Annotated in this window: 40 protein-coding genes and 6 tRNA genes; 40 read left to right on the plus strand and 6 right to left on the minus strand. The window is 35.3% G+C overall.

Going from position 1 to position 44607, the window contains the following annotated elements; translation table 11 throughout:
• The first annotated feature begins 20 nt into the window (after positions 1–20).
• From CHB72_RS21880 to CHB72_RS21915, 8 genes are all read left to right on the plus strand, one after another.
• Positions 21–95 (plus strand) — tRNA-Asn (locus tag CHB72_RS21880).
• 3 nt (positions 96–98) lie between these two features.
• Positions 99–173 (plus strand) — tRNA-Glu (locus CHB72_RS21885).
• Between the two features lie 6 nt (positions 174–179).
• A tRNA-Val gene (locus CHB72_RS21890) sits at positions 180–255 on the plus strand.
• A 16-nt stretch (positions 256–271) separates the two neighbouring features.
• A tRNA-Asp gene (locus CHB72_RS21895) sits at positions 272–348 on the plus strand.
• A gap of 7 nt (positions 349–355) precedes the next feature.
• Positions 356–431: transfer RNA gene (locus tag CHB72_RS21900), tRNA-Thr, on the plus strand.
• Between the two features lie 16 nt (positions 432–447).
• Positions 448–530: transfer RNA gene (locus tag CHB72_RS21905), tRNA-Leu, on the plus strand.
• A 165-nt stretch (positions 531–695) separates the two neighbouring features.
• Complete coding sequence (locus CHB72_RS21910; protein ID WP_089285041.1) at positions 696–2111, plus strand: aspartate aminotransferase family protein; 1416 nt, start codon at positions 696–698, stop codon at positions 2109–2111.
• A 5-nt stretch (positions 2112–2116) separates the two neighbouring features.
• Positions 2117–3199, plus strand: a complete 1083-nt coding sequence (locus tag CHB72_RS21915) for a shikimate dehydrogenase (protein WP_089285007.1) — start codon at positions 2117–2119, stop codon at positions 3197–3199.
• 64 nt (positions 3200–3263) lie between these two features.
• Here the strand turns inward: CHB72_RS21915 and CHB72_RS21920 are convergent, their stop codons facing one another.
• Positions 3264–4499: an argininosuccinate synthase gene (locus CHB72_RS21920; protein WP_089285008.1), complete on the minus strand. Its 1236-nt coding sequence runs from the start codon at positions 4497–4499 to the stop codon at positions 3264–3266.
• Positions 4500–4773: 274 nt separating this feature from the next.
• Complete coding sequence (locus tag CHB72_RS21925) at positions 4774–5469, minus strand: BON domain-containing protein (protein WP_089285009.1); 696 nt, start codon at positions 5467–5469, stop codon at positions 4774–4776.
• 359 nt (positions 5470–5828) lie between these two features.
• Here CHB72_RS21925 and cdaA point away from each other — a divergent pair, with 359 nt between their 5' ends.
• The 24 genes from cdaA (at position 5829) to CHB72_RS22035 (ending at position 31153) form a co-directional block, all read left to right on the plus strand.
• Positions 5829–6653 carry a diadenylate cyclase CdaA gene (cdaA, locus tag CHB72_RS21930; protein WP_089285010.1) on the plus strand — a complete coding sequence of 275 codons (825 nt, stop codon included), beginning with the start codon at positions 5829–5831 and terminating at the stop codon, positions 6651–6653.
• Positions 6650–7876, plus strand: coding sequence for a CdaR family protein (locus CHB72_RS21935; RefSeq protein ID WP_089285011.1), 1227 nt, complete (start codon positions 6650–6652; stop codon positions 7874–7876). The genes cdaA and CHB72_RS21935 overlap by 4 nt, the downstream gene beginning before the upstream one ends.
• A 91-nt stretch (positions 7877–7967) precedes the next feature.
• On the plus strand, positions 7968–9698 hold the full coding sequence (locus CHB72_RS21940) for a sigma-54 interaction domain-containing protein (protein ID WP_089285012.1): 1731 nt from the start codon (positions 7968–7970) through the stop codon (positions 9696–9698).
• Positions 9699–9914: 216 nt separating this feature from the next.
• Positions 9915–10088: a Butyrate kinase gene (locus tag CHB72_RS26075; protein ID WP_141131544.1), complete on the plus strand. Its 174-nt coding sequence runs from the start codon at positions 9915–9917 to the stop codon at positions 10086–10088.
• Between the two features lie 57 nt (positions 10089–10145).
• Positions 10146–10322, plus strand: coding sequence for a hypothetical protein (locus CHB72_RS26830; protein WP_176431537.1), 177 nt, complete (start codon positions 10146–10148; stop codon positions 10320–10322).
• Positions 10315–11223 carry a phosphate butyryltransferase gene (locus CHB72_RS21945; RefSeq protein WP_089285013.1) on the plus strand — a complete coding sequence of 303 codons (909 nt, stop codon included), beginning with the start codon at positions 10315–10317 and terminating at the stop codon, positions 11221–11223. Before CHB72_RS26830 ends, CHB72_RS21945 begins: the two co-directional genes overlap by 8 nt.
• Positions 11224–11242: 19 nt before the next feature.
• Complete coding sequence (gene buk, locus CHB72_RS21950) at positions 11243–12319, plus strand: butyrate kinase (protein ID WP_089285042.1); 1077 nt, start codon at positions 11243–11245, stop codon at positions 12317–12319.
• A gap of 63 nt (positions 12320–12382) precedes the next feature.
• Positions 12383–13054 carry a nucleotide-binding protein gene (locus CHB72_RS21955; RefSeq protein ID WP_089285014.1) on the plus strand — a complete coding sequence of 224 codons (672 nt, stop codon included), beginning with the start codon at positions 12383–12385 and terminating at the stop codon, positions 13052–13054.
• 29 nt (positions 13055–13083) lie between these two features.
• Complete coding sequence (locus tag CHB72_RS21960) at positions 13084–13308, plus strand: 4Fe-4S dicluster domain-containing protein (protein ID WP_089285015.1); 225 nt, start codon at positions 13084–13086, stop codon at positions 13306–13308.
• Positions 13309–13335: 27 nt separating this feature from the next.
• Positions 13336–14400 carry a 3-methyl-2-oxobutanoate dehydrogenase subunit VorB gene (locus CHB72_RS21965; protein WP_089285016.1) on the plus strand — a complete coding sequence of 355 codons (1065 nt, stop codon included), beginning with the start codon at positions 13336–13338 and terminating at the stop codon, positions 14398–14400.
• Positions 14400–15146 (plus strand): thiamine pyrophosphate-dependent enzyme, encoded by a 747-nt coding sequence (locus CHB72_RS21970; RefSeq protein ID WP_089285017.1) that lies wholly within the window; start codon positions 14400–14402, stop codon positions 15144–15146. Before CHB72_RS21965 ends, CHB72_RS21970 begins: the two co-directional genes overlap by 1 nt.
• Before the next feature lies 1 nt (position 15147).
• Positions 15148–15693: a 2-oxoacid:acceptor oxidoreductase family protein gene (locus tag CHB72_RS21975; protein ID WP_089285018.1), complete on the plus strand. Its 546-nt coding sequence runs from the start codon at positions 15148–15150 to the stop codon at positions 15691–15693.
• A 487-nt stretch (positions 15694–16180) separates the two neighbouring features.
• A complete protein-coding gene (locus CHB72_RS21980; RefSeq protein ID WP_089285019.1) occupies positions 16181–16681 on the plus strand; it encodes a hypothetical protein in 501 nt (166 codons plus the stop codon).
• 36 nt (positions 16682–16717) lie between these two features.
• On the plus strand, positions 16718–18334 hold the full coding sequence (locus tag CHB72_RS21985) for a carbon starvation CstA family protein (RefSeq protein WP_089285020.1): 1617 nt from the start codon (positions 16718–16720) through the stop codon (positions 18332–18334).
• 135 nt (positions 18335–18469) lie between these two features.
• A complete protein-coding gene (gene glmM / locus CHB72_RS21990; protein WP_089285021.1) occupies positions 18470–19816 on the plus strand; it encodes a phosphoglucosamine mutase in 1347 nt (448 codons plus the stop codon).
• A 468-nt stretch (positions 19817–20284) separates the two neighbouring features.
• Entirely contained in the window at positions 20285–22114 is a 1830-nt protein-coding gene (gene glmS, locus CHB72_RS21995) for a glutamine--fructose-6-phosphate transaminase (isomerizing) (RefSeq protein WP_089285022.1), read from the plus strand.
• Between the two features lie 302 nt (positions 22115–22416).
• Positions 22417–23127 (plus strand): transposase, encoded by a 711-nt coding sequence (locus CHB72_RS22000; protein WP_242975234.1) that lies wholly within the window; start codon positions 22417–22419, stop codon positions 23125–23127.
• 381 nt (positions 23128–23508) lie between these two features.
• Positions 23509–24534, plus strand: a complete 1026-nt coding sequence (locus CHB72_RS22005) for a TRAP transporter substrate-binding protein (RefSeq protein WP_089285024.1) — start codon at positions 23509–23511, stop codon at positions 24532–24534.
• A 72-nt stretch (positions 24535–24606) separates the two neighbouring features.
• The gene (locus tag CHB72_RS22010) at positions 24607–25107 is read left to right on the plus strand and encodes a TRAP transporter small permease (RefSeq protein ID WP_089285025.1); all 501 of its coding nucleotides are present in this window, start codon (positions 24607–24609) and stop codon (positions 25105–25107) included.
• On the plus strand, positions 25100–26377 hold the full coding sequence (locus CHB72_RS22015; RefSeq protein ID WP_089285026.1) for a TRAP transporter large permease: 1278 nt from the start codon (positions 25100–25102) through the stop codon (positions 26375–26377). The genes CHB72_RS22010 and CHB72_RS22015 overlap by 8 nt, the downstream gene beginning before the upstream one ends.
• Before the next feature lie 26 nt (positions 26378–26403).
• Complete coding sequence (locus CHB72_RS22020; RefSeq protein WP_089285027.1) at positions 26404–27420, plus strand: zinc-binding alcohol dehydrogenase family protein; 1017 nt, start codon at positions 26404–26406, stop codon at positions 27418–27420.
• A 167-nt stretch (positions 27421–27587) separates the two neighbouring features.
• Positions 27588–28265, plus strand: a complete 678-nt coding sequence (locus CHB72_RS22025; RefSeq protein WP_089285028.1) for a GntR family transcriptional regulator — start codon at positions 27588–27590, stop codon at positions 28263–28265.
• A 180-nt stretch (positions 28266–28445) separates the two neighbouring features.
• Positions 28446–29513: a mannonate dehydratase gene (gene uxuA / locus CHB72_RS22030; protein ID WP_089285029.1), complete on the plus strand. Its 1068-nt coding sequence runs from the start codon at positions 28446–28448 to the stop codon at positions 29511–29513.
• Positions 29514–29530: 17 nt separating this feature from the next.
• Positions 29531–31153, plus strand: a complete 1623-nt coding sequence (locus tag CHB72_RS22035; RefSeq protein ID WP_330397107.1) for a mannitol dehydrogenase family protein — start codon at positions 29531–29533, stop codon at positions 31151–31153.
• Between the two features lie 534 nt (positions 31154–31687).
• On the opposite strand, the gene CHB72_RS22040 is transcribed toward CHB72_RS22035, so the two are convergent.
• The gene (locus CHB72_RS22040; RefSeq protein WP_089285030.1) at positions 31688–32062 is read right to left on the minus strand and encodes a helix-turn-helix domain-containing protein; all 375 of its coding nucleotides are present in this window, start codon (positions 32060–32062) and stop codon (positions 31688–31690) included.
• Positions 32063–32226: 164 nt separating this feature from the next.
• Between CHB72_RS22040 and CHB72_RS22045 the strand changes: the two genes are divergently transcribed.
• The 4 genes from CHB72_RS22045 to serC all read left to right on the plus strand — a co-directional run bounded on the left by CHB72_RS22045 (position 32227) and on the right by serC (position 36025).
• Complete coding sequence (locus CHB72_RS22045; RefSeq protein ID WP_176431538.1) at positions 32227–32415, plus strand: helix-turn-helix transcriptional regulator; 189 nt, start codon at positions 32227–32229, stop codon at positions 32413–32415.
• A 198-nt stretch (positions 32416–32613) separates the two neighbouring features.
• A complete protein-coding gene (locus CHB72_RS22050; RefSeq protein WP_089285032.1) occupies positions 32614–33534 on the plus strand; it encodes a diguanylate cyclase in 921 nt (306 codons plus the stop codon).
• Between the two features lie 182 nt (positions 33535–33716).
• On the plus strand, positions 33717–34898 hold the full coding sequence (locus tag CHB72_RS22055) for a pyridoxal phosphate-dependent aminotransferase (protein ID WP_089285033.1): 1182 nt from the start codon (positions 33717–33719) through the stop codon (positions 34896–34898).
• A gap of 41 nt (positions 34899–34939) precedes the next feature.
• Positions 34940–36025 carry a 3-phosphoserine/phosphohydroxythreonine transaminase gene (gene serC / locus CHB72_RS22060; RefSeq protein ID WP_089285034.1) on the plus strand — a complete coding sequence of 362 codons (1086 nt, stop codon included), beginning with the start codon at positions 34940–34942 and terminating at the stop codon, positions 36023–36025.
• A 298-nt stretch (positions 36026–36323) separates the two neighbouring features.
• On the opposite strand, the gene CHB72_RS22065 is transcribed toward serC, so the two are convergent.
• From CHB72_RS22065 to CHB72_RS22075, 3 genes are all read right to left on the minus strand, one after another.
• Positions 36324–39362, minus strand: a complete 3039-nt coding sequence (locus CHB72_RS22065) for an efflux RND transporter permease subunit (protein ID WP_089285035.1) — start codon at positions 39360–39362, stop codon at positions 36324–36326.
• An 11-nt stretch (positions 39363–39373) separates the two neighbouring features.
• A complete protein-coding gene (locus CHB72_RS22070; protein ID WP_089285036.1) occupies positions 39374–40606 on the minus strand; it encodes an efflux RND transporter periplasmic adaptor subunit in 1233 nt (410 codons plus the stop codon).
• 78 nt (positions 40607–40684) lie between these two features.
• Positions 40685–41287 (minus strand): TetR/AcrR family transcriptional regulator, encoded by a 603-nt coding sequence (locus tag CHB72_RS22075; protein WP_089285037.1) that lies wholly within the window; start codon positions 41285–41287, stop codon positions 40685–40687.
• A 359-nt stretch (positions 41288–41646) separates the two neighbouring features.
• On the opposite strand from CHB72_RS22075, the gene CHB72_RS22080 reads away from it, so the two are divergent.
• From CHB72_RS22080 to nifH, 4 genes are all read left to right on the plus strand, one after another.
• A complete protein-coding gene (locus CHB72_RS22080) occupies positions 41647–42177 on the plus strand; it encodes a PadR family transcriptional regulator (RefSeq protein WP_089285038.1) in 531 nt (176 codons plus the stop codon).
• A gap of 50 nt (positions 42178–42227) precedes the next feature.
• A complete protein-coding gene (locus CHB72_RS22085; RefSeq protein WP_176431539.1) occupies positions 42228–42545 on the plus strand; it encodes a carboxymuconolactone decarboxylase family protein in 318 nt (105 codons plus the stop codon).
• A gap of 151 nt (positions 42546–42696) precedes the next feature.
• Positions 42697–43116, plus strand: coding sequence for a YjdF family protein (locus CHB72_RS22090; RefSeq protein ID WP_176431540.1), 420 nt, complete (start codon positions 42697–42699; stop codon positions 43114–43116).
• 408 nt (positions 43117–43524) lie between these two features.
• On the plus strand, positions 43525–44343 hold the full coding sequence (gene nifH, locus CHB72_RS22095) for a nitrogenase iron protein (RefSeq protein WP_089285040.1): 819 nt from the start codon (positions 43525–43527) through the stop codon (positions 44341–44343).
• Positions 44344–44607: the final 264 nt, after the last annotated feature.

Here is a 44607-nt window from a genome sequence, read left to right on the forward strand (position 1 = left end):
GTCGTTGCGACATGGTTTGATCCAGAGTAGCTCAATGGTGGAGCACCCGGCTGTTAACCGGTAGGTTGGAGGTTCGAGTCCTCTCTCTGGAGCCATTTGGCCCCTTGGTCAAGCGGTCAAGACACCGCCCTTTCACGGCGGTAACAGGGGTTCGATTCCCCTAGGGGTCACCAATATTAGGGAGCATAGCTCAGCTGGGAGAGCACCTGCCTTACAAGCAGGGGGTCACAGGTTCGAACCCTGTTGTTCCCACCATTTAAAAAAAGATTGCGGCCTGGTAGTTCAGTTGGTTAGAATGCCAGCCTGTCACGCTGGAGGTCGAGGGTTCGAGCCCCTTCCAGGTCGCCATATATATGCTGGTGTAGCTCAATTGGCAGAGCAGCTGATTTGTAATCAGCAGGTTGCGGGTTCGAGTCCCATCACCAGCTCCATATGCAATATACACACGCGGGTGTGGCGGAATTGGCAGACGCACTAGACTTAGGATCTAGCGGGCGACCGTGGGGGTTCAAGTCCCTCCACCCGCACCAATTTACAAAAAAAGACAACGATTGTTTATCGTTGTCTTTTTTTGTCTTTTTTTGTCTTTTTTTGCATTTTAATTGGAAGTATAAGTAGATACCTATATGGAAAATATTATAAGGAGTAGAATTTTATGTAAATGAATGAAGATAGATATAGAAGAGGTGAAGATAATGGAAGATTATATTGGTAGTAAAGACAAAAAGCTTCTTATTCTTGAAGATGCATTACTTTTGGAAAAAGAGGAAATAGATCAGTATTACAAAGAATATGTTAATCCACAGCTGGCTAACCTTTTAGGCCTATTAGGTTTAAGCAAGCAATTTGTAAGAGCAAGGGATACAAAGGTATGGGATCATAAAAATGTAGAATATATTGATTTTCTAGGCGCTTATGGTGCTCTAAACATAGGGCATAACAATGAATTTGTTAGGGAAAAAATTGAAAAAGTATTGGAGATGCCTAACCTCTTACAAACGGCTATCAATCCTATCACAACAGTGTTAGCAAAAAATTTGGCTTCTATTACTCCAGGAAATTTAAAGCATACTTTTTTCTGTAATAGTGGAGCGGAAGCTGTAGAAGGAGCATTAAAGTTAGCTAAAATAGCCACAGGAAAATCAAGAATAATCTATTGTGAAGGATCCTTCCATGGGAAGTCGATGGGGGCTCTCTCCGTTACAGGAAGAAATAAATATAAACAATACTTTGGACCTCTGGTTCCTTTGGCGGAAGAAATTCCTTATGGTGATATCTATGGATTACGGGATGTTCTAAGACAATTTGATGATGTTGCAGCTTTTATTGTGGAGCCGGTTCAAGGAGAAGGTGGAATTATTGTTTCTCCGAAGGGATATTTAAAAGCTGCTGAAGATTTATGTAAACAGCATGATGTAATGCTCATTGTTGATGAGGTTCAAACTGGATTTGGAAGAACTGGTTATTGGTTTGCTAGTGAAGAAGATCATGTTTCTCCAGATATATTATGTATGGCGAAGGCGCTTGGGGGAGGACTTATGCCTATTGGAGCATACATTGCGACTACAGAAGCATGGAATAAAGGGTATGGTAGTATGGAAAAATGCTTATTACATACATCAACCTTTGGGGGAAATACTTGGGCTACTGCCGCTGGTGTTGCTACAGTGGAATATATACATGAGAATCGTTTAGTAGAAGAAGCTGGAGAGAAGGGAGCATACTTTATAGAGAAACTACGACACTTACAGAAAGTATATCCACTATTGAAGGATGTAAGAGGTAAAGGATTAATGCTTGGACTAGAATTTCAATCTATAAAGGACAATAGATTTTTGAATAAGTTCGTTAGAGGTAAAACTGCGGATACTTTAGAAGAATATGTGGGAGGCTTGATAGCTACAGAGTTATTAAATGAGCATAAAATTATTACTGCTTATACACTAAACAATCCAAACGTTATACGCATAGAACCCCCTTTAACAATTTCTTATGAAGAAATTGATTATTTTGTCGGTGCATTGGATGAAATTTTAAGTAAATACAAAGGAGTAACAGATTTAGCAATTAATAATTTTGGAAATCTATTTCGATCAATTTTAAGGAGATAAAAATAATGGAAAAGTTTGCGTTTCTAATACATCCCATTGGGATAGATGATATTTACAGAAAGTACAAAGGATTAAAATTACTACCAGAGACGTTTGTAGAAAGATTGGCTAGTAGGATCTCTCCTTCGGAGGTTTCCCACATTACTAATTTATGTAGTCCATACAATCAAGCCGAGGGTTGGTTTATAGGATTACCTTTGACGACAAGAATGATGACAGTATTACCAGAAAAAAAGGTAATTGATAAAATTATAGAAGCTGGTAAAGTTGCTGAAAAAAAAGGAGCAAAAATTTTAGGACTAGGTGCCCATACATCAGTAGTAGGGGATGCAGGAGTTACCATAGCTGAGAATTTAAATATTGCTGTAACTACAGGGAACAGCTATACGGTGGCAGCAGCCTATGAGGCCACTAAAGATGCGTTGAGGCTGTTGGGAAGAAAAATCGAGGACAGTGAGGTTACTATCGTAGGAGCAAATGGTTCTATAGGTAGAGTATGTGCTGAACTTGCCTGCAGAGACAGCAAAAAGCTTACATTAGTAGGAACAAACCTAGACAAATTGGAAGGTGTAAAAGATAATTTAAAGAAAAAGTATGAAGAAGTTGATATTGAATGTACTATCGATTTAAGGAAGGGCATGAGGAATGCAGATGCAGTTATTACTGTGACCAGTAGTATTGAAGAGATCATATATCCAGAAGATATTAAGTCTGGAGCGGTTGTTTGTGATGTAGCAAGACCTAGAGATGTTTCTAAAAGGGTTAAAGATATGAGGAACGATGTTCTAGTAATTGAAGGTGGTGTGATACAAGTGCCAGAGGAGGTAGAATTTAATTTTAACTTTGGATTTCCTCCGAAACAAGCTTACGCTTGCATGGCGGAAACCATGATTCTAGCCTTAGAAAAAAGATATGATAACTTTAGTCTAGGTAGAGACATACATATTGAAAAGGTTGATGAAATCAATAAATTAGCAAAAAAGCATGGGTTTAAACTAGCTGGTTTTAGAAGCTTTGAAAGGGTAGTTAATGAAGAATATATTGACGAGGTTTTAATGAACATGAGACTAGCACAGGAAGTTAAATAACATGTATAAGGAAGGGACTCAAAATCTTAGATTTAAGTCCCTCCTTTAATGAGAATGAGTAATGCTATATAACCTGTTTGTTTGTTTTATCTTTATTTTCCTTATCAAATTTCATAAGTGAACGTATCGTCATAGGTAAGGCAAATAGATTAATAAAGCCTTCAGCATCTTTTTGATTATATACATCATCTTCACCAAAGGTAACGAACTCTTCATTGTATAGAGAATAAGGGGATGTGGAAGCCACAGCTGTACAAGTACCTTTGTAAAGTTTCATTTTTACAACACCAGTTACATATTGTTGTGTGCTGTCAACGAATTGATCTAAAGCTTCTTTTAATGGTGTGAACCAAAGGCCATCATAAACTAACTGTGCATATTTCTCAGAAATCCCCTTCTTGAAACTCGTAGTTGCTCTATCTAAAGCTAATTTTTCCAAGGATTTATGAGCCTCGAATAATAGGGTTCCACCAGGAGTTTCATAAACACCACGGGACTTCATACCTACAAGTCTATTTTCAACAATGTCGATAATACCTACACCGTGAGCCCCACCAAGCTGATTTAATTTAGTGATTAAATCGACTGGGGTATACTTTACGCCATCGAGAGCTACAGGAATGCCAGCTTCAAATCCAATCTCTACATAGGCAGGTGTATCAGGAGCATCTTCTGGTGCTACAGACATTTTATAAATAGAAGTTTCATGCTCATTCCATGGGTTCTCTAGATTACCACCCTCATGGCTTATATGCCATATATTGCTATCACGACTATAGATGTCTTTTTTAGTAACAGGAATAGGAATGTTATTTTTTAACGCATAATCAATACAATCTTCTCTAGATTTCAAGTCCCAAATACGCCAAGGAGCGATAAGCTTAATATAAGGATTCAATGCTTTAATGGAAGCTTCAAAACGAACTTGATCATTACCTTTACCAGTAGCTCCATGGGCAATAGCTATAGCGCCTTCCTTTTCAGCAATTTCCACAAGCTTTTTTGCAATTAACGGTCTAGCAAAAGAAGTACCTAATAAGTAATCATCTTCATATACAGCGCCTGCTTTAAGGGTAGGATAAATGTAATCAGTGATGAATTCTTCTTTTACATCTACCACATAGGCTTTGATAGCACCAGTAGATAAAGCCTTCTCTTTAACTGCAGCAAAATCTTCTTCTTGCCCAACGTCTACACATACAGCAATAACTTCATACTGATAAGTATTTTCTAACCACTTTAATATAACGGATGTATCAAGTCCTCCAGAATATGCTAAAACAACCTTTTCTTTTTTCATATAGAATCCCTCCAAATAAATCTGTTCTTATAAATATAATTATAAGCAATCATGAATAAATATGCAAGTACTTTTTAAATATTTATGCAAAAAAAATTTATATTTATGTATAGATGTATAATAACTGCTTTTTCAGCTAAATATCTAATAATTATGACAATATAAATAGAAAAAATAAATGCATAATATAAATAATGTTGAATAAATATGACGAAAAAAATTAAAGCAGAAAACTTTCTCTGCTTTAATCCTATAAAATATATCTATAAAAATATTATCTATTTTTAGCAACATGGATATTGTTTCTCACCTTGATTACACCTTCTACACCCATTGCAATTTCTTTTGCCATTTCAATATCTTTATAGGTATCTAGAGCACCCCATAAGGTAACTTCCCCATTAGAAACCCTTCGAGTAATATCTCTATAGTCTAAAGGAGATTTACTAAGTTCCTCCAAAATTTTGTTGCTGATGGCATCATCTGTATATTTGCCATGGCTTTCAATGTTAATATTATTGACTACATCCTTTACTCCTCGAACCTCTGCAGTTAACCGCATGGCAACGTGACAATTTTTTAAGGTATCTACATGACCCATAAGACTGACAACACCTTTTTCTACCTTTGCACCTATACCAACTGTACTATCGTTTGAATGATGCAATTTATTTAAAACTTCTTTTTCTATATGCTTGTCGTTAATATTGCTATCCATTGCAATTGTAATTTTATTTTCGATTTTTCTTACTCCTTGTATTTTGGAAGCAACTTCTTCTGCAAACTTCTTTTCCGCTAATACATCTACCATACCAGACATATGAACGTAGCCATCTTTACAGAAGACGTTGATATCCATTGCACTTTCTTCCATTTTTTCTTCCAATTGGTCTTTTATATAATCTACGATTAACTGATCCTTTGTGGGGATTTTATCATCAATAATTACATTTTTACGTTTGTTAGACATTGTATTCTTCCTTTCCTACTCTTTTAAGATTAGTTTATCTCAATTTATTGAAAATATGTTTAAAAGTTAATAAATTATCTCTACTTTTATCTAGAAGTTCACTTTTTTGACTATAATACGAAGGATATATAAATTATGATAAAGTTTAATAAGTAGGTCATAAAAATCATTTTAAAAGTTGTATAAAACCCTTATAATAAAAGATAAATACAAAATAAAGTTTTAGTTGAATGATATATGGAAATTTTTTTAGAAATATAATTTCTTGTGGATTAGAAGAAGGGTTTTTACTTTCTCATATGGAAATATAAATACTACAAATATTATAAGAAATTGAAGAATACTAAGAGGTGTTTTAGATGCAGGATTTAATGGAAATTATTCGAAATGTTGGAATGCGTGATATTGCCGATATGGCTATTGTAGCCTTCGTATTTTATAAACTTTATATGCTAATCAGAGAAACGAGGGCTGAACAATTAATCAAGGGTATTGTAGTCCTGCTTCTAGCAACGCAATTAAGCGAATGGTTACAATTACATGCTATCAATTGGATATTAAGAAATACCATGACGGTAGGTTTAATTGCTTTATTAATCGTGTTTCAGCCTGAGATGAGGCGAGCTTTAGAATATATTGGGAGAACAAAGTTTCTTACTAAATCCATCGTTGATATTGAGCATGAGGAAATTAATATGATGGTGGAGGAAATTGTAGAAGCAGCAGGTTCTTTATCTAGGCAAAAAATTGGAGCCCTTATGGTGTTAGAGAAGGATACAGGTTTGAATGAAGTGGTAGAAACAGGAACTCCTATTAATGGTAAAATATCAAGAGGACTATTGATTAATATATTTATGCCAAATACGCCATTGCATGATGGTGCTGTTGTTATTAGGAAAAGCCAAATTCTAGCAGCAGGTTGTTTTTTGCCTTTGACAGAAAGCAATAATCTAAGTAAGGATTTAGGAACAAGACATAGGGCAGGAATCGGAATTACAGAACGTTCTGATGCTATCGTAGCGATTGTGTCTGAAGAGACAGGTGCTATTTCTATAGCGGAGAATGGAAAGCTTATAAGATTTTTAGATGCAAATGGTTTAAGAACAGTACTAACCAATAGCTTTCAATCTCCTGAAAACAAACAGTGGCAATTTTTAAAGTTGAAATGGAGGCATAAAAAATGAGCAACTTTAATCAGAAAAACCTAATGCCTAAAATATTTGCTATTTTCTTTGCCTTAACTATTTGGGTATATGTTATGAGTGAAATTAATCCTAGGATAACTAAGGATGAACAAAATATTCCTGTAGAATTTTTAAATGCAGAAGAAATGCTTCAGTCAGGGCTGGCTATTAAAGGAGAAACAGACCATACTATTAGAGTACGAATAGTTGGTAGAAGAGATGAAGTGCAAAGGATAACTAGAGGACAAATAAGAGCAACTGCGGATATTTTAGGCTTTAGACCAGGAATTAATAATATTCCAGTAGAGGTTACTGTACCAGGGGAAGTGGAAGTTGACTGGAACCCTCGTTTTATCAGGGTGGAGTTAGAGGAGATCATAAGCAAACAAAAGCCTGTCAATGTTGTTATTGAAGGCGCCCCTCGTAGGGGATATACTTTAGGAGAGCTACAACATGAACCAACAGTAGTATGGGTTGAAGGTGCGGAAAGCTTAGTAAATTCTGTTGAGGTAGTGGAGGCAACGATTAAACTATCAGAGGAGTTTCAAAACATCAATACTTCCTATTCTTTAAGACCACTAAATAGTAGGAAAGAAGAAGTACCAAATGTTAGGTTGCAAACAACCCATGTGAATGTAAATTTACCTATAGATCAGCTTAAAACAGTAGATATTAACCCTATTGTAGAAGTAACTGCCGCCGAAGGGTATGAAATAAATAATATTTCTGTTGAACCAAGTACTGTGACAATACGAGGACAACAGGAAATTGTAGATACTGTTGAAAATATTGATACAGAAGCGATTGCCATTAACAATATTTCTGAGAACATATCAAGAAGAGTTAGTTTAAATCTTCCAGAGGGCATTGCTGTAGTAGATAGTACAGAAGTGAATTTAGCCATTACTGTAGACTCTTTAGTTGAAGAAATCTTTGATATAGCAAGGGATAACATAAACTTTAAGAATCTAGCACCTGGATTAAGGATAGACACCAATGATATACCAAATGAGTTACAGGTAAGGATACTGGCAAACGAAACAGTACTAGAGGCTGTAAATAGCGATAATATTAATATCATTATTGATATGGAGGGGCTAGAAGAAAACCAATACACTGTGGAACCTGTTGTGGAAGTCCCTTTCTTAATAGAAAGAAGGGCTAAGGAAATTCAATTAATTCCTAAATCTGTAAATATTAGAGTAATATCTGAAAACAGCTAAAAGCGCTAAAGAGATTAAATACAACTTAACTTTGTTTGAATCTAACAAAAGTCCTTTAAGGACTTTTGTTGTAATGGGGGTGATGTAGAAGGTGAAAAAACAAGAATTAGACGTCATTTTGAGAAGCACTAATGATGCAGTGATTGCTATAAATGATAAAGGACGAATTACCCTCTTCAATCGGTCAGCTGAAAGAATTACAGGTTTTATGGAAAAAGCGGTTTTAGGGATACCAGTGCAGGAGGTGATTACCAGTACTCGCCTGCCCTATATATTAAAAACAGGAGAGTCTGAGTTAAATCAAAAACAACCATTAGGGAATACAACGATTATTACCAGTCGTATGCCAGTAAAGGATGAAGATGGAAAAGTAATAGGGGCAGTAGCTATTTTTAGAGATATAAGTGAAGTAATGGATCTAACTCATCAAATTTATAAGCTGAAGGAGATGCAAAGTCTCTTGGAGGGGATTTTTCACTCAACTCAAGATGCTATTTCTGTATGTGATGAAAATGGTATTGGAGTCTTGATTAACCCTGCCTATACAAGGGTGACAGGTCTTACAGAAAAAAATATCATTGGAAAGCCTGTCACAGTAGATATCGCTGAAGGAGACAGTATTCATTTACAGGTTTTAAAAACTAAAAAACCTGTAAAAAATGCAAGATTGAGGATAGGACCTCAAAAAAAAGAAGTATTAGTTCATGCAGCACCAATTGTCGTAGATGGAGAGTTAAAGGGAAGTGTCGGTGTGCTTCATGACTTGACAGAAATAAAAAAATTAACTGATGAATTAATGACAGCAAAACAGATTATCCGTAAGCTGGAGGCGAAGTATCTTTTTGATGATATTATTGCAGAAGACCAAGAAATGCAGGCAGCATTAGGGAAGGCAAAGCAGACAGCTATGACACCAGCTACTGTATTGTTAAGAGGTGAAAGTGGTACAGGTAAGGAACTATTCGCTCATGCGATTCATAATCTTTCACAACGAAGATACAATCAGTTTGTAAGGGTAAATTGTGCAGCTATTAGTGAAAGCCTATTGGAAAGTGAATTATTCGGTTATGTAGAAGGAGCTTTTACAGGTGCAAGAAAAGGTGGCAAGAGGGGATTATTTGAAGAAGCTCATGGAGGTACCATTTTTCTAGATGAGATTACGGAAATTCCTATAAGTACCCAGGCGAAACTCCTAAGGGTGCTGCAGGAGAGGGAGGTTGTCAGGGTAGGCAGTACAAAGGCTGTTAACATTGATGTTAGAGTAATTGCCGCCACCAATATAGCTTTAGAGAATGCTGTGAAGAAGGGGAAATTTAGAGAAGATCTGTATTATAGACTAAATGTTATTCCTATTGAGATACCACCCCTTAGAAAACGTAAAAATGATATACATCCACTCACTCTTCATTTGATAAACAAATTTAACCAAGAGTATGGTAGAAATGTAGAGGATATCTCAAAGGAGGCTTTAGAAAGCTTGTTAGCATACGATTGGCCAGGAAATGTTAGAGAGCTTGAAAATTATATTGGCAGAGCCTTCATTAACATGAAGTATACTGACAAAACTATTAGAGAAGAACATTTACCTAAAATTATTGATATAGCCAATAACCTCATCGAGAGTAAAAAGAAGTCTAAGGAAGAATTTGCTGACAATAAGGAACATAGTTTAAAGGAGATATTGGAAGACGTGGAGAAGAAACATATTACAGATGTTTTAAACAAATATTATGGAAATAGAACAATGACATCAAAGGAATTAAAAATTTCTCTTAGAAATCTATATTACAAAATGGAAAAATATCATATAGACAATCGATGAAAAAAGTTGCATGGTATCATGCAACTTTTTTCATGCAAAAAAATGCATACTATGGTGTTACGACTAATTATATGAAAATTATAAAAAAGATTCATAAGGGATTTAATTGGTATTGCAACGTCTATAAAAAAATGTCGAAACCATGAAAATTGGCATAGCTTTTGCAAATAAACAGATAATAGAATATATACAAAAACTATGTGGGGTGAAAAAATATTGAGAGAATACATACTAGTCATTAATCCTGGGTCAACCTCTACAAAAGTCTCGTTATTTAAAGAAGAAGAAAATATTTATGAGAAGAAGTTAAATCACTCTCCCACAGAATTAGAAGAGTTTACTAAAATCACTGATCAATATGAATTAAGAAAAAGTATCATTTTAAAATGACTTCAAGAGATAGAAGTCAGTACAGAACAACTACTAGCAGTCGTAGGTAGAGGTGGTTTGCTACGACCCTTACCAGGTGGAGCCTATAAAGTAACTGAAGCAATGATTAAGGATCTAATTGTGATTCATGTAGGGGAAGATGAAATGAAGACTTTAAATGAAGGAGTTTTAAGGGTTATTAGAGGAGAAGAGGAATTTAAAATTTATGAGAAAGAGGTAAAAATCAATGATTAGAAATTTTCAAGATGTAATGAAGATTGCTAAAGAGCGAGGTCCTAAGATCGTATCAGTAGCTTGTGCAGAAGATGTAGAAGTATTAGTAGCTGTTAATGAAGCAAAAAAAGAAGGAATCGCTGAGGCTATCTTAGTAGGAGATCTAGAAAAGATGCAAGCTATTGCTGCAGAAAAGAATATTGATTTAGGCCAATTTCAAGTGATGGATATTAAGGATGCTACCGAGGCCTCAAGAAAGGCTGTGGAACTAGTTTCCAGTGGAAAGGCTCATATGGTGATGAAGGGCTTAGTAGATACCTCTGTTATTTTAAAGGCAGTATTAGATGGAGAAATAGGCTTGAGAACAGGAAATGTATTAAGCCATGTAGCTGTATTTGATGTAAAAGGTTATGATAGAATGTTCCTTGTTACAGATGCAGCTATGAACATTGCTCCAGATTTACAAACAAAAAAGCAAATTACCGAGAATGCAGTTCAAGTGGCCCACGCTTTGGACATAGAGGAACCAAAGGTTGCTGTGATCTGTGCTAAGGAAAAGGCAAATCCTAAGATGCCAGATACTATGGATGCAGCAGCTCTTCAAGAAATGAGCGAAAAAAGTGAAATTAAAGGTTGTCTAGTAGGAGGACCTTTTGCACTAGATAATGCTGTATCAGTGGAAGCGGCAAAGCATAAGGGAATTGATCATCCAGTGGCAGGTTATGCGGATATCTTATTGGCACCAGACATTGAAGCGGGAAATGTGTTATATAAATCCATGGTATTTTTCGCTGGAGCAAAAAATGCTGGAGTGATTGTAGGAGCTAAGGCACCTATCGTGTTAACTTCAAGAGCTGATAGTGATGAAGCAAAGCTATATTCTATAGCTTTAGGAGTATTATGTGCAGCAAAATTATTTTAGTCGAAAGGTGGAAGTAGCAATGAGTGAGACTTACAGAATATTAGCCATTAATCCAGGCTCTACATCTACAAAAATTGCTATATTTGATAACGAAAAGCCAGTATTTGAAGAAGTGTTAAGGCATTCTACTGAAGAGTTAAGCAAATATAATACAATTTTTGATCAATACGAATTTAGAAAAAATGTTATCCTTGAAACCTTAAATGAGAAGGGGATTAATATTACCAAGCTTGCAGCAGTAGTAGGTAGAGGCGGACTGCTAAAGCCTATAGCTGGGGGCACCTATAAGGTTGATGACAACATGCTTGAAGATTTGAAAAAGGGAGTTCTAGGGCAGCATGCCTCTAATTTAGGTGGGGTAATCGCTTATGAAATAGCGACACAATTAAACATTCCTCCCTTTATCGTAGACCCTGTAGTGGTAGATGAAATGCAGGATATTGCAAGAATCTCTGGAATGCCTGAATTGGAAAGAAAGAGTATATTCCATGCCCTCAACCAAAAGGCAGTAGCTAGAAGAGCAGCAAATGATAAAGGTGGAAATTATCAAGACTTTAATTTCATCGTAGCCCATTTAGGAGGTGGAATCTCTGTTGGTGCTCATGAAAAGGGAAAAGTCATTGATGTAAATAATGCATTAGATGGAGAAGGTCCTTTTTCACCCGAAAGAACAGGGGGTTTGCCAGCAGGGGATTTTGCAAAACTGTGCTTTTCTGGTAAGTATACCCATGATGAGATTAAGAAAAAGCTAGTAGGACAAGGTGGACTAGTTGCTTATCTAGGAACAAATGATGGAAGAGAAGTCGTAAAGATGATTGAAGCTGGCGATAAAAAGGCAGAAACCCTCTACAAAGCAATGGCTTATCAAGTGGCCAAGGATATAGGAGCTGCAGCAGCGGTATTAAAGGGTAATGTAAATGCCATCATCCTAACTGGTGGTATTGCCTATGACAAAATGTTTACAGGATGGATTCAAGATAGAGTGTCCTTCATCACTGAAGTTTTAGTGTACCCAGGTGAGGATGAAATGATTGCTTTGACTGAGGGTGCTCTAAGGGTGCTTAGAGGAGAAGAAGAAGCACAACAATATCAGTAAGCAAATGGTCAAAATCTTTGATTTCGTGGCAAGCGCTTATGTAGAGTGAAAAAGGTGATAAATATGCTAAAGGATCGTAGAATCCGAATTATAATTGGACATTATGGTAGTGGGAAAACTGAATTTGCAGTGAACTATGCCATCAATCTTGCCAAGGAAAATAAGAAGATTGCATTAGCAGATCTAGATATTGTTAACCCCTACTTTCGCAGTAGAGAAAAGGAAAGCCTTCTTGAGGGATATGGTATCAAAGTAATAGCAAGCTATATCAAAGGCTCAGGGTCAGATTTACCATCAGTGACAGGGGATGTTTTGGGACCTTTGCAGGATAAAAGTTATGATGTAATATTGGATGTGGGTGGAGATGCAGTAGGAGCCAGGGCACTAGCACGATACAAAGAATATTGGAATCCAAAGGATTATGATATGTTTTGTGTGATCAATGCCAATCGTGGTGACACATCAACTGTAGAAGGCGTGCTACAACATATTCAGTCTATGGAAAACACCTCCGGTGCCAAGGTTACAGGACTCATTAACAATACACATTTGTTGAGACACACAACCGTTGAAGAGGTTATTAAGGGCCAGGAGCTTTGCAGTAAAGTAGCTGGAGCTCTCAATACACCCATTAAATATATCACTGCCATTCATGAGGTAGCTGAAAAGCTTCCTGGCAATCTAGAAGGGACAATTATGCCTATAAAAATGATTATGAGAGAAGAATGGATGTAAACATATTAAATAGTTTAGGAGGTTTGACAATGGCAAAGGCAAAAGGAAAAGTAAAATTTAACGAGGATCGCTGTAAAGGATGCGAATTATGTACAACTGTCTGTCCAGTGAAAATTGTTAAAATGGATAAAAAGAGAATCAATATCAAAGGTTATCATCCAGCAACTGTTGAAGAAATGGATAAATGTATCGGTTGTGCCAACTGTGCAACGATTTGTCCGGATTTAGTAATAAAAGTTGAGAGAGAAAAATAGAGAGATCAATTGTGAGGAGGGAATACAATGACTAGAATATTAATGAAGGGTAACGAAGCAATAGGTGCAGCTGCCATCAAAGCAGGGTGTAGATACTTCTTTGGATATCCAATTACTCCGCAAAATGAATTGCCGGAATTTATGTCAAAGGAAATGCCTAAGGTAGATGGCGTTTATGTACAGGCGGAATCAGAGGTAGCTGCCATCAATATGGTCTATGGTGCAGCAGGGACAGGTGCAAGGGTTATGACATCTTCTTCTTCACCAGGAATTGCCTTAAAACAAGAGGGTATTACCTATATCGCTGGTGCTGAACTTCCATGTGTTATCGTAAATATCAGCAGAGGAGGCCCGGGACTAGGAGGTATCCAACCATCACAGGCCGATTATTTCCAATCCACAAGAGGCGGTGGAAATGGTGATTATAGATTATTAGTCTATGCACCTGCCAGTCTTCAAGAAGCGGTAGACTTAGTAATAGAAGCCTTTGACGCAGCTGATTATTATAGAAACCCAGTAATGGTAATAGGAGACGGTATGATCGGACAGATGATGGAGCCTGTTGAGTTTAGAGAGCCTGCTACAAAGAGAGAACTACCTACAAAGGATTGGGCAACAACAGGAACCAATAGTTCAAGAAAGCCAAACATTATTAATTCACTTGCATTAGATCCAGAAGAGTTAGAAAAACACAATATTAAGCTTGATAAGAAATATAAAGAGATGGAAGAAAAAGAAGTAAGATATGAAATGTATAAAATGGAGGATGCCGAGGTTGTAATGGTTGCCTATGGTACAACAGCAAGAATCGCAAAAAATGCTGTAGATGCTCTAGAAAAAGAAGGCATTAAAGTAGGATTGATTCGACCTATTACTCTATGGCCATTCCCTTACAAAGCCTTCAAGGAAATCCCAGCCACAGCTAAAGCTTTATTAAGTGTAGAAATGAGTATGGGACAAATGATTGATGACGTGAAAATCGCCAACGAAGGAAGACTTCCAGTAGAATTCTATGGAAGAGCTGGAGGTATGATTCCTACACCTGAAGCGATTGCAGCGAAGGTGAAAGATATTTTAGGGGGTGCAAAATAATGACAGTTGTATTTGAAAAGACACAAGGTTTAACCGATAAACAATTTCACTATTGTCCAGGATGTACCCATGGTGTGATCCATAGATTGGTTGCAGAAGTATTAGAGGAGTTAGGGGTAATAGGAAAAACCGTTGGTGTAGCACCGGTTGGATGCTCTGTTTTGGCTTATGACTATTTTAACTGTGATATGCATGAGGCATCCCATGGTAGAGCTCCTGCTGTAGCAACTGGAATAAAAAGAGTATTGCCAGAGCACGTAGTATTTACCTATCAAGGAGATGGAGACTTGGCCTCCATCGGAACTGCTGAAATTATTCATGCGGCTCATAGAAGTGAAAAATTTACAACTATATTCGTAAACAATGCGATTTATGGTATGACTGGTGGGCAGATGGCTCCAACTACCTTGATAGGACAAAAAACTACTACTTCTCAAGAGGGTAGAAAACAGGAGTTAACTGGAATGCCTTTGAGAATATCTGAAATGATGGCAACTATTGATGGTGCTGTATTTGTAGAGCGGGTATCAGTACACGATGTACCTCATATAAGAAAGGCGAAAAAGGCCATTAAAAAAGCTTTTGAAATACAATTAGAAGGTAAAGGCTTTGGAATTGTTGAAGTATTATCTACTTGTCCTACCAACTGGGGTATTACACCAGTAGATTCATTAAAATGGCTGGAAGAAAATATGATTCCTTATTATCCATTAGGAAACTTCCGCACACCAGAGGAGGGGAAATAATATGTCAACAGAAAAGATTATTATGGCGGGCTTTGGGGGTCAAGGAGTTATGTCTATGGGGCAATTGTTAACCTATGCTGGAATGATTGAAAACAAACAAGTATCTTGGTTGCCCTCCTATGGACCAGAGATGCGTGGAGGTACTGCAAACTGTTCAGTAATTGTATCTGATAGCTTAATCGGTTCTCCTATCATAACACAGGATGCTACTGCAGTAATTGTAATGAACCTACCTTCATTAATCAAATTTGAGAAGAACCTAAGAGCAAATGGAAGAGTGTTGATTAACAGCTCATTAATCGAAAAAAAAGCTGAGAGACAAGATGTAGAGGACTATTATATACCAGCGAACGAGATTGCAAACGAAATTGGAAATCTAAGAGTTGCCAACATGGTAATGCTAGGCGCTTACTTAGAGTTGACAAAAGCTGTATCAGTGGATTCTGTAATAGAAGCGTTTAAGAAGGTATATGGTGCTGGCAAGGAGCATCTTATTCCACTAAACAAAGAAGCCCTTGAAAGAGGAGCAGCAGTAGTTAGAGGATAAATGAACATAGGAAAGCACCTTATCATCTAGGGTGCTTTTTTCATGTTCAAAAGTATAGTATCTTCATTGTTATTCATAGCTTCTGCCAGTTTTTCATAAGATTCATAAACCTTTTTTTCTAAGGTAGTAAATAAAAGTTTATACGATTTTATAAAAACCCAAAATAGAAGTTATTCTCAGCGTTCTTTGCAAAAATTTATATAATAAATGCCTATAATTTCCACTAAAGAACAGCTTTATTAAGTTGTGAAAATATATTATGCTGTATTATAAAACACAAATAAATTAATTTTCAATGAATTTATTGCAGAGTAAATTCAGTACATAATAAATTAATAAACAATGCACTTAATACATAGTTTTGTACATTTTAAGCAACAATTCATACATTTCAGTATTATTTTCATACTAAATGCTAAAAAATTTGTAAAATGTAGTTAAAGGATAATTTAATTTATACTACCATCAAAATGTAAAGGGTGAGGAAATGAAGATAGAATACTACTTAGAAAATATGGAAATAAAATTATCAAAATATTTCGATATAGAAAAGTCATATAATTATATAAATACTGAATATCAATTGTTTGCAAAATCCTTTATTAGAAGTGAAAAATATATCGCCAGCAAAAAACTTACTATCTATGCCATTGAAAATAATGAATTCATTTTTGTGAAAACCTTTACAGAACTGGAGGAAAAAGAACTATTGCAGTTCACAGATCATCTTATGCGGGCTGCGGAGGATTATGTAGACCCCCATAGTGAGCATATGTCCACAGTTATTACTGGAATCATTGTTGTGGAAAAAGGGAGTGGAAAAGACTTAAGAAAGATGATTGAAAAATTTAAGTTTATGCGAAGCTTCGCCTTTGGTTTTAAAGGCTGGGTATATATTAGGCTATTGGTAGTTGACCTCGACAAAGGGGAAGTAATATGTAATAGAAGAGGGAGGGAGGTTAAAAAGTTTTATCAAATGAATGATTAGAAAGGAAGTAAATCTAATTTTAAAAGGAGGATTACCATGAACTCATTAGTATTAATTCTTATTTCAGTTGTTGTATTTCTAATCGCTTATGTAACCTATGGTGCATGGCTGGCAAAGCAGTGGGGAATTGACAATAGTCGAAAAACACCTGCCCATACAAAAGGAGATGGCGTTGACTATGTACCTGCAAAGGCACCAGTATTATTAGGACATCACTTTGCATCGATCGCAGGGGCTGGACCAATCAGTGGACCTATCGCAGCAGCTATCTTTGGTTGGTTGCCTGTACTACTTTGGATTATTGTTGGTAGCATTTTCTTTGGTGGTGTACATGACTTTGGTTCTTTATTAGCTTCTATTCGACATGATGGCAAATCCATCGGAGAAGTTATTGAAATTAACATGGGTAAAAGAGGAAAGAAATTATTTGCTAGCTTTGCTTGGTTAACTCTATTATTGGTTGTTGCAGCATTTACTAATATTGTTGCCAACACCTTTGTAAGTGTTCCTCAAGCAGCAACAGCATCTTTATTATTTATTGTTTTAGCAATCGTATTTGGTTTCGCAGTTTATAGAAAAGGCGTTTCTTTAGGAATAGGTAGTGTGATTGGTGTTATCTTATTATTTATCTGTATAGCTATAGGAAATATGTTCCCACTATCTTTAAGCTTCAATACTTGGGTTACCTTTTTATTAGCTTATATATTTATAGCGTCTGTAACACCAGTTTGGATTTTATTACAGCCTAGAGATTACTTAAACTCTTATTTATTATATGCCATGATCGCTGGAGCAGTTTTAGGCTTATTTATTACAAGACCAGCCATTCAATTAGAAGCTGTTACTGGCTTTAATGTAAATGGACAATGGTTGTTCCCAATGCTATTTGTAACTGTAGCCTGTGGTGCTATCTCTGGATTCCACTCCCTAGTTGGATCTGGAACCTCATCTAAGCAGATAGATAAAGAAAGTGATGCAAAGCTTATTGGTTACGGTAGTATGCTAATAGAGGGTGTATTGGCAACAGTAGCTATTATTACAGCAGCCTATGTTAGTAGAGAAAAATTAGGTGAATTATTAGGAGCAGGTGGACCGGTTAATGTATTCTCCGATGGTATAGGAACCTTTATGACTAGCTTTGGCATTCCTTTTACTGTTGGTAAATCCTTTGTTGCCTTAGCTGTATCAGCTTTTGCTTTAACTAGCTTAGATACAGCCACAAGATTAGCAAGATTTATTTTCCAAGAATACTTTAATGAGGAAGGCTCACAAAAATCACACCCATTAGCTAATATGTATGTAGCTACAGGAATTACAGTTGTATTAGGTGGTTTGTTGGCAGTTACAGAATATACTAAAATATGGCCAATCTTCGGTTCAGCTAATCAGTTACTATCAGCACTTGCATTGATGACAGTAGCTGTATGGTTGAAGAAATCTGGTAAAAACTATAGTATGTTTATAATTCCAATGGTATTTATGTTTGCCGTAACTTTATTTGCATTAGGATTCTTGATCAAAGCAAACCTTGCTGTTGGCAATATAATACTCGTTGTATTCCCAGTTTTACTGTTCGTCTTAGCCCTTGTATTGGCTTATCAAGGATATCACATTATGACTGCAACCGAACCTAAGAAAACTACAAAAGCATAATAAATAAAAAAACCTCAAATTTAGGAAGGATAATTGTTATCCTTCCTTTTTCTATGAGAAATTTTCCTTTGTTGTACATATACTATAGATATGATAAAATTAAGTGATACCCATTTGGAAGGGAGTTTTAAGTCTATGGGGAAACTATTTGGAACCGATGGCGTGAGAGGAATTGCTAATAAAGAATTAACACCAGAACTAGCATATAAGCTAGGAAGGATTGGTGCCTACGTTCTTTTAAAAGAGAAAAAACAGGGAAGCGTTGTCATAGGAAAGGATACCAGGATTTCCGGAGATCTTCTTGAATCAGCTATGACATCAGGATTCTTGTCAATGGGGATAAATGTAATAAGTCTAGGTGTACTGCCAACACCGGCAGTGGCTTATTTGACAAGACATTTAAAGGCGGAATGCGGTGTAGTAATATCTGCATCTCATAATCCAGCAGAGTACAACGGAATCAAATTTTTTAATTATCAAGGTTATAAACTACCAGATGAAATAGAGGATGAGATAGAAAACTATATATTAAATAATAAGGATGTTGAAACTCGACCACAAGGTAAGGCTATTGGCAAGCTTACTTATCTAGAGGACGCTACAAAGTTATATATTGACTATCTTAAGACTACGATCCAACAGGATTTAAGTGGTTTGAAAATTGCTATAGATGCTGCCAACGGAGCGGTCTTTAGAGCAGCTCCTCAAATATTAAAGGAGCTTGGAGCAGAGGTGCATATTATTAATCAGCAACCAGATGGTATCAATATTAATTTGAACTGTGGATCGACTCATCCAGAAGTATTGCAAAAACTGGTGGAAGAAACAAAAGCAGACATAGGTGTTGCTTTTGATGGCGATGCTGATCGGCTGATAGCTGTAGATAACCAGTGTCAGATTGTCGATGGTGATCATATAATGAATATATGCGGATTTTATTTAAAGAAACACAATAGATTGAAGAAAGATACTATTGTTGCAACTGTAATGAGCAATATAGGTTTAGATATTGCTATGCAGGGGCAGGGTTGTCATATTGTAAAAACCAAGGTTGGCGATCGATATGTTTTAGAAGAAATGGTAAAGCAAGGATATTCTCTAGGAGGAGAGCAATCAGGACATATTATTTTCTTAGACTATAATACAACAGGGGATGGGCTTTTAACTGCTCTACAATTGATGGCAACTGTTAAAGAAGAAGGAAAGAAACTGTCTGAATTGGCGGCTATGATGACCTCTTATCCACAGATACTAGTGAACGCTAAAGTAAAGAATGAAAATAAGGAAGCTTACCTTCAAGATGAAATGATTATGAAAGAAATCAACAGGATTGAAGAAATAATGAATGGTCAAGGAAGAGTATTAATTCGACCTTCAGGTACAGAGCCTTTAGTTAGAGTGATGTTGGAAGGAAAGGATCAAGAAGAGCTTAACAAATTAGCTATAGAGTTAGCTAAACTAATTGAAACAAGATTAACTTAAGTAGATAACCGAAATCTTCAATTTCGTGTTAGTCGCTTATACAGAGTGAAAACAGCTTGGGGTTAGTGGCGAAACTGACCCCAAGACATAAACTAATAAGGGGGGGGGATGTTTATGCTGAAAAACATTAAAAATTGAAAAGAAAGCGCCTGGACTTAGATTGCTGCGGAAGAAATGAGATCTAAGTTGACGAGGAACAGGGTTTATCGAGATATCGGCGGATGCCCTGCGGTGTGATTCACCACCGATAACGGATCTACAAAGCCGTCAAGCAATTGATGGTACAAAATGATCTTAGTGAAGGGTCTGTAAAAATATTTTTTGAAATATTTGTAGAGGCTTGGTTTTTTATTGTCTTTTTGAAAAGTGACTTTAATGAATAACTTGCATTGGATAATTATTGTGTTTTTGAAAAAAATATAAAAATAGAAATTCTTTAGATTTAAAGAATTGAGAGGAGATTATAACATGTGTGGAATCGTTGGATATATAGGGAATAAAGAAGCAGTACCTGTTCTCATAGAGGGACTAGGGAAACTAGAATATAGAGGATATGATTCAGCTGGGATTGCTGTTCATCATGATGGTGAAATTCATGTGAGAAAATATCAAGGAAGACTAAGTGTTTTGGCAGACCATTTGAAACAAGAAACCTTAACGGGAGCTGTAGGTATAGGGCACACAAGATGGGCAACTCATGGTGAACCATCGGATCGTAATGCTCATCCGCATACGAATGTTGCAGGAAATATAGCTGTTATCCATAATGGTATTATTGAAAATTACATGAAGATAAAGGAATGGTTAATTGAAGAGAAAGGAATTAGTTTTAAATCTGAAACCGACACAGAGGTAATTGCCCATTTAATTGATCACTATTATGATGGAGATATACTGCAGGCAGTTTATAAGGCTATTGCAAAAATGGAAGGAGCCTATGCTATTGGTGTAGTTTGCAAAGAAGAACCAGATAAAATTGTAGCTGTGCGAAAAGATAGCCCGTTAATTGTAGGGTTAGGAGACGGGGAGAATTTTATTGCCTCTGACATACCAGCACTTTTGAAATATACAAAAAAAATGCATTTGATTGAAAATGACGAGGTTGTTTTGTTGACAAAGGATGAAGTGAAGATTTTCAATGAGCTTGGTCAACAGATGAACCGAGAAATTTTCCATGTTACTTGGGATGCTGAATCAGCAGAAAAAGAAGGTTACCAACACTTTATGATTAAGGAAATCAATGAGCAGCCTAAAGGGGTTTCAGAAACCTTAATGAGAAGATTGGATAAAGAAGACAATATTGTACTGGATGGTATTAAACTAACAAAAGAGGATTTAGAGCATATTAATAAAATTTATATTGTTGCCTGCGGTACTGCATATCATGCTGGGTTAGTAGGTAGGTATGCAATAGAGAAGTTGGCCAGGATACCTGTGGAAGTGGATGTTGCTTCCGAGTTTAGATACCGTGATCCTTTTGTAGATGAAAACACTTTATTTATTGCTGTTAGTCAGTCAGGAGAAACACTAGACACGTTAGCAGCCTTAAGGGAAGCCAAGAGAAAAGGTGCTAGGATACTGTCGATTGTCAATGTTGTAGGAAGCTCCGTAGCAAGAGAGTCCCACGATGTTTTTTATACTTGGGCAGGACCAGAAATTGCAGTAGCCTCCACCAAAGCATATACCACACAACTAATTGCGATGTATTTAATTGCATTGCATATGGCCAAAACAGCTGATAGTATCAGCAACGAAGAGTATAAAAAGGTTATTCAGGAACTAAAAACTCTGCCTGAAAAGGTAAAAGGAATTTTAGGAGATATCGATAAAATACAACATTTAGGAGATGCACAATTTAGCAATGAAAGTGTCTTTTTTATGGGTAGGGGGTTGGATGTCAACGTAGCCCATGAAGGTTCCTTAAAGCTAAAGGAAATTTCCTATATAAATTCTTTTGCTATTGCTGCTGGAGAACTTAAACATGGAACAATTGCTTTGATTGAAAAAGGTACATTGGTGATGGCTTTAGCGACTCAAGATCACCTTTATGATAAAATGCTATCTAATATACAGGAAGTAAGAGCCAGAGGAGCTTATGTAGTAGCAGTTGCCAAAGAGGGAAATAAAGAAGTAGAAAAAACTGCTGATGTGGTACTTTATATTCCTAACACTATGGATGAACTGACGCCGGTACTAAGTATTATACCATTACAGCTTTTTGCTTACTTTATTGCTGTAGCAAGAGGCTGCGATGTAGATAAGCCAAAAAATTTAGCAAAAAGTGTTACTGTAGAATAATTATTGCCAAGGCGTAGTTAGGATTTATCGAATCATAATAAAGTCTGGTGAATAAGAATAAAGATTGATAAAAAATAATAAAGATTAGTGAAAGCCCGGTGGGTATTTGCAGGAAGAGGTGCTGCGGGTACACGCTGGGCTTTTTGTTATGTGGAACTTGCCAGGTAAGGATAAAAGGCTAGTCTGACAGACGAGGGGACAGGGACTTGTCTTTTCAAAAGAAATATAATATAATGATGCTGAAGTGGTAGGATATACCAAGGAAAGCACGGGAAAAGAGTGAGACAGGAATTTATCATATCATGCTAAGAGGAATTAATCGTCAAACAATATTTCGAGATGGCCAGGATTGTGTGAAATTAATTGAAATATTACAACAAAGCAAAGAAAAAAGTGAATTTGAGCTTTATGGCTACTGCTTAATGGGAAATCATGTGCACTTATTGTTGCGTGAGGGTAAGGAATCAATATCACTAGTGATGCAAAGAATGTGTTCTAGTTTTGTATATTGGTATAATTGGAAATATGACCGTTTTGGACATTTATTTCAGGAACGATATAAAAGTGAAGTTGTAGAAGATGAAGCGTATTTGATAACAGTATTAAGATATATCCACCAGAATCCAATTAAGGCTGGAATAACAAATTCAGTAATAGAATATAAATGGAGTAGCTATCATGAGTATATTCGAAAGCAAAATATTATAGATTGTGAATTTATATTGGAATTATTTGCAACAGAAAAACAAACTGCAAAGAAGGAATTTGAAAAATACATGAAAGAAGTTAATGAGGACATTTGTTTAGATTATGAAGAAAAACATCGGATTGCGGATGAAGAGATAATTAAACTAATTGAAGAGGAATATGGAGTGAAAAAAGGCTCTTTTCATTTGTTGGAGAGGGAAAAAAAGGATAGGACACTGAAAAATTTAAAAGCAATAAAGGGTGTTACAATAAGACAGATTGCGAGAGTAACAGGGGTAAGCAAGTACATGGTTGAAAAGGCATAACAGACAAATCCCTGTCCCTTTGTCTTTTAATAAGTGATGAAGATATCTTCATGGGAATCTCTCCTTTGTGATTTGATCGTCACTTTGAGATTCCCATTTTTTATGTTTTTATGCAAATGTAATTTTTACCTTGGAATAACATGGGTTAAGTTAACGCCTATGAATTAAAGATTAAAAATTACATAAAACTATAATGAATAATCAATGAAAGATACTTATATATTCAATAAGTATACTGTTTAAGAAAACGTTGACAAAAAAATATAGGGATGATAAAATACTAGTATACTAATGAAATTGTCGGACGAATGTGTATATTCATAAAAAACAATTTTGTTGGTTACATAAGTTAAAAATATATGAAAATTAGAGGTGGAGAGAATGAAAAAAAATTTTTGTAAGTTAATTGCATTTCTTGTACTTGTTTTACTTACCACATCTGTATTAAGTGGATGTGCATCAAACACACCTGTAGATTCGGTTGATTCATCTGATGATAGCAAAGTTTACGAATTTAAATTTGGACACGCTGCAGACGAGAACAATACATGGCATAAGGGAGCTATGAAGTTTGCTGAAGAAGTAGAAAAAAGATCAGAGGGAAGAATTAAGGTTACGGTTTATCCTAGTGAAATGTTAGGGAATGAAATAGACAATGTAACTGCAATTCAGGCTGGGACAGCAGATATGGTACTGTCCGGAGAATCGCTTCAAAACTGGGCAAATAAAGTTGGAATAATGTCAACTCCATATTTAATAAAGGATTCAGAACATCTTAAAGCTGTTATTCAAAGTGAAGCAGGAGAAATCATTGAAAATGAAATTTATGAAAAGGCGGGACTAAAGGTTTTAACTTATTTTGAAAGAGGTCCTAGAATGCTTTCTTCAAATAAACCTATAAACAATATTAATGATTTAAATGGGTTAAGACTTAGATTACCTAACGTTCCTTTATTTGTTGAGACATGGAATCACTGGGGAGCAAGACCAACTCCAATGGCATTCTCAGAGGTATTCACAGGATTACAGCAAAATACCATTGAAGCACAGGAAAATCCATTGGCACTTATGCACAGTGGTGGATTCTACGAAGTTCAAAAATATATAAACAATACCGCACACGTGCGTGGATGGATTTATATGTTAATTGGTGTTGATCAGTGGGAAGCACTACCAGACGATCTTAAGCAAGTAATGGAAGAGGCTGCTCAAGTTGCTCAAGAATATGAACATCAGTTATTCCTTGAAGGTGAGGAAGAGATATTCAATTCACTTATAAATGAAAAAGGAATGGAATTTATTGAAACAGATACATCTGAAATGATATCTTCAGCAGAGGAATACTATCAGGAAAATCTGGATGCAGAGCTTTTGGAGCTATATAACCTAATAAAAAATGTAAAGTAAAATCAATTTAGTATCCAGCTTTTGCTGGGTACTAAACTTTATAAGTTTAAATGTTTAATTGAGGGAGATGCCATGAAAATAAAAAGCTTAATAACTAAAGTATTGGACATTTTAACAGTAATAACATTTATAGCTTTAATAAGTGTTGTTGTTCTTCAAGTATTAGGAAGAACCCCTTTATTACCTAAAGCCTTTCATTGGACTGAAGAAGTTACTAGGATGCTTTTTCTTTTTCTAATATCAGTGGCTTCTATCTCGGCAGTGCTGCATAATGAGTTTGTTTCAGTAGATTTGTTTACATCTAGGCTACAAGGTAAAGTGCTGTTGATATATAATACCATAATTCACTTTGTTTTAGGTATATTTCTGCTATATTTAATTCCTGCTGGTATTAAATTTATGAATTTAGGAGCTAGACAGCTATCCCCTGGATTAAGAGTAAATATGAAATATGTTCATAGTTTAATTTTGTTGAGTTTAGCTGGGATGGCATTAGCACATATATATATGGGGACAAATAATTTAATCTCTTTAAAAAATAGGAACAAAGAAAGGAGGTTCAATAATGACTAGTTTAGTAATATTACTTTTCATATCATTTATCGTAATCCTTATGTTAGGTTTTCCAGTTGCCTATTCACTGGGGATTTCATCCTTTATTTACCTAGTTTTATCTGGAATAGATCTCTTTGCAATTCCGCAAAAAATGTATGCAGGGATGGATTCTTTTGTTCTATTATGTATACCAGGATTTGTTCTTGCAGGTAATCTAATGAATGTCGGTGGAATCACTCAAAAAATTGTGGATTTTGGAAATCATCTTTTCGGTCATATCAGGGGTGGTCTGGGCTACGCTAATATAGGTTCTTCAATGATTTTTGCGGGGATATCAGGTACCGCCATTGCAGATACGGCATCTGTAGGGGGAATAATGATACCTGCTATGAAAAAATCAGGGTATGATTCTGAATATTCATGTGCAATTACAGCTGCTTCTTCAACTATTGGACCCATCATACCTCCTAGTGTTCCTATGATTATTGCAGGCACTTTAACTGGAATTTCGGTAGGTAGGTTGTTTATTGCGGGATTGATACCTGGTATATTGGTTGGTTTCTTCCAATTCTTTGTAAACTGGTACATGTCAAAAAAGAATAACTATCCTAAAGGTGAAAAAAAGTCACTTAGAGAGGTATTAAGTTCATTTAAAACTGCATTTTGGGCAGTTCTTATGACTATTATAATTTTATATGGTATACTTGGCGGTATATTCACACCAACAGAAGCTGCAATTGTAGCTATTTTATATGCACTTATCGTGGGAATGTTCATATATAAAGAGATAAAATTAAATATGATTCCAAAACTAATTGTAGATTCTGCTAGATCCTCAGCAAGTATACTAATATTAGTTGGTTTTGCAAATGTGTTTGCATGGATACTTGCAAGTGAACAAATTCCTCAAATGATTGCAAATTCAATGCTTGAATTAACTTCGAATAAAATAATGATGATTATACTTATAAACCTACTACTTCTGATTGTAGGGATGTTTATGGAAACTATATCTGCGATTGTAATTCTTTTTCCAGTTCTTCTTGCTGTGACAAGATCATTTGGCATACCTGATATTCAATTTGCAGTTATGGCGGTATTAAATCTTATAATAGGACTTGTTACACCACCAATAGGAGTATGTCTATTTGTCGCATCAAAAATTGGAGGTATAAGTTTAGCTCGAATATCAAGGGCGATAGTTCCGTTTTTAATAGCTAATATTCTAGTGCTTTTACTGGTTTCCTTTTTTGCACCAATCACTATGTGGCTTCCAAGTCTTATGTAATTATGAATAAATTAGGAGGTAAATAAATGAAGGCTGTAATGGTAAACAAACCCTTTGAAATAGAAATCGTAGAAATGGAAAAACCTAAAATAGAAAAAGACACAGAGGTATTGATAAAGGTTAAGGCAGCAGGTATATGTGGATCTGATGTACATATATATCATGGCACCAATGCTGTAGCTACCTATCCAAGGGTAATGGGGCATGAAATTGTAGGAGTAGTGGAAGAAGTTGGTGAGAAGGTAACTAAAGTAAAAGAAGGGGACCGAGTAATAATTGACCAGGTTATAAACTGTGGTGAATGTTATGCTTGCAAAATAGGAAGAGGAAATGTATGCAGCAATCTAAAAGTGAGAGGCGTTCATGTGCATGGGGGATATAGGGAGTATATAACCGCTGTTCAAGATGATTGCTACATATTGCCAGAAGATTTATCCTATGAAGATGCAGTAATGATTGAACCTGCTACCATTTCCGCCCAGTGTTTATCAAGAGCTGAAGTTACTGAGGATGATACAGTTCTTATATTAGGAGCTGGAGCCCTTGGAACGAGTATACTGAAGATTGCAAGGCTTACAGGAGCAAAAATAATCGTTGCTGATATTTTTGATGAGAAATTGACTGAGGCAAAGGAACTTGGGGCCCACTACACAGTAAATATATCTAAAGGAGATCCTATTTCTGAAATAAAAAAGTTGACAGATGGGTATGGTCCTACTGTATCTATAGATGCTGCTTGTACCAAGGAGACACTACCTCTGCTGCTTGATGTTACTGGTAATGCAGGGAGGGTAATAACAATGGGCTTTTCAGAGGAACTTTCTTCTGTAACACAGCTTAAAATTACAGCAAAAGAGCTTGATGTTAGGGGATCTAGACTTCAAAATAAGAAATTTCAAAGTATATTGGACTTAGTAAAAGACAAAAAACTTGATTTAAAGGGTAGTGTTTCCCATACATTTAATTTTTTAGAGTTGCAGAAAGCTCTCGACTTGATAGATAAAAAGGATCCCACGGTTAGAAAAATCGTACTCACTTTTTAATATCTAGGATATAAGTAAGGAATTAAAGAATTACAGAGACGAATCTGAAAACATAAGAGAATACTTAAATATTTATATTAAAGTCCCTTATCGACATTGTTCCATGAAAAATATTATGCTATAATATTATTAATTTTCAATACATTTTTTACCAAAGAGGAGATAACGTGAACATTTTAAAAAGAGAATCATATGAAACTGCCAGAGATTATGCATATCGTACAATTAGGGAAAATATTATTTCCTTAAATTTAGAACCAGGAAGTATGCTAAGTGAAAATGAAATAGCTCAAGAACTGGGTATAAGCAGAACTCCAGTAAGAGAGGCCTTAATTGAATTGAGCAAAACGAAGATGGTAGAAATTATTCCTCAAAGGGGTAGTTTTATCTCCAAAATCGATTATGGGATAATTGAAGAGGCAAGATTTTTTAGGCTTATAGTAGAAATTGCAATTGCTGAACTTGCTTGTGATTTTGCTTCGAATAAAGATATAGAAGAACTGGAAGAATTAGTATCACTTCAAGAGTTCTATACTGAACGTAATATGCCTGACAAAATGTTAGCTGTTGATAATGAATTCCATAAGATTCTATATAGGATTGCGAACAAAGAATTTATCAGAAAGATAGTTGAAGATACTACTGTCCACTTTGATAGGGTAAGGAGACTTAGCATTAGTGCAATTAAAATGGATAGCATAATAGATGATCACAGAGCAATAATTAAAGCCATAGAAGAAAGAGATAAAAAGAAGGTTAAGGAAGTAGTAACAAAGCATCTTACCAGATATAAAGTAGATGAAGAATTAATAAGAAAAAAATATCCTGAGTATATTTTGAATTAATTATCAAAAGTTACAAAAATTCCCTTTTAAATGTGTGCTTGGTAAATACCAGTTATATCTATCTAAAAGGGATTTTTAAATATATAAAATTTGAATTTCCAACACAACGCATTGACAGAATAGTCTATATATGCTAGTATACTAGTATAGAACATCGATTTGAAAGCGGGGACGAAAACTATGAAAATGACATTAAGATGGTTTGGCAGCAAACATGATAGTGTAACTTTAAAGCAAATTAGACAAATACCAGGATGCGTAGGAGTTATAACAACTCTTTACGACACTAAGCCAGGAGAAATTTGGAGCACTGAAGCAATAAAAGCCTTAAAAGAAGAAGTTGAGGAGGCAGGACTCGAACTTAGCGGTATTGAAAGTGTTAACATCCATGATGATATCAAAATCGGTCTTCCTACAAGAGACAAGTACATTGAAAACTATATCCAAACCCTTGAAAATCTAGGTAGGGAAGGAATCGATCTTGTATGCTATAACTTCATGCCTGTATTCGATTGGACAAGATCTGATCTTGCAAAGGTGAGACCTGATGGGGCTACAGTGCTTTCCTATGATCAGGAGTTAATTGATCAGATTGATCCAGCCAAGATGTTTGACCAAATGGAGTTCAGTTCCAATGGCTTTGCATTGCCAGGATGGGAACCTGAAAGAATGGTAAGGGTTAAGGAATTGTTTGAGATGTATGAAGAGGTGAATGAAGAAAAATTATTTGACAATCTTGTATACTTTTTAAAGGCAATTATGCCTACTTGTGAAAGGTATGGAATTAAGATGGCTATTCATCAGGATGATCCAGCTTGGCCTGTATTTGGATTGCCAAGAATTGTTAATACTAAGGAAAATATTCAAAGGTTACTTGATGCAGTTCCTGTTATGAACAATGGATTAACATTATGTACAGGATCTCTTGGTTCTAATCCTAACAATGATATTCCAGATATGATAAGAGCTTTCAAGGGAAGAATTCATTTCGGTCATGTTAGAAATCTTATCCATCATGCTCCTGGTAAATTTGATGAAGCATCTCACCTTTCTTCAGATGGCTCATTAGATATGTATGAAATAATGAAAGCATTTTATGAAATAGGAATAGAAGGTCCCCTAAGACCTGATCACGGAAGAGCGATTTGGGATGAAGTTGCAATGCCAGGCTATGGATTATATGATAGAGCTTTAGGAGCAACATATTTAAATGGTCTTTGGGAAGCTATAGAGAAATCATCTAAATAAAATAGAACCAAGAAAGGGTGATTAAAATTAAATTAACTATTGATGGTTTAAGGGATATTAAAGCTTGGCAAGAAAAGGGATATAAACTTCCCAAATTCAACTACGAAGAAGTAAAATCCAATACTATGAAAAAACCCAACTGGATTCATTTTGGTGCAGGGAACATCTTTAAAGCTTTTTTAGCTAATGTACAACAAAATCTTTTAAATGAAGGTAAAAGTGATAAAGGGATAATTGTTGCAGAAGGTTTTGATTATGAGATTATTGAAAAAATGAACAAACCCCATGACAACTTAAGTCTTCTTGTTACCTTAAAGGCAAATGGAAGTATTGAGAAGACTGTGATTTCAAGCGTAGTGGAATCACTCATAGTAGATTCTCAAGATGAAGAAAATTGGGATAGATTAAAAGCCATTTTTGCAAATCCAAGTTTGCAGATGGTAAGTTTCACAATAACTGAAAAGGGATACAGTTTAAAGGATGCTAAAGGAGAATATCTTCCGGCAGTTTTAGAAGACTTCAAAAGAGGATATGAGACTCCAGTTAGTTATATAGGTAAATTAGCATCTCTTGTATATGAAAGATATTTAAATGGAAAAGCACCTCTTGCTCTTGTAAGTATGGATAATTGCTCCCATAATGGTACCAAGCTTTATAACGCAGTTAGCACTTTTGCAAAGAAGTGGGTAGCAAATGGATTGGTAGAAGAGGGATTTGAAAAATATGTCGATGATGCTAATTATGTATCCTTCCCATGGTCCATGATAGACAAAATAACCCCTAGACCTGATGGAAGCGTAAAGGAAATACTAAAAAGCGATGGATTTGAAGATGTTGAAGATATCGTTACATCAAAGAATACCTACGTAGCTCCCTTTGTAAATGCAGAAGAGCCTGAGTATCTTATTATAGAAGATATTTTTCCTAACGGAAGACCTAATCTTGAAGACGGAGGCGTCTTATTTACAAACAGAGAAACAGTTGACAAGGTTGAAAAGATGAAGGTATGTACTTGTCTTAATCCACTCCATACAGCCCTTGCCATATATGGTTGTCTTTTAGGTTACACTTTAATCTCTAAAGAAATGGAGGATTCTGAGCTTAAAACACTGGTAGAAAAAATTGGCTATGTAGAAGGATTACCTGTAGTTGTAAACCCTGAAATAATTGATCCCAAGAAATTTATCGATGAAGTGATTAAGGTAAGGTTTCCAAATCCATTTATGCCTGACACGCCTCAAAGGATAGCCACAGATACCTCGCAAAAACTTGGAATAAGATTCGGAGAGACGATAAAGGCTTACATGGCAAGAGAAGATCTTGATGTTAAAGATTTAAAATATATTCCCCTTGTTTTAGCTGGATGGTGCAGGTATCTAATGGGAATAGATGATAACGGAAATGAAATGGAGTTAAGTCCTGATCCAATGTTAGAAGAAGTAACACCTCATGTTTCAGGTATCAAGCTTGGAGACAAAGGATCTTTTACTGAAAATTTAAAACCTATTTTATCAAATGGATCAATTTTTGGAATAGATCTATATGAAGCTGGATTAGGTGAAGCTATAGAAGGTTATTTTGCCGAGCTGATATCATCTGAGGGTGCAGTAAGAGAAACATTAAAGAAATATTTAAGTTAACTAGCTTTTGTACAAAGACCGTGAACAATTTGGATAACTCATCCAGGGTGTATGAATTTCCTATAGAAACTGAACTTCAACCTTGAAAATCTTGCAAACTATTAATATACTAAGATTATTCTTCTTTAAAAAGCATATTGTAGTATAGACTAATGTAATACTTAAAGGCCAGATAAATTAATATATCTGGTTTTTACAATGAATTAAGGTCGAACATCAAATTAAAACAAACTTGGAATTTACCGTTATTTTTCATAGATTTTGCATTTGAGACAGTTATTAATTTAAACAATGCTAGAAAAGATATGGTTGTAAAAGAGGATGGACAATATCAACTTATTATTAGCAATCCTCAAAAAGATATAGGTGTCAGTTTTGGTCTAATAGTTGAAAAACAAAGTCCATCAATATAATGAATAGACTTTGTTTTGTATTAGATGTCATAGATGTTGATATTACAATACATATTTAATATAATTACATTAAGTAGAGTATAGAAATAGGGTGTACATTGATGCATCCTATTTTTTTGTATTATTTTTTTCCTGAATCCTCATTTGAATTGTATTTCTGTTTGATAAAGTCTATATACTCATTTATTTGCTTAATGGCTTCCACTGGTAATCTGGATTTATCCAAATGATAATACTTAGTCTCAAGACTAGGCTCCTTTACTAGAGACACATCTCTATCATAAGGATTTTTTATTTCTGATCTTCCAAGGAGGTAATCAACTGTAACATTGAAAAAATCTGCGAACTTTTCAAGCATAATAGAATCCGGGGTCCTTTTTCCCAGCTCATACTGTGAAATTGTTGATTTTGCCAGATTGAATTTTTGACCTAACTCCTCTTGACTTAGATCAAGGGCTTTTCTAAGATTACGAAGTCTATTTTGAAAATTACTCATATAAACACCTCCCTATGGATATTATAATACACATTTTGTGAACTTTAATAAAACAAGTAAAAAGTAGTCGAAATGACTAAAAAATATTGACTAGTAGTCGTTATGTGATATTATATAACCATAGAGTTTACATTAGGACTACTTAATTAACGGAGGTGATAGACTTGTATAAAAATTTGAAAACCTTAAGGGTAAAGAAAGGGCTTACACAAAAAGAAATGGCTATAAAACTTGGCTACAAATATACTAGTGGTTATAATCAACTTGAAAAAGGGAAAAGAAAAATTGATATAGAAACTGCCCAAAAAATATCTATGATACTCGGGGAGCCTGTAGAAAAAATTTTTTTTTGACAGCAAAGTAACCGATGAGGAGATCGTTGATATTAGATAAGAAGGAAATCAAGACATTGAGAATCAATGACTAAGAATTATAATCCAAAATCCGCAAAACGTAATGACATCAATTGCCTTTTGTTTTGTCAGAACATCTTTGTATGACAAAATCATGTCTAATAAAGAATGTAAATATGAAGTTAAAGAGGGGATTGCATGACTAAGAATAAATATGAGAAGAACACGGGCATTATATTAATTGATAGTAGTGGGGACGTTCTATATTCAAGTAGTAATTGTAAATATGAAACCAATAATTTTCTAAAGGAAATACGAGTTTTTGACAGAATAAGAACAGAAAATTTTGGTATGAAAATGTGCGGTAAGTACAAGGTTTTCATTGAGAGAATACTTATAACTAATCAAACTATATATGTGGTAGAATTCATGAATGTAGTACATACAGATAGCCTTTTACCTATTGAATATAAAGACCTTATGAGTGGATTATACAATCGAAATATGTGGGAACATCTATTGAAGGATGGATGGAAGGAATTACGTTATCAATTTAATGCTTTAGTAATCATTGATATTGATAATCTAAAAGAAGTCAATGATAGGGAAGGTTATGCTGTAGGTGATAGGATTATAAAAATAGTTGCTGATTCCATTAAGGAATCCATTAGATCAAAAGACATTGCCTTTCGGTATGGAGGAGATGAGTTTACTATTCTGCTGAATGATTTAAAGAATAATAATATAAATAAATTGGTTGATAGAATAAAGAGAAGGCTCTGTAAGAATGCTAAAGATAATGAAATTCGTGTCAGTATAGGTACTACTATTTTAAAGGATTTGTCAGAATTACAAATAGCATTTCAGAAAGCAAATCAGGACTTGTATGAAGAAAAGCAATATAAAAAGCTACAGATTATCAATGAAAAATACTATGAATTGGCAGAGCTAAAAGAGACAATAGAAGAAACCAGAGGAAAGCTAAATGACTTAGTTGTTGTAAAACAGAATCATCTAAGTGAAGATATCTTAGATCTAAGCAGGAAGTTAGATCATATGATTTATAGATATGCGGTTATGGAAATAAATTTGAAATCTATGAACTGTCAAGTGAAATAATCAGAAAATGGATACAAATTCATCGGTTCCTATGCACTATAAAAACTTAATTATGACATTGGTTCTCGTTCCTTAGATATAGTTTTAATTTATAAAATTTCATAAATAATAGCGTTAGAGGAGGATTTATATTACAATAAGACTAATAAATAAAATAGTATTAAGAATTGAGGAGGGAACATATGATATCAGAAAAAGTAGTAAGTAACTTAAGTAGATCTTCTTGGATAAGGGCAATGTTTGAGGAAGGGGCAAAGCTTGCTCAAAAGTATGGGGCAGATAAGGTATATGATTTCAGTTTAGGCAACCCTTATGCAGAACCACCTGTAGAGGTAATTGAATCTCTGAAGAAACATGTATTAAGTGATGAAAAAGGACTACATAGATACATGAATAATGCAGGGTTTTCAGATGTTAGAGAAAAGATAGCAAAGTCCCTACAAAATCGAAGTGGTATTGAACTGACACAGCAGAATGTGATCATGACAGTTGGTGCTGCTGGGGGCTTAAATGTTGTTTTGAAATCTATTCTTAACGCGGGAGAAGAAGTCATAGTCTTTGCTCCATATTTTGTGGAGTACAGCTTTTATGCAGATAATCACGGAGGAAAAACCGTTATTGTTCCACCAGATGTATCTACATTTGAACCAGATATAAAGGCATTTGAAGATGCTGTTACACCAAAGACAAAGGCGATTATTATCAATAATCCTAATAATCCTACTGGTGTTATCTATCGAGAAGAAAAGTTAAAAGCTATTGCTCAAATCATAGAAAGAAAAGAAAAAGAATACAATACGAACATATTCGTTATCTCCGACGAACCCTATGGTGAAATTGTTTATGATCAAGCTAAGATTCCAAGTATATTTTCAATTTTCAGAAATGGGATAATTGTTAATTCTTTTAGCAAATCCCTAGGGTTAGCAGGAGAAAGAATTGGATATATCGCTGTAAGTAGTAAAATAGAGAATGTAGATATTTTAATCAACGCATTAACCTTTTGTAATCGTACTCTTGGCTTTGTAAATGCTCCAGGATTGTTTCAAAAAGTCGTGGGAGATGCTTTAGAAGCAAAGGTGGATACTGAAGAATATAAAAAGAGAAGGGACTTTCTATATAATCATTTGACAAGGCTTGGATTTGAATGTGTTAAACCTCAAGGAGCATTCTATCTTTTTCCTAAAGCTTTTATGGAGGATGATATAGAGTTTATTAAGAGAGCCCTGAAATACAATCTATTGCTAGTACCAGGAACTGGCTTTGGATGTCCTGGATATTTTAGAATTTCCTATTGTGTAAAATTTGATATGATTGAGAATTCTATCGATGCCTTTGCTAAATTGGCGGCTGAATTTAAATAAGGAAAGTATACTGTAGAAGATAAAGGGAGGAAGTTTTTTAAATGGCAAGAATATATAACTTTTCCGCAGGACCAGCAGTATTACCAGAAGCGGTTCTTAGAGAAGCAGCGGAAGAAATGTTAGATTATAAAGGTACTGGTATGTCAGTTATGGAAATGAGTCATCGTTCTAAGACTTTTGAGGAAATTATTGGAGATGCTGAAAAAACATTAAGAGAATTAATAAATATTCCAAGTAACTACAAGGTGTTGTTTCTACAAGGGGGAGCATCTCAACAGTTTGCAATGATTCCAATGAACTTAATGAAAAACAGAGTTGCAGATTATATTAACACAGGACAATGGACGAAAAGGGCAATAGCAGAAGCAAAGATGTATGGGAAAGTAAATGTTATAGCTTCTTCAGAAGACAAAACTTTTTCCTATATACCAGATGTAAAGCATTTAAAGATTTCTGATGATGCAGATTATATTTATATATGTCATAATAATACAATATATGGAACGAAATATAACGAACTTCCAGAAACAGGTGATAAGATATTGGTAGCTGATATGTCATCAGATATTTTGTCTGAACCAGTAGATGTATCTAAATATGGATTAATTCATGCAGGCGTTCAAAAAAACATAGGACCTGCGGGTGTTGTTGTTGTTATCATTCGTGAAGATTTGATTACAGATGATGTATTACCAGGTACGCCAACGATGTTAAGATACAAGATCCATGCCGATAATAATTCCTTGTACAATACACCACCAGCATATGGAATATATATGTGCGGCAAGGTATTTAAGTGGATTCAAAATATAGGTGGTCTGGAAGCTATGAAGAAAATTAACCAAGAAAAGGTGGCTGTATTATATGATTATCTTGATGCAAGCAGTATGTTCAAAGGAACAGTTGTAAAGAAAGATCGTTCTCTAATGAATGCACCTTTTGTGACTGGTTCAGATGAATTAGACGCTAAGTTTGTAAAAGCAGCTAAAGCAGCAGGGTTTGAGAATCTAAAGGGACACAGAACAGTTGGTGGTATGAGAGCCAGTATATATAATGCAATGCCAATAGAAGGTGTTAAGGCTTTAGTGGATTTTATGAAAAAATTTGAAGAAGAAAATAAGGAATAAGAATTAAAACAAAAGTTGATTCAAAATTCCCGTAGTGAATACAGGAGAAATTCTGATTTGCTGCGGGAATGTTTTTTGTAAAAATATTAAAGTCGCCTCCAAATAGAGAAGGTTCAATAAAAAAGGAGTAAAGATTTGAGACCACTGAAAAAGTCAAATAATATGGCAAATAGTTAAGGCTGTCTTTCTGAGTGTAGCGAAGAATCTTGTATTTAAGCGCTTTTAAAGATTCTTCATTTCACTTCGTTTTATTAAGAATGACACCAATCTGGACTTTTTCAGGGGCCTCCACCTGTCCCTATGATTTTTGATTTCTATAATTCTCAAGGGACAGGTATATCACCGGGATGAGAATCATTGTCAAGAAGGTGGATAACATCAAGCCATTCATGAGGGCGATGGCCATGGGACTGAATAATTCACTGCTTGAAACTGCCAAAGGTACAAGGCCTATCAGCGTGGTTATAGAACTCAACATAATCGGTGTAAAGCGTAAGCTAACAGCATTTAAGCAGGCCTCTTCAGTGCTATATCCCTCTTTTAGGGAGGTTTTGATATAGTCGATTAAAAGAATGGCATTATTAACTACGATTCCCATTAGACTAATGACCCCCAACAATGCAGTGAGGGACAGGGGTTTGCCAAAGATCCACAAACCCAGCATAGATCCAATCAGGGATAAAGGAACTGTAAATAAAATGATAAAAGGCTCAATGAAGGATTTGAATTCTATCAGCAGTATAGTGTATATGAGAAACAATATCAAGATTCCCAAAACACCCATATTAGAAAAATTCTCATCTATCTTTTCCCTTTCTCCCTCAAAAACTATTTGTACCCCGTCTAAGTCTATATTTTTTAACAGGCTGTTTTCCACATAATTTTCAACATCTACAGCACTATAGCCTGGCTTGATATCACTGGTGACAAATACACTTCTTTGTTTCTTAAACCGATTTATACTATCCATCTGAGGTTCTAACTGGATATTGGCAACCTGCTTTAAAAGCACTTTTTCCCCTGTGACACTGGATTTAATCCCTAGATTTTCCAGTTGATTCACACTGTTGATATCACTTTTCAATTCAATGTCATACTCTTTGCTTGATTTTCTATATACGGCATTTTTACTTCCAAAAAGAGCTGTGCTTATCTCCTGTTGTATATCAGAATTTAATAGTCCCAGCATGCTTGCCTTATCTGTAACCACCTCCACACTATACTCATAGGTATTCTCGCTGGCGTTGCTGTTTACATTAATGGTGCCAGGAATATCTCTTAATGCATTTTCAAGTTGCCAGGAAACTTCCTTTAGTCGGTTCATGTCCTTTCCTAGTACCCTTATGCCTACAGGGGTTTCTGTATCGGTCATTTCCAGCATTTTCAGAGTAGATACGGCACCGATAATCTGTGTATCCAACTTCTTTTGCAGATAAAATGCCAAGTCGTCCTTTGTTGTAAAACGTTGTGACCTTTTTAGATCAAACTTTAATATGGATCTGGTATAGTTCTCTTTATCTGGCAAAGGCATCATGGTTATATAAAATTTAGGCATGGAGGTACCAACTCCTGTGGTTACATTGATAATCTCCGGTTCTTCTGCCATTAGCCTGCTAATCTGATCTGCAATCCCTTCAGTGTACCCTAAATCCCCTATCTTCTCTACAAAGGTGTCAACGTACATCAAATCTTTATCTGCTTTTGGGAAAAATGCTACCTTCAGCTGAGGCATTACAAAACTTACCGTAAATATCAGTAAAAGTATCGAAATCATAAGGGTCATACCTCTCCTTTTTAACCCTAATTGCAGCAACTTCATAAAAAACTTTTTTATTTTCCCATCTTCTTTTTCTTGGTTTTCTTTTCTTTTTATGACCATCGAAAGTATGGAGGGTGTTACAAAGATAGCCGATACAAAGGAAGCCGACAACGCGTAAATCACCACTTTAGGCAGGCTGGATAAAAATCTTCCTACATCGCCGGGGATGAACATTAAGGGAACAAAAGCTGCTAAAGTAGTCAGTGTGGATGTGAGGACCGGCATGGCGGCTGAACTGGTGGCTTCAATGGCAGCCTCTTCTTTACTCTCCCCATTGTTGTATCTGACCTGTATCCCTTCACTAATGACAATGGTATTATCCACAATCATACCCAAAGCAATGATGAGGCCCGCCAGGGAAACACTTTGGAAGGTTACATTAGTAGCCCGCATGAGCAAAATGGTTACTGCCATGGTAAAGGGAATACTCAAGGCAACCACCACTGCATTTCTAAAGCCCATTCCGATGAATATTACCACAACAACCAGAATCATTCCCAGGATTAAATTAGTAATAAAGTTTCCCATACTTTTTTGGACATCCTCAGGTTGGAAGATTACTTCTGTTAAAACCAGATCCTGAGGCAGATCTCTTTTAATATTTTCCAGGACTTCCCTGACTTTTGCTCCGATAGGGATAATATTTCTGTCCTCTTTGAAATATCCTGCTACGATTACTGCATCTTGCTGCTCCTGCTTGACTTTTTTGACATTTTCCTTTAATTCCATATCCACAGTAGCAATATCTTTAAGTCTCACTATTGCCCCTGTTTCCCTCGAAACGCCCACAATCGTATTTTTTATATCCTCTATGGATTGATAAAAAGCCTTGGTTTGTACATATATCTTTCCCTCTTGATTTTCCAGAGATCCACTGGGGATCTCCAGATTTTGAGCATATAGGATTTCATCAAGTTCCCTCAAAGAAAGATCCAATTGATTTAACTGTTCTCTATGGACTTTGACGGTTATCTGCTTATCCACATTTCCTATCAATTGGGTCTTATAGATTCCTTCTACTTGCCCAATAGCTTCTTCTATCTTCTCTCCATAGGAGGATAACTGTTCATAGCTATACTGATCTCCAGAGAGACTGATTAGCATCCCTGCCGCTTCCGCCAAATTCGTATCTATTTCCGGTTCTTTGCAACCCTTTGGCAACTGATTCTTTACTTCATCGATTTTCTCCCTCAACTCTCGATTGGCTTTGTCTATGTCTGCATCATTGTGATACTCCACAATCACTACAGAAACATATTTTGCCGACTCTGAGGAAACCTTCTTAAACTCCGATATTTCCGAAACCGCATCTTCTATCTTTTTTGTAACCAGTTCTTCCACATCTTGAGGGGAGGCCCCTGGATATATGGTTGTCACCATGGAAGCAGTTACCTTGATATGTGGATTCTCTTGTTTTGGAATCACATAATAACTATACATTCCAAAGATTGCAGTCACCAGAGCTATAAACAGCACAATCCTTCTTTGCTGAACAGCAATTTTAATCAAGCCTTTCATTACCTTCCCCCCTATGATCTATCTTCTTCTGATTTCTTTGTGTTTAGAACCACCTCATATCCTTCCTTAACGCTTTTAAGTCCTTCTGTAATCAGCAGTTCTCCTTTCCTTAACCCCTCTAATAAAACCCTGTCTTCCTGGAGATATTTTATTCTTACATTTTTTCGCTTTGCCCTCCCTTGTTCTACAATAAAAACATAATCTTCCCCGTCGTTTAATATGTATTTGATTGGAATCCAGATTCCATCCTCCATGCCTACAGAGATTACCACTTCTATGATGGCTCCTATATTTACTTCCAGATTATCCATCAAATCTATATCGGTGATATAAGCTCGGCTCTCTTGATCCGGTATTTTATTGATTGTGGCAATGGTTCCCTTTACTTCCTGTTGATTGATAAAAACCGCTACCTCATCTCCCACGCCAACCTTTGAAACATCCTCCTGCGTCAAACCGATACGCCCTCTGTAGGCCTCACTGGACAATACTACTACAGGATATCCCGCTGCAGCCATCTCACTTTCTTTGCCAAGTATGCTAACCACATAACCATCACCATCAGCTATCAGCAATGAATCCTCCATAAGCTTTTCATTAGCATTAAAATTGGTCTTGGCTACTTCATATTGTCTAAAAAGCACTTCTATATCTTCATCCTGAAGGCCATCTCTTGTTAATTTCAGTATTTTTTCTGCTTGAGCAAAACTGATTTCTGCTTGATCCAGCTTTAGCTTCGCTTCCTTAAGCTCCTGCTGGGAAGCCCCTCCATTTTCATGGAACAGCTTTATTTTTTCATAATAATCCTTTACAAATTCATATTGATCACGGGCTTTATTTGCATCCAGCTCTGCCAACAGAATCTCTTCTTCTCTTGCTCCTTTGAGGGCTTTATCGTATTGGGCTTTTGCAGCCTCCATCTGTGCCTTAGTAGCATCTAGAGAAAATTTCAGTTCTTCTCCTTCCAACAGGGCCAGCTTATCTCCTTTTTTCACCAACTGTCCTTCTTCTACAAATATTTGTGCAATTTTTCCAGAAGTTTTAAAAGAATATTTTATTAAGTCTTTTGCCTCTACTCTCCCGGTATAATGCAGGGTAATGGGACGGGATTCCTCCTTCAACTCCATCACAGCCACAGGTTTGATGGTTAGCCCCTCCTCTGTATCGGCCTGACTCCTCCCACAACCTGTCAGTAAATACAATAATACAATTCCCAATATGAAAAATGTCCAGCTTTTTCTCATCTATCCTCTGCTCCTTTCTTTATTTAGTATTTATTTCAAACCAATAAAAACCATTCGGTCGTTATTGGTTTAAAAAAATTAGCTGATGAAATCAGCAAAAAAATGGGAATATCCATGAACATAATAGGTCACCAGCATTTTAATATTATTTCTAATCCATGCATCGCTTTTATTGTGTCTTATAATCTCTAACAGCCCCTCTATCAAACTGGTGGACACATAGTGGATAAAAAACCAATCATCATTTTTCATAAAGCTCCGATATTGTTGGAGTTCCCGTATAGAATGTTCCTCCATACGATTGATAAACATATCCTTAGTCTTTTCAAATCGAGTTCCTCTGGAACAATCTACGATTAGCAATATTTCTTCTCTATATTCTGTCAATAGTTCCATCAGTTCTTTTGCCATCAGGAGGATAAACCTTTCTGGATCAAAGTCTTCTCCACAATCATGCTGAAATAAGTTTTCAAAGGTTCTTTCAATTCTGGTATAAGCTTTATCGGTTAAATGATAAAAGATTTCTTCCTTTGATGGAAAGTAGTTGTACAGATTACTCTTACTTACCCCTGCCTCTTTGGCAATCATATTCATGGAAGTTCTCTCAAAACCGTTATCCAGAAAGAAATTCTTTGCCGCCCTGAGAATCTTCTCCCTTGTTTCATCTTTTAACACCTGCATTAAAGACCCTCCATTCTTTTTTCGTTTCTATTATATAGGAAAGGAATATTTTTGTAAAGATTTAAATTTTATTCTTCTTATAGACATACGCTTTTAAAGCTAAATTTTAATATACACGGTCTACGGTTTCGCCCAAAACCGTGGGCTGCAAATGTAGCCCTTAGTATATTAAAATTTAGGGGCGTATATCTATAATATAAGTCTTTTAAAGTCATGTTGAAAAGGAATAAAATAGAATGTTGATTTTATAAGGAATTAAACGAACTAAATAACAAAAGAATAGGATTCAACAATAGTAGGCATGTTGTTGACAAATATATTATGAAATGCTATTCTATCCATAGAATAGGAGGTGAATGATGACTCAAATTGAAATCATTTTATTGGCACTTTTGTATGATAAAGATTATTATGGATATCAAATGGAATCCATTATAGAACAAAGAAATATGAGGGAATGGGCAAACCTAGGATTTTCTTCAATTTATAATTCATTAAACAAACTTGAAAGAAAAAAATTGATAGATTCAAGATATGAGAAGGAACATGGTTCACCTAAGAGAAAAGTGTACTTTATGAAAGATGAAACAAGAGGAATTGTTAAGAAGCATATTATAAAAATGTTAAGTGAATATAATCGTGATTCAAGTGAGTTTGATATCGGGATGGCATTTTCCTATTTAATTTCAAAAAAAGAATTCTATCAAGCAATAATAGAACGCAAAGAAAATCTAATAAAAAGGAGGGAGTTTATACTTAAAAAATATAATCATCATCCAACAGCGAAGGAAAGGCCGCATATAAGAGCATTGTTTGAAAGACCTATGGAATGTATAAAAGCCGAAATCGTCTGGATTGAGAATTTTATTGAAGAAAATTTTTTTGATTAACTATTCTATATAATTAAGAAAAAATTTTAATGTCAGGAGATGTTTAGATTATGAACAAACCTTTAGTTAGTAATGCATTTCAAGCTTTTATGAATGAAGCGCCAAAACATGCAAAAGCATGGATGGAAGCAGTACAAAAACTAGATAATGCAAGTGCACTTGATAAAAAAACAGAGGAGCTTGCTTATATAGCAGTTTTAGCAGCAGCTAAGCTGGAAACTGGGATACCTTTTCATGTAAAGCAAGCAAAGGCAAAGGGTGCAAGCAGAGAAGAAATAATAAGTGCTGTACTAGTAGGCTTACCGGCAGTAGGGAATGTAGTAACAGCGGCACTTCCAATAGCATTAGAGGCTTATGATAATGAATAAAACTATATAATATTGAATAAATGATGGAGATAAAAACACAGTTTCGGTTGGTAGTCCGAACCTATCTATAATCAATAGATAGCAGTAACCTTCCCTCCTGGGGTTGTCCATTTTCCATTGATGGTGATTGTTTATCAGGAGGTATTTAAAAATGAAAATAAGCAGTAAATTTACAGTTTTATTTGAAGATCTTTTTTGGATAGGTATATTTGAAAGGACTTATAACGGAATGTATGAGGTTTCACGAATTATATTTGGTTCAGAACCTAAGGACTGTGAGGTATATGATTTTATACTAAAAGAATTTAATAATATAAAATTTACTAATTCAATTGTTGACGACAAGAAGTGTAACCATAAAAAAATAAATCCCAAAAGATTGCAAAGAAAAATTAAAGAAGAATTAAAAGACAATGGAATTGGAACAAAGGCGCAACGTGCAATGAAAATTCAACAAGAGATAAATAAAGTAGAAAAGAAAAAGATATCGAGGAAAATGAAAGAAGAAGAGCAAAGAAAAAAATTTGAATTGAAACAGCAAAAGAAAAAAGAAAAGCATAAAGGACATTGATAAATTGTAAGGTCATAAAAAGGTAATAGGCATTTTGCTTTTTCAATTTCATGATAAAAAACTTGACTCCAAGACAAAAAATATTCATAATTTTTTTTGGAAATTTGGTAATGTTACCATTCATAAAAATCTAACAATTTCAAGAAAAAAAGAACGTTTTCAATTATTTTAAATATTCAAAAAAATAAAAAAACTATTTGAAAAGCAATTCATTCTATGATATATTATTAAAATAAATCAAATATACAAAATAATATGGTAAAAATACCAACGGAGGTATACTGTGTACAAAGCAGTATGCCTCTTGTGCTTTTTGAATGCATTGTGCTCAGTATGAAAAATGCTTTCAGTTTTAGCAGCAATATTTTGCTGTAAAATCAATATAAAAAAAAGAGGGGAATGATTTTTATGAGACAGGTTGCTATCTATGGAAAAGGTGGAATTGGAAAATCAACCACAACGCAAAATTTAACATCAGCCTTAGGAGAAATGGGAAAAAAAATCATGATAGTAGGATGTGACCCAAAGGCAGATTCGACTAGGCTAGTGCTAGGAGGACTATCTCAAAAGACAGTTATGGATACTTTGAGGGAGGAGGGAGAGGATATAGATTTAGAGGATATCTTATTATCCGGCTTCTCAGGTATCAAGTGTGTAGAGTCTGGTGGCCCAGAACCAGGAGTAGGATGTGCTGGTAGAGGAATTATTACTTCTATTAACATGTTGGAAAGTTTAGGAGCATATGAAAATGATCTGGATTATGTATTTTATGATGTATTAGGAGACGTTGTTTGTGGTGGATTCGCGATGCCGATTCGTGAAGGAAAGGCACAAGAAATTTATATTGTTGCCAGTGGTGAGTTAATGGCTTTATATGCCGCTAACAATATTTCAAAAGGAATCCAAAAATATGCTAAATCTGGTGGTACCCGTTTAGGTGGCATCATATGTAACAGTAGAAATGTAGATAATGAGTATGCGTTATTAAATGCTTTTGCAAAAGAAATCGGCAGTCATCTAATTCACTTTGTACCTAGAGACAACATTGTACAAAGAGCAGAGATTAATAAAAAGACAGTTATTGAATTTGAACCTAAATGTGATCAAGCAGACGAATATAGAACACTGGCAAACAATATTGATGGTAATGACATGTTTGTTATTCCAAAGCCAATGCATACTGACAGACTAGAAGAATTAATGATGGAATTTGGTATTTTAGGTTAATGTGTGGATGCTTAATTTCAAAAATGTTTAGGAAGCTCCCCACCAAGGACGCCTATGAGCTTAAGCAGAGCCACACTTTATCATATGATAACATGAATGATAAAAAAAGTCAATATATAGTATCAAGAGGTAATATTTCAATGATTATTAAATAAAAAAGGTAATAAATAGATAACTCGTGATAGTAAAATATAGTACTTATAGTACTCGAACAGATGTAATTCTTTGTTTGAGTATATACAAAACTCGTGGTCTGTACTCATA

Source organism: Anaerovirgula multivorans (assembly GCF_900188145.1).
GTDB classification, from domain to species: Bacteria; Bacillota; Clostridia; order Peptostreptococcales; family Natronincolaceae; genus Anaerovirgula; species Anaerovirgula multivorans.

Bases quoted from the DNA above. Each gene is read 5' to 3' on its own strand.
- CHB72_RS21910 (WP_089285041.1), top strand. From the start codon at position 696: ATGGAAGATTATATTGGTAGTAAAGACAAAAAGCTTCTTATTCTTGAA.
- CHB72_RS21915 (WP_089285007.1), top strand. From the start codon at position 2,117: ATGGAAAAGTTTGCGTTTCTAATACATCCCATTGGGATAGATGATATT.
- CHB72_RS21920 (WP_089285008.1), bottom strand. From the start codon at position 4,499: ATGAAAAAAGAAAAGGTTGTTTTAGCATATTCTGGAGGACTTGATACA.
- CHB72_RS21925 (WP_089285009.1), bottom strand. From the start codon at position 5,469: ATGTCTAACAAACGTAAAAATGTAATTATTGATGATAAAATCCCCACA.
- cdaA (WP_089285010.1), top strand. From the start codon at position 5,829: ATGCAGGATTTAATGGAAATTATTCGAAATGTTGGAATGCGTGATATT.
- CHB72_RS21935 (WP_089285011.1), top strand. From the start codon at position 6,650: ATGAGCAACTTTAATCAGAAAAACCTAATGCCTAAAATATTTGCTATT.
- CHB72_RS21945 (WP_089285013.1), top strand. From the start codon at position 10,315: ATGATTAGAAATTTTCAAGATGTAATGAAGATTGCTAAAGAGCGAGGT.
- buk (WP_089285042.1), top strand. From the start codon at position 11,243: ATGAGTGAGACTTACAGAATATTAGCCATTAATCCAGGCTCTACATCT.
- CHB72_RS21955 (WP_089285014.1), top strand. From the start codon at position 12,383: ATGCTAAAGGATCGTAGAATCCGAATTATAATTGGACATTATGGTAGT.
- CHB72_RS21960 (WP_089285015.1), top strand. From the start codon at position 13,084: ATGGCAAAGGCAAAAGGAAAAGTAAAATTTAACGAGGATCGCTGTAAA.
- CHB72_RS21965 (WP_089285016.1), top strand. From the start codon at position 13,336: ATGACTAGAATATTAATGAAGGGTAACGAAGCAATAGGTGCAGCTGCC.
- CHB72_RS21970 (WP_089285017.1), top strand. From the start codon at position 14,400: ATGACAGTTGTATTTGAAAAGACACAAGGTTTAACCGATAAACAATTT.
- CHB72_RS21975 (WP_089285018.1), top strand. From the start codon at position 15,148: ATGTCAACAGAAAAGATTATTATGGCGGGCTTTGGGGGTCAAGGAGTT.
- CHB72_RS21980 (WP_089285019.1), top strand. From the start codon at position 16,181: ATGAAGATAGAATACTACTTAGAAAATATGGAAATAAAATTATCAAAA.
- CHB72_RS21985 (WP_089285020.1), top strand. From the start codon at position 16,718: ATGAACTCATTAGTATTAATTCTTATTTCAGTTGTTGTATTTCTAATC.
- glmM (WP_089285021.1), top strand. From the start codon at position 18,470: ATGGGGAAACTATTTGGAACCGATGGCGTGAGAGGAATTGCTAATAAA.
- glmS (WP_089285022.1), top strand. From the start codon at position 20,285: ATGTGTGGAATCGTTGGATATATAGGGAATAAAGAAGCAGTACCTGTT.
- CHB72_RS22000 (WP_242975234.1), top strand. From the start codon at position 22,417: ATGCTAAGAGGAATTAATCGTCAAACAATATTTCGAGATGGCCAGGAT.
- CHB72_RS22005 (WP_089285024.1), top strand. From the start codon at position 23,509: ATGAAAAAAAATTTTTGTAAGTTAATTGCATTTCTTGTACTTGTTTTA.
- CHB72_RS22010 (WP_089285025.1), top strand. From the start codon at position 24,607: ATGAAAATAAAAAGCTTAATAACTAAAGTATTGGACATTTTAACAGTA.
- CHB72_RS22015 (WP_089285026.1), top strand. From the start codon at position 25,100: ATGACTAGTTTAGTAATATTACTTTTCATATCATTTATCGTAATCCTT.
- CHB72_RS22020 (WP_089285027.1), top strand. From the start codon at position 26,404: ATGAAGGCTGTAATGGTAAACAAACCCTTTGAAATAGAAATCGTAGAA.
- uxuA (WP_089285029.1), top strand. From the start codon at position 28,446: ATGAAAATGACATTAAGATGGTTTGGCAGCAAACATGATAGTGTAACT.
- CHB72_RS22040 (WP_089285030.1), bottom strand. From the start codon at position 32,062: ATGAGTAATTTTCAAAATAGACTTCGTAATCTTAGAAAAGCCCTTGAT.
- CHB72_RS22050 (WP_089285032.1), top strand. From the start codon at position 32,614: ATGACTAAGAATAAATATGAGAAGAACACGGGCATTATATTAATTGAT.
- CHB72_RS22055 (WP_089285033.1), top strand. From the start codon at position 33,717: ATGATATCAGAAAAAGTAGTAAGTAACTTAAGTAGATCTTCTTGGATA.
- serC (WP_089285034.1), top strand. From the start codon at position 34,940: ATGGCAAGAATATATAACTTTTCCGCAGGACCAGCAGTATTACCAGAA.
- CHB72_RS22065 (WP_089285035.1), bottom strand. From the start codon at position 39,362: ATGAAAGGCTTGATTAAAATTGCTGTTCAGCAAAGAAGGATTGTGCTG.
- CHB72_RS22070 (WP_089285036.1), bottom strand. From the start codon at position 40,606: ATGAGAAAAAGCTGGACATTTTTCATATTGGGAATTGTATTATTGTAT.
- CHB72_RS22075 (WP_089285037.1), bottom strand. From the start codon at position 41,287: ATGCAGGTGTTAAAAGATGAAACAAGGGAGAAGATTCTCAGGGCGGCA.
- CHB72_RS22080 (WP_089285038.1), top strand. From the start codon at position 41,647: ATGACTCAAATTGAAATCATTTTATTGGCACTTTTGTATGATAAAGAT.
- CHB72_RS22085 (WP_176431539.1), top strand. From the start codon at position 42,228: ATGAACAAACCTTTAGTTAGTAATGCATTTCAAGCTTTTATGAATGAA.
- CHB72_RS22090 (WP_176431540.1), top strand. From the start codon at position 42,697: ATGAAAATAAGCAGTAAATTTACAGTTTTATTTGAAGATCTTTTTTGG.
- nifH (WP_089285040.1), top strand. From the start codon at position 43,525: ATGAGACAGGTTGCTATCTATGGAAAAGGTGGAATTGGAAAATCAACC.